The sequence below is a fragment of the Flavobacterium suzhouense genome (assembly GCF_042684765.1).
Classification (GTDB): Bacteria; Bacteroidota; Bacteroidia; order Flavobacteriales; family Flavobacteriaceae; genus Flavobacterium; species Flavobacterium suzhouense.
Map to the genome: position 1 here is coordinate 172373 of NZ_JBHUMD010000024.1, position 50916 is coordinate 223288.

52 protein-coding genes and 1 tRNA gene (1 of these 53 running past the window's edge) are annotated in these 50916 nt (G+C 39.7%); 19 read left to right on the top strand and 34 right to left on the bottom strand.

Features of this window, described 5'->3' with window-relative positions:
* Positions 1-1023: the 3' portion of a hypothetical protein gene (locus ACFSR3_RS10275; protein WP_379820885.1), read on the top strand. Its footprint begins 498 nt before the window's first position; the window shows 1023 of its 1521 coding nt (coding positions 499-1521); its start codon lies off the left edge, out of view; the stop codon is at positions 1021-1023.
* On the opposite strand, the gene ACFSR3_RS10280 is transcribed toward ACFSR3_RS10275, so the two are convergent.
* From ACFSR3_RS10280 to ACFSR3_RS10295, 4 genes are all read right to left on the bottom strand, one after another.
* A complete protein-coding gene (locus ACFSR3_RS10280) occupies positions 996-1643 on the bottom strand; it encodes an HD domain-containing protein (protein ID WP_379820886.1) in 648 nt (215 codons plus the stop codon). The genes ACFSR3_RS10275 and ACFSR3_RS10280 overlap by 28 nt on opposite strands.
* Before the next feature lie 160 nt (positions 1644-1803).
* Entirely contained in the window at positions 1804-2799 is a 996-nt protein-coding gene (locus tag ACFSR3_RS10285) for an acyl-ACP desaturase (protein WP_379820887.1), read from the bottom strand.
* 6 nt (positions 2800-2805) lie between these two features.
* Positions 2806-3540, bottom strand: coding sequence for a lysophospholipid acyltransferase family protein (locus ACFSR3_RS10290; RefSeq protein ID WP_379820888.1), 735 nt, complete (start codon positions 3538-3540; stop codon positions 2806-2808).
* A 133-nt stretch (positions 3541-3673) separates the two neighbouring features.
* The gene (locus ACFSR3_RS10295; protein ID WP_114758425.1) at positions 3674-4084 is read right to left on the bottom strand and encodes a BrxA/BrxB family bacilliredoxin; all 411 of its coding nucleotides are present in this window, start codon (positions 4082-4084) and stop codon (positions 3674-3676) included.
* Between the two features lie 192 nt (positions 4085-4276).
* Here ACFSR3_RS10295 and ACFSR3_RS10300 point away from each other — a divergent pair, with 192 nt between their 5' ends.
* Together ACFSR3_RS10300 and ACFSR3_RS10305 are read left to right on the top strand one after the other, a co-directional pair.
* Positions 4277-4930, top strand: a complete 654-nt coding sequence (locus ACFSR3_RS10300) for a metal-dependent transcriptional regulator (protein ID WP_114758426.1) — start codon at positions 4277-4279, stop codon at positions 4928-4930.
* Position 4931: 1 nt separating this feature from the next.
* The gene (locus ACFSR3_RS10305) at positions 4932-6818 is read left to right on the top strand and encodes an Nramp family divalent metal transporter (RefSeq protein ID WP_379820889.1); all 1887 of its coding nucleotides are present in this window, start codon (positions 4932-4934) and stop codon (positions 6816-6818) included.
* Positions 6819-6826: 8 nt separating this feature from the next.
* Here the strand turns inward: ACFSR3_RS10305 and ACFSR3_RS10310 are convergent, their stop codons facing one another.
* Genes ACFSR3_RS10310 through ACFSR3_RS10330 form a run of 5 tightly spaced genes read right to left on the bottom strand, consistent with a single transcriptional unit; the run spans position 6827 to position 10937 of the window.
* Positions 6827-7663, bottom strand: a complete 837-nt coding sequence (locus ACFSR3_RS10310) for a hypothetical protein (RefSeq protein ID WP_379820890.1) — start codon at positions 7661-7663, stop codon at positions 6827-6829.
* A 43-nt stretch (positions 7664-7706) separates the two neighbouring features.
* Positions 7707-7829 (bottom strand): FeoB-associated Cys-rich membrane protein, encoded by a 123-nt coding sequence (locus tag ACFSR3_RS10315; RefSeq protein ID WP_379820891.1) that lies wholly within the window; start codon positions 7827-7829, stop codon positions 7707-7709.
* Between the two features lie 4 nt (positions 7830-7833).
* Positions 7834-9951: a ferrous iron transport protein B gene (feoB, locus tag ACFSR3_RS10320; protein ID WP_379820892.1), complete on the bottom strand. Its 2118-nt coding sequence runs from the start codon at positions 9949-9951 to the stop codon at positions 7834-7836.
* On the bottom strand, positions 9951-10190 hold the full coding sequence (locus ACFSR3_RS10325; RefSeq protein WP_379820893.1) for a FeoA family protein: 240 nt from the start codon (positions 10188-10190) through the stop codon (positions 9951-9953). The genes feoB and ACFSR3_RS10325 overlap by 1 nt, the downstream gene beginning before the upstream one ends.
* Before the next feature lie 54 nt (positions 10191-10244).
* Positions 10245-10937 (bottom strand): SCO family protein, encoded by a 693-nt coding sequence (locus ACFSR3_RS10330; protein WP_379820894.1) that lies wholly within the window; start codon positions 10935-10937, stop codon positions 10245-10247.
* Between the two features lie 166 nt (positions 10938-11103).
* Between ACFSR3_RS10330 and ACFSR3_RS10335 the strand changes: the two genes are divergently transcribed.
* Entirely contained in the window at positions 11104-13170 is a 2067-nt protein-coding gene (locus ACFSR3_RS10335) for a M13 family metallopeptidase (protein WP_379820895.1), read from the top strand.
* A 147-nt stretch (positions 13171-13317) separates the two neighbouring features.
* Entirely contained in the window at positions 13318-13983 is a 666-nt protein-coding gene (locus ACFSR3_RS10340; protein WP_379820896.1) for a response regulator, read from the top strand.
* 376 nt (positions 13984-14359) lie between these two features.
* Here the strand turns inward: ACFSR3_RS10340 and ACFSR3_RS10345 are convergent, their stop codons facing one another.
* Genes ACFSR3_RS10345 through ACFSR3_RS10355 form a run of 3 tightly spaced genes read right to left on the bottom strand, consistent with a single transcriptional unit; the run spans position 14360 to position 17181 of the window.
* Positions 14360-15154: an SDR family oxidoreductase gene (locus ACFSR3_RS10345; RefSeq protein WP_379820897.1), complete on the bottom strand. Its 795-nt coding sequence runs from the start codon at positions 15152-15154 to the stop codon at positions 14360-14362.
* Positions 15154-15507, bottom strand: a complete 354-nt coding sequence (locus tag ACFSR3_RS10350) for a hypothetical protein (protein WP_379820898.1) — start codon at positions 15505-15507, stop codon at positions 15154-15156. The genes ACFSR3_RS10345 and ACFSR3_RS10350 overlap by 1 nt, the downstream gene beginning before the upstream one ends.
* A 6-nt stretch (positions 15508-15513) precedes the next feature.
* Entirely contained in the window at positions 15514-17181 is a 1668-nt protein-coding gene (locus ACFSR3_RS10355) for a bifunctional GNAT family N-acetyltransferase/carbon-nitrogen hydrolase family protein (RefSeq protein WP_379820899.1), read from the bottom strand.
* A gap of 194 nt (positions 17182-17375) precedes the next feature.
* Between ACFSR3_RS10355 and ACFSR3_RS10360 the strand changes: the two genes are divergently transcribed.
* Positions 17376-17708 carry a single-stranded DNA-binding protein gene (locus ACFSR3_RS10360; protein ID WP_114758438.1) on the top strand — a complete coding sequence of 111 codons (333 nt, stop codon included), beginning with the start codon at positions 17376-17378 and terminating at the stop codon, positions 17706-17708.
* A gap of 765 nt (positions 17709-18473) precedes the next feature.
* Here ACFSR3_RS10360 and ACFSR3_RS10365 read toward each other — a convergent pair.
* The 5 genes from ACFSR3_RS10365 to metG all read right to left on the bottom strand — a co-directional run bounded on the left by ACFSR3_RS10365 (position 18474) and on the right by metG (position 23774).
* Entirely contained in the window at positions 18474-19373 is a 900-nt protein-coding gene (locus ACFSR3_RS10365; protein ID WP_379820900.1) for a histone deacetylase family protein, read from the bottom strand.
* A complete protein-coding gene (locus ACFSR3_RS10370) occupies positions 19373-19690 on the bottom strand; it encodes a hypothetical protein (RefSeq protein WP_379820901.1) in 318 nt (105 codons plus the stop codon). Before ACFSR3_RS10370 ends, ACFSR3_RS10365 begins: the two co-directional genes overlap by 1 nt.
* 22 nt (positions 19691-19712) lie before the next feature.
* The gene (locus ACFSR3_RS10375; protein ID WP_379820902.1) at positions 19713-20027 is read right to left on the bottom strand and encodes a hypothetical protein; all 315 of its coding nucleotides are present in this window, start codon (positions 20025-20027) and stop codon (positions 19713-19715) included.
* Between the two features lie 128 nt (positions 20028-20155).
* The gene (locus ACFSR3_RS10380) at positions 20156-21547 is read right to left on the bottom strand and encodes a serine hydrolase (protein WP_379820903.1); all 1392 of its coding nucleotides are present in this window, start codon (positions 21545-21547) and stop codon (positions 20156-20158) included.
* Between the two features lie 163 nt (positions 21548-21710).
* Entirely contained in the window at positions 21711-23774 is a 2064-nt protein-coding gene (gene metG, locus ACFSR3_RS10385) for a methionine--tRNA ligase (protein WP_379820904.1), read from the bottom strand.
* Between the two features lie 198 nt (positions 23775-23972).
* Here metG and ACFSR3_RS10390 point away from each other — a divergent pair, with 198 nt between their 5' ends.
* The 5 genes from ACFSR3_RS10390 to ACFSR3_RS10410 all read left to right on the top strand — a co-directional run bounded on the left by ACFSR3_RS10390 (position 23973) and on the right by ACFSR3_RS10410 (position 27971).
* Positions 23973-24875 (top strand): S66 peptidase family protein, encoded by a 903-nt coding sequence (locus tag ACFSR3_RS10390; protein WP_379820905.1) that lies wholly within the window; start codon positions 23973-23975, stop codon positions 24873-24875.
* Positions 24875-25234, top strand: a complete 360-nt coding sequence (locus ACFSR3_RS10395) for a YraN family protein (protein WP_379820906.1) — start codon at positions 24875-24877, stop codon at positions 25232-25234. The genes ACFSR3_RS10390 and ACFSR3_RS10395 overlap by 1 nt, the downstream gene beginning before the upstream one ends.
* 236 nt (positions 25235-25470) lie before the next feature.
* The gene (locus ACFSR3_RS10400; RefSeq protein WP_114758446.1) at positions 25471-26130 is read left to right on the top strand and encodes an aspartate kinase; all 660 of its coding nucleotides are present in this window, start codon (positions 25471-25473) and stop codon (positions 26128-26130) included.
* A gap of 100 nt (positions 26131-26230) precedes the next feature.
* A complete protein-coding gene (locus tag ACFSR3_RS10405; RefSeq protein WP_379820907.1) occupies positions 26231-26809 on the top strand; it encodes a TetR/AcrR family transcriptional regulator in 579 nt (192 codons plus the stop codon).
* A 70-nt stretch (positions 26810-26879) separates the two neighbouring features.
* Entirely contained in the window at positions 26880-27971 is a 1092-nt protein-coding gene (locus tag ACFSR3_RS10410) for an MBL fold metallo-hydrolase (protein WP_379820908.1), read from the top strand.
* 54 nt (positions 27972-28025) lie between these two features.
* Here the strand turns inward: ACFSR3_RS10410 and ACFSR3_RS10415 are convergent, their stop codons facing one another.
* The 3 genes from ACFSR3_RS10415 to ACFSR3_RS10425 all read right to left on the bottom strand — a co-directional run bounded on the left by ACFSR3_RS10415 (position 28026) and on the right by ACFSR3_RS10425 (position 32646).
* Positions 28026-28418 (bottom strand): hypothetical protein, encoded by a 393-nt coding sequence (locus ACFSR3_RS10415; RefSeq protein WP_379820909.1) that lies wholly within the window; start codon positions 28416-28418, stop codon positions 28026-28028.
* Positions 28419-28611: 193 nt separating this feature from the next.
* Positions 28612-31929, bottom strand: a complete 3318-nt coding sequence (mfd, locus tag ACFSR3_RS10420; RefSeq protein ID WP_379820931.1) for a transcription-repair coupling factor — start codon at positions 31927-31929, stop codon at positions 28612-28614.
* A 57-nt stretch (positions 31930-31986) separates the two neighbouring features.
* Positions 31987-32646 (bottom strand): hypothetical protein, encoded by a 660-nt coding sequence (locus tag ACFSR3_RS10425; protein WP_379820910.1) that lies wholly within the window; start codon positions 32644-32646, stop codon positions 31987-31989.
* Between the two features lie 239 nt (positions 32647-32885).
* Here ACFSR3_RS10425 and ACFSR3_RS10430 point away from each other — a divergent pair, with 239 nt between their 5' ends.
* A complete protein-coding gene (locus tag ACFSR3_RS10430) occupies positions 32886-33827 on the top strand; it encodes an L-threonine 3-dehydrogenase (protein ID WP_379820911.1) in 942 nt (313 codons plus the stop codon).
* 144 nt (positions 33828-33971) lie between these two features.
* Here the strand turns inward: ACFSR3_RS10430 and ACFSR3_RS10435 are convergent, their stop codons facing one another.
* Both ACFSR3_RS10435 and ACFSR3_RS10440 read right to left on the bottom strand, forming a co-directional pair.
* The gene (locus ACFSR3_RS10435; RefSeq protein WP_379820912.1) at positions 33972-34496 is read right to left on the bottom strand and encodes a nuclear transport factor 2 family protein; all 525 of its coding nucleotides are present in this window, start codon (positions 34494-34496) and stop codon (positions 33972-33974) included.
* An 87-nt stretch (positions 34497-34583) separates the two neighbouring features.
* The gene (locus ACFSR3_RS10440) at positions 34584-35933 is read right to left on the bottom strand and encodes an ammonium transporter (protein WP_379820913.1); all 1350 of its coding nucleotides are present in this window, start codon (positions 35931-35933) and stop codon (positions 34584-34586) included.
* 391 nt (positions 35934-36324) lie between these two features.
* Between ACFSR3_RS10440 and ACFSR3_RS10445 the strand changes: the two genes are divergently transcribed.
* The gene (locus ACFSR3_RS10445; protein ID WP_114758453.1) at positions 36325-36564 is read left to right on the top strand and encodes a hypothetical protein; all 240 of its coding nucleotides are present in this window, start codon (positions 36325-36327) and stop codon (positions 36562-36564) included.
* A gap of 13 nt (positions 36565-36577) precedes the next feature.
* Here the strand turns inward: ACFSR3_RS10445 and ACFSR3_RS10450 are convergent, their stop codons facing one another.
* The 6 genes from ACFSR3_RS10450 to ACFSR3_RS10475 form a co-directional block, all read right to left on the bottom strand.
* Positions 36578-37000 carry a very short patch repair endonuclease gene (locus ACFSR3_RS10450; RefSeq protein WP_379820914.1) on the bottom strand — a complete coding sequence of 141 codons (423 nt, stop codon included), beginning with the start codon at positions 36998-37000 and terminating at the stop codon, positions 36578-36580.
* Positions 37001-38176: a type II restriction endonuclease gene (locus ACFSR3_RS10455; protein WP_379820915.1), complete on the bottom strand. Its 1176-nt coding sequence runs from the start codon at positions 38174-38176 to the stop codon at positions 37001-37003.
* Entirely contained in the window at positions 38130-39371 is a 1242-nt protein-coding gene (gene dcm, locus ACFSR3_RS10460; RefSeq protein WP_379820916.1) for a DNA (cytosine-5-)-methyltransferase, read from the bottom strand. The genes ACFSR3_RS10455 and dcm overlap by 47 nt, the downstream gene beginning before the upstream one ends.
* Complete coding sequence (locus ACFSR3_RS10465) at positions 39372-39593, bottom strand: helix-turn-helix domain-containing protein (RefSeq protein ID WP_379820917.1); 222 nt, start codon at positions 39591-39593, stop codon at positions 39372-39374.
* 156 nt (positions 39594-39749) lie between these two features.
* Positions 39750-40199, bottom strand: coding sequence for a hypothetical protein (locus ACFSR3_RS10470; protein ID WP_379820918.1), 450 nt, complete (start codon positions 40197-40199; stop codon positions 39750-39752).
* 188 nt (positions 40200-40387) lie between these two features.
* Positions 40388-40858 carry a hypothetical protein gene (locus tag ACFSR3_RS10475; protein WP_379820919.1) on the bottom strand — a complete coding sequence of 157 codons (471 nt, stop codon included), beginning with the start codon at positions 40856-40858 and terminating at the stop codon, positions 40388-40390.
* Between the two features lie 148 nt (positions 40859-41006).
* Here ACFSR3_RS10475 and ACFSR3_RS10480 point away from each other — a divergent pair, with 148 nt between their 5' ends.
* Positions 41007-41219 carry a hypothetical protein gene (locus tag ACFSR3_RS10480; protein ID WP_114758460.1) on the top strand — a complete coding sequence of 71 codons (213 nt, stop codon included), beginning with the start codon at positions 41007-41009 and terminating at the stop codon, positions 41217-41219.
* Positions 41220-41297: 78 nt separating this feature from the next.
* Here the strand turns inward: ACFSR3_RS10480 and ACFSR3_RS10485 are convergent, their stop codons facing one another.
* Positions 41298-42932, bottom strand: coding sequence for an aldehyde dehydrogenase family protein (locus ACFSR3_RS10485; protein WP_379820920.1), 1635 nt, complete (start codon positions 42930-42932; stop codon positions 41298-41300).
* Between the two features lie 205 nt (positions 42933-43137).
* Between ACFSR3_RS10485 and ACFSR3_RS10490 the strand changes: the two genes are divergently transcribed.
* A complete protein-coding gene (locus ACFSR3_RS10490) occupies positions 43138-43641 on the top strand; it encodes a DinB family protein (protein WP_169520849.1) in 504 nt (167 codons plus the stop codon).
* Positions 43642-43708: 67 nt separating this feature from the next.
* Here the strand turns inward: ACFSR3_RS10490 and ACFSR3_RS10495 are convergent, their stop codons facing one another.
* Entirely contained in the window at positions 43709-44221 is a 513-nt protein-coding gene (locus ACFSR3_RS10495; RefSeq protein WP_379820921.1) for an ankyrin repeat domain-containing protein, read from the bottom strand.
* 2 nt (positions 44222-44223) lie between these two features.
* Positions 44224-45744 (bottom strand): catalase, encoded by a 1521-nt coding sequence (locus ACFSR3_RS10500; protein ID WP_379820922.1) that lies wholly within the window; start codon positions 45742-45744, stop codon positions 44224-44226.
* A 274-nt stretch (positions 45745-46018) separates the two neighbouring features.
* Here ACFSR3_RS10500 and ACFSR3_RS10505 point away from each other — a divergent pair, with 274 nt between their 5' ends.
* Entirely contained in the window at positions 46019-46309 is a 291-nt protein-coding gene (locus tag ACFSR3_RS10505; protein ID WP_379820923.1) for a hypothetical protein, read from the top strand.
* A gap of 56 nt (positions 46310-46365) precedes the next feature.
* Here the strand turns inward: ACFSR3_RS10505 and ACFSR3_RS10510 are convergent, their stop codons facing one another.
* A complete protein-coding gene (locus ACFSR3_RS10510; RefSeq protein WP_379820924.1) occupies positions 46366-46836 on the bottom strand; it encodes an OsmC family protein in 471 nt (156 codons plus the stop codon).
* Between the two features lie 187 nt (positions 46837-47023).
* Here ACFSR3_RS10510 and ACFSR3_RS10515 point away from each other — a divergent pair, with 187 nt between their 5' ends.
* The 3 genes from ACFSR3_RS10515 to ACFSR3_RS10525 all read left to right on the top strand — a co-directional run bounded on the left by ACFSR3_RS10515 (position 47024) and on the right by ACFSR3_RS10525 (position 50193).
* Positions 47024-47362 carry a hypothetical protein gene (locus tag ACFSR3_RS10515; protein ID WP_379820925.1) on the top strand — a complete coding sequence of 113 codons (339 nt, stop codon included), beginning with the start codon at positions 47024-47026 and terminating at the stop codon, positions 47360-47362.
* A gap of 300 nt (positions 47363-47662) precedes the next feature.
* On the top strand, positions 47663-48472 hold the full coding sequence (locus tag ACFSR3_RS10520) for a helix-turn-helix transcriptional regulator (protein ID WP_379820926.1): 810 nt from the start codon (positions 47663-47665) through the stop codon (positions 48470-48472).
* A 65-nt stretch (positions 48473-48537) separates the two neighbouring features.
* On the top strand, positions 48538-50193 hold the full coding sequence (locus tag ACFSR3_RS10525) for a serine hydrolase domain-containing protein (protein ID WP_379820927.1): 1656 nt from the start codon (positions 48538-48540) through the stop codon (positions 50191-50193).
* 123 nt (positions 50194-50316) lie between these two features.
* On the opposite strand, the gene ACFSR3_RS10530 is transcribed toward ACFSR3_RS10525, so the two are convergent.
* Both ACFSR3_RS10530 and ACFSR3_RS10535 read right to left on the bottom strand, forming a co-directional pair.
* Positions 50317-50388 (bottom strand) — tRNA-Arg (locus ACFSR3_RS10530).
* A 129-nt stretch (positions 50389-50517) separates the two neighbouring features.
* Positions 50518-50916: GIY-YIG nuclease family protein (locus tag ACFSR3_RS10535; protein WP_379820928.1), on the bottom strand; the 399-nt coding region annotated here is incomplete at its 5' end.

A 50916-nucleotide genomic window follows, 5' to 3' on the forward strand; every position in this document is an offset into this window, starting at 1 on the left:
GAGGAACAACTCAACCTGGGATATGCCTTACTGCGAAGGGAACTTGCACAGATGTATCACCAAGGCAAGATCGTCGATTTTCAGGAACTTATAAAGAACACTATTACCACGCATGGCATTTCGCTAAGGCAGGTGCTTACCTTTAAATCGCTTTACCAGATATTGTTCATTGCTAATGAATATGCCTCGCTTAACAGCGATTATGGGAGGATAGCGCCTTTTATTGCCAAAAGTTATGCGTTCATCAATAGCAATGTGACATTGGCGGATCGACATTTGTATTACCATATCTACATATTGTATTTTATGGCCAACTTCCATTTCAGGAACGGGCGTTTTGCCGATTCGCAGGAGTATCTCGAAAAGATGCGGGAGCAACTGCAAAAGCAGGGTGGTAAGTATTATAACCGTTTTTGCCTGCGCTACTTTTTACTGAAGGCACTCAACGAGAACTATTCAGGTAATCCAGGCAGGGCGACAGACACTGCCGAAAAGGTTCTGACACAGCATAAAAAAGCCGATGTGAATGACATAAATGACTTAAGGTTGTTGCTTATTGTGCTTTACCTGCAGCAGGACGCCGGTCGTGATGCATCCAAAGAAATGGTGAAACTAAACCATTCCGATAACTGGTATGAAAAGAAAATGGGAATGGAATGGGCTATAAAAAAATGCCTTGTAGAAATCTTGTTACACGTACAGCAGGAATATACCGAACTGGCACTTTCACGAATAAAAAGCTTTAAACGCCGATACAAAAAATACCTGACTTCGGTTAATGAAGACAGAGTGTTGCAGTACCTTGCCCTGATAGAGCGTTATGTGCTTAAACCTGAAATATTGACAACGCCTAAATTTAAAAATACAGTCGAGGAGTTTATCGAACAGGCACGATCAGGACCGCAGGATATTTTTGTAATGAGTTTTGTTGCCTGGCTGCTCGCGAGGGTAAATAAGAAACCGGTGTATGATACTACAATGGTATTGTTGAAAAATTATTTCTCCCCTTCCCACTCAGCATAAAACTGCTCAAGGAAATCGACCATGTATTGGTGGCGGCCTTCGGCAATGGTTTTGCCGGTTGGCGTATTCATACGGTCTTTAAGCAATAGCAGTTTTTCGTAAAAGTGATTAAGGGTTGGGGCAGTAGTAGCCTTGTATTCCTCTTTGGTCATATTAAGATTTGGCGGAATAGAGGGGTCATATAATGCCCTGTTCTTAAAGCCGCCATAGTTGAAGGTACGTGCAATTCCTATCGCGCCAAGGGCATCGAGCCTGTCGGCATCCTGAACGATATCCAGCTCAATGGAGTGGAATTTCATTTCGTGATTACCGCCTTTAAACGAAATGTTCTCAATGATATTCACTACATGGATAATGGTTTCTTCGGGTACGTTTTGCGCTGCCAGAAACTGCCATGCCATTGACGGACCTACCGTTTCATCCCCATCGTGAAATTTGCTGTCAGCAATATCGTGCAGTAATGCTCCCAACTGAACGACCTCAAGATTACACGCTTCACCTTTAGCAATTAGCATAGCGTTATTGTACACGCGCTCAATATGAAACCAGTCGTGGCCGCCTTCGGCCTGTGCGAGCTGCGCTTTTACAAAAGTTTTAGTGATGTCGATGAGGTTATTCATAAGATAAAGTTAGGAGGAATAAGCGAATTGTGCTAATTAAATTTTAGAGTTTCATATGCAGTGATTGCTGGCATAATATTTTTCCTCACCCCGGCTCTCTCCAAAGGAGAGGGACTGGGGGTGAGGCCAAAAAAAGCCACTCTTTCGAGCGGCTTTAGTATTATTTTATAAGAGCTGGTGTAACCCATTTGAATATGTGTGATTCTTCAGGAATAACAAGCCTTTCAGAGATTCTTGTCATTCTGTCCGGAAGCCTCATAAGGAAGTCACGTGCTTTTTCAGCTTCTGAAGTAAGGCCATCTATCTTGTCAATTTGCCATTTTTCAATTAGCTTCTTAAGGATATCTACATAATCAGTAGCGGTATAAACACCTATACGCTGTGCAGAGTCAGAGAAACGCTCAAATGCATTGCCTAAAGCATCACCTGATTGTCTCAGGAAGTGTGCCGGCATAACAATCTTAAGCTTCATCATGTGCTGGAATGCCAGCATCATTTCGCTAGGGTCTACTTTAAATATTCTGTCTACAAACTCACTGTAAGCCATGTGGTGACGCATCTCGTCGCCCGCAATCAGCTTACACATTTTAGACAGTTTGTTATCTCCGAATTTCTTAGCGATTTGCGAAACACGGTTGTGCGATATATAAGTGGCAAGCTCCTGGAAGCTGGTATATACAAAGTTTTTGTACGGATCACGGTCAGTACCAATGTCAAATCCGTCATTGATAAGGTGATGTGTAGTAATCTCTACTTCGCGCATGTTTACACGTCCGCTCAAATAAAGGTATTTGTTAAGCAGGTCACCATGACGGTTTTCTTCGCCTGTCCAGTGGCGCACCCATTTAGACCATCCGTTACCGCCTTCTGTTACCTGATCAACACCTTCTACATCCATAAGCCATGACTCATAGGTAGGAAGCGCCTCTTCGGTAATAGTGTCGCCTACAAGCACTACCCAAAAATCATAAGGCAGGTCTTTGGCAATTTCGCGCAGTTCTTTAAGATCTTCAAAAAAAGTTTCTTTCTTTGAGTCGGGCAGCATGTCGCTTGGCTGCCAAATGGTTTCGACTGGGATAAGATAATTTTCCACGAAAGTGTCAATATCCTTTTCAAGGAATTTCATTACTTCCAGGCGAACGTTTTTAGTAGACATAGTTTCTTAATTTTTTATTCCTTGTATAACTGCATTCTCTGTTCTCTCCATCACTTCCTCAAAAGGAATATCTTTGATAGCAAAAGGCTCCTGTACGGTAAAGGTGAGTTTATTACCCAGGCCCATCGGGAATTTGCCAAAACGGTCAAGTTTCCACGAGTTATTTATACTTATTGGTACAATGTACGCAGAAGGGGCGGCTTTGCAAAGCACTTTAAGTCCGGTTTCGCTAAATTTCTTTGGCTCTCCGGTCTTGCTCCTTGTTCCTTCAGGAAAAATTACTGCTGAGCGATTGTGCTTTTGTATATATTCTCCCAGTCCTTTAATTACGGGCAGTGACTGTCTTGCATCTTTCCTGTCTATAAGAACGGAACCGCCATGCCTTAAATTGTATGAAACGCTCGGTATTCCTTTTCCTAATTCTTTCTTACTGATAAATTTAGGGTGAAACTTACGCATAAACCAAATAATTGGCGGTATGTCGTTCATGCTTTGGTGGTTTGCCACAATAATCAGTGGAACACCTGCCGGTACCTTTTCCCTGCCTTCAAATTTGTAGGTAGTGCCCAGTATAAGGGTAGTCCTCACAAGGCATCCATTAAGTATATCAACGCTTTTTTTGTGGGCCTGGTAGCCAAACACATTAAAGCAGATCCATTGTATAGGGTGAAATATCACCAGGAACAAAAGAAATACTACTAAATAAATTATGGTTATGGGATAAGATAAAAGCTTTTCCATGAACGTTGCTAAAAATTCGCGTAAAAGTAGCACCTTTTTTGTTAATACTAAAAAGATTTAGTATGCCTGCATAGCACTTAAAACAACAAAGCCACGCTTTGGGCGTGGCTTTGAGATATTTTAGAGTTTTGTTTTAGCAGAACTCGTTGTAAGCATCTTTAAGGTTCTCTGCAATCATATCTGCAGGACGGCCTTCAATGTGGTGACGCTCAAGCATGTGCACAAGCTCACCGTTTTTGAATAATGCCATACTTGGTGACGACGGAGGGAAAGGGAACATGTTTGCTCTTGCCTCGTCTACTGCTTCTTTGTCTACACCGGCAAATACCGTGATAAGATTATCCGGTTTTTTGCCGTTGTCAAGGCTCATTTTAGCACCCGGTCTTGCGTTACGTGCTGCACATCCGCATACAGAGTTTACTACAACAAGTGTAGTTCCTTCTTTAGATAATGCTTCTTTTACCGAGTCGGCTGTATATAGTTCCTGAAAACCAGCGTCAGATAGTTCAGCGCGCATTGGTTTTACTAATTCTTCTGGATACATAATATAGTATTCTTTAATAAGTTAATTAACTACTGCAAAGATATGCATTTTTTGTGCCAAACCCATAACAGCAAACTTTTTTGTTACAGATAGGTTAAAAACTGACAGAACGTCAAATTATTTAGTCTTGCCTAAAAAAGTTTTTAAACCAACCAAATTATAGTATATTTGTTGGTATAATGCACAGTGAGAATGACCTACTCTGAAGAAAACTACCTAAAAATAATATACCATTTGTCGCTTAACCAGGCAAAGGGTATAACTACTAATGCCATTGCAAGCCAAATGGAGAGCAAGCCGTCATCGGTTACCGATATGGTGCAAAAGCTGGCTGATAAAGGTTTGGTGGTTTATAAAAAATATCAGGGTGTTTCACTTACCGATGAGGGCCGTTTTACAGCACTAATGATTGTGCGCAAGCACCGCCTTTGGGAGGTTTTTCTTCTGGAAAAACTCGATTTTTCATGGGATGAAGTGCACGATGTTGCCGAACAACTGGAGCACATTAAGAGCGATAAACTTATTAATAAGCTCGAAGAGTTTCTTGATTTCCCTACCGAAGATCCGCACGGCGACCCAATCCCTGACCGGAACGGAAAAATTGCAAAAGTTGACAAAAAACTGCTTAGCGAAATTGCTGCGGGTAAAAAAGTGATATGCGTAGGTGTAAAAGACAGCTCGTCGGCATTTTTGCAATATCTTGACAAACAGCAAATAGCTTTAGGGTCGACCATAGAAGTTATGAGCAAAGAAGATTTTGATATGTCGTTAACGCTTAAGTTGGGTGACAAACAGGTAACAGTGTCCAATAAAATAGCAGCTAATCTTTTTGTAAAAACTATTTAGTATGGAGCACCGCAACAGTCATTCGCTTGAAGAGGTACACGAGTCGGTTGCTGTAGGGCAGCATACCTCGGTATGGAAAAAGGTTCTGGCCTTTTTTGGCCCTGCTTATATGATCAGCGTTGGCTATATGGATCCGGGTAACTGGGCTACCGATATTGCCGGAGGTAGCCAGTTTGGCTATTCGCTGCTTTGGGTGTTGCTAATGAGTAATATTATGGCCTTGCTGCTGCAAAGTCTTAGTGCCCGTTTGGGTATAGTGAGCCGCAGGGATTTGGCACAGGCTTCGCGTGAAACCTATTCTAAGGGGATTAATTACTTTTTATATGTCCTTGCTGAAATTGCCATTGCTGCGTGCGACCTTGCTGAGGTGCTGGGTATGGCCATCGGGCTTAAATTGTTGTTCGATCTTCCATTATTGTGGGGGGTAGGTATTACCATGCTGGATACTTTCCTCCTGCTTTTCCTTATGAATAAGGGCATCAAGAAAATGGAAGCTTTCATCATTGGGCTTATAGCTATTATTGGCCTTTCTTTCCTTGCCGAAATGTTCTTCGCTAAGCCCGATATGGCCGAGGTCGCCAAGGGGCTGATACCATCGATACCAAGTGATGCTGCTTTGTATATTGCTATTGGTATTATTGGGGCAACGGTAATGCCACATAATCTGTATTTGCATTCGTCACTGGTTCAGACCCGGAAATTTGATCGTACTTTTAAGGGTATTAAACAAGCCATACGTTATAATCTTATCGATTCTATCATTGCACTAAATATGGCCTTTTTTGTAAATGCCGCGATATTGATATTGGCTGCTGCCACCTTTTATACTGCCGGCAGGCATGATGTAGCCGACATTCAGGATGCACACCAACTATTAGCGCCTATGCTCGGTTCGGGGTGGGCTTCAACACTTTTTGCGCTGGCGCTTATTGCTGCCGGGCAAAGTTCTACCATTACCGGAACCCTTGCCGGACAGATTGTGATGGAAGGGTATCTTAACCTGCGTATTCAGCCGTGGGTACGCCGTATCATTACACGTCTCATCGCCATAGCTCCAGCTTTTTTTACGATACTTTATTTTGGAGAAGAGTCTACCGGAAAGCTATTGGTGTTCAGTCAGGTGGTGCTGAGTTTGCAGTTAGGCTTTGCTATTATTCCGCTTATCCATTTTGTGAGTGATAAATCTAAAATGAACGAATTTGCCATTGGAAGATGGACAAAGATAGCGTCGTGGGCCATTGCACTTGTTATTGTGTCGCTTAATGCCAAATTGGTGTATGATGAAATTAAAGGCTGGATTACTGAAGCTGAGAATCCGGTTTACATCTGGGTATTTGTAGTGCCTGTAGCAGTTGCGGCAACTGTAATATTACTGTATATTATTATCAATCCGTTTGTAAGGAAGAGCAGGGCACATGTTCCGCACGTTCCGCACATCGAGGCAGTTATTGTTCAGGAACAATCGGGTACCAAGGTATATAACAATATAGCGGTTGCACTCGATTTCTCTAAAACCGATGTAAAAAGCATTGGCAGTGCCATGCAAATGGGAGGCAAGAATGCTAATTATACACTTATACATGTGGTTGAGACCGTAGGCGCTATGCTACACGGAGACCAGGCAAGCGATTTTGAAACGGCATCGGATATGAAGTATCTGGATGATTATAAAAAAGCGCTGGAAGAGAAAGGCTATAATGTTACTACACAATTAAGCTTTGGTAGTCCTAAAAAACAAATTCCGCTTATTGTAAATAACGCAGGTAATTTTGATATCCTTATATTGGGTGCTCACGGGCACAACTGGATAAAAGACCTTATACTGGGCACTACGGTTGATGCCGTTAGGCATAAAGTAACCATACCTGTACTTATCGTTAAGGATTAGTTTTAAGCTTAAAAATAAATACCGGCACCTACAGTTGCAAAGGTATACGTTGGGCTAGCTATTTTAAGGTGTTCTACACCCAGGGTAATAAACATGTTTTTACGGTGTACACTTGCTTCGGCTTCATAGGCATTTACAGGATACCCATTAATATGCGACCATTTGGCTGCCGCCGAAAAGCTGAGTGGTTTGTTCAGGAAATATTCGGCATTAAGCCCATAGGAAAAGCCACCTTTATCTACACCGCTGCCTACATAAGAAGCGCCGAGTGTCCATCCAAGGTTAAAACGCTCGAAACGGATACGATCATAGGCAAAGTTAAAGTAGAACAGCGATAGGTTGTTGGTGTCATCCTGCAAAGGCATCTCTAAAAGCTGGTAGTAATCGGCCTTTAGGTAAAAGTAGCGTGATGGTCTTATTTTGGCATCAAGGTGATTGCCAAACAGTGAACTGTTACTATAAATGAATTTGTCTTTAAGATCTATCCTGAAACCTGTGGCTGGTGTATCTATAATTTCATCATTAAAATAATTGCCATGGGCTTGAAAATAATAAGGATGCTTCGTTAACGCATTATGCAGGTGGTCTTCGTTTTCATATTGGCCGACAAGGCCTACCCAAGCCGCACCCACAGTATATTGAAACACAAACAGCGCAGCTTCTGCGAGTTCTCCAGTGTCTTCGTCACTATCGAAAGATGAAGAAGATGAAGATGAGGTTCGTGAATTATTGCTGCTTTGTTTTTTTTCGGAGAGTTCTTTCTTAGACTTGTCGAGTTTGTTTTGGGCAATTGCCGTGAATGGTAAAAAGCACAGGCAAAGACAATATATTGCAATTCGTTTCATGGAGTTGGTTAATGGTCAGTGCAATATATGCAAAAGATCAATATTAACTGCACCCACAGTCAGGACCGCAATCGCCCTTTTTTCTCTTTTTAAAAAAGTACTTTTTTATCAGGAAAGCCACAGCGCCTGCCACGATAATGTATACTATTATACTTTGTGTGTCCATACTCTTATTTTAAGAATTGGTATGCAATAAGCGATACCACATAAGCAAAACCGCTCATGCTTATAAGCTGTATCATTGGCCACTTCCAGGAGTTGGTTTCCTTTTTGGTAATAGCCAGCGTACTGATGCATTGCATTGCAAAAGCATAGAACAGCAATAATGATGCCCCGGTAGCAAAATTAAATACTTTTTGACCGGTTATAGGGTTAATCTCGGCATTCATACGTTGCTTAATGGTTACTTCCTCTTCGGCGCTGCTTCCTATGTTGTAAATAGTGGCGAGGGTTCCTACAAACACCTCACGCGCAGCGAAAGATGATACTATAGCAATGCCTATTTTCCAGTCGTAACCTAATGGGCGTATCACAGGTTCTATCGATTTTCCGATGATACCTATGTATGAGTTTTCGAGTTGGTAAGAAGCTATTTTGTCGTTAAGTTCCGCCTGTGGCAGGGTTTTGTTTTCCGGCTGGTGCGAAATGATTTCTTCAGCATTGGCAAATGCCTCACCCGGGCCATGTGACCCTAAAAACCAAATAATGATAGATAACGCTAATATTATTTTTCCAGCTCCGGCAACAAAAGCTTTGGTTTTTTCGAGTACGTTAAGCCCTACGTTCTTAAATAGCGGAAGCTTGTAGTTAGGCATTTCTGCCACAAAAAAGCTCTTGTGTTTCAGCTTTAGTATTTTGTTTAATATCCATGCCGATAGTAATGCCCCGCTAAAACCTAAAAGGTATAATAGCATAAGTGTAAGTCCCTGCAGGTTAAAGACACCCGCAACAACTCTATCAGGAATAACAAGTGATATAAGGATGGTATATACAGGAAGCCTTGCCGAACAGGTGGTAAAGGGTGTAACCAGTATGGTAATAAGCCTTTCGCGCCAGTTCTCTATATTACGTGCTGCCATAATTGCCGGAATGGCACAAGCCGTTCCCGAAATAAGCGGAACCACGCTCTTGCCACTAAGGCCGAAGGGTTTCATAACCTTGTCCATAAGGAATACTACACGGCTCATATAACCGCTTTCTTCGAGGATGGATATAAAGAGAAATAAAAAAGCGATTTGAGGAATAAATATCACCACACCACCAATGCCCGGTATGATTCCCTGAGTGATAAGATCGGTAAGTTTGCCGGGAGGCATAGTAGATTCGGTATATGATGCCAGCCATGCAAAGCCTTCATCAATAAGATCCATAGGTATGCTCGACCAGGTAAATATCGACTGGAATATGAGCATTAGTATGCCAAGGAATATCACATAGCCAAAAACCTTATGCGTAAGTACCCTGTCGAGTTTAGCGCGCAGGTCTTTCGCTTTAGAGTTGTCTATGGTCTGGCCTACTTTTAGTACATCGTTTATAAACTGGTAACGCTTAATCGTTTCCTTTTGCTGCATGCGCTTAAGCTCCGGCTTGTTTTTGGCAAAAGAGCTGTTGCTTTCAATTTCCTTACGTTCAAGCTGTCCAAAATTCACATCTTGTGTAATAACAAGCCAAAGCTTATACAACAACTGATTTGGGAAAGCATTGCGCAGGCCGTTAAAGTAGTCAGGATCTATACTCGATGCATTCAGGCAGGGTTCCGTAGGCAGACTACCATAATTAACGATAAGTTCTTTTATCTGGTCTATGCCTTTGCCTTTACGGGAGCTAACCAAAGCAATTTTGGTTTTAAGATGCTCTTCAAGATAAGGGATGTCTAGAGAAATACCTTTATGCTCCATCCTGTCGCTCATGTTGATAACAAGTATGGTAGGCAGTTCAAGGTCTTTTATCTGGGTAAAAAGAAGCAAGTTTCTTTTTAAGTTCTCTACATCGGTAACCACAACGGCTACATCGGGATAATCTTTATCGTTTTTATTAAGAAGGAGTTCGATAACCACATTCTCATCCATAGAACTGGCATTAAGGCTGTAGGTGCCCGGCAAATCCATAATGGTTCCTTTAGTGCCGTTTGGCAGCTTGCACGAACCTGTTTTGCGCTCCACTGTTATACCCGGATAGTTGCCTACCTGTTGGTTAAGACCTGTCAGCTGATTAAAAACAGAGGTCTTACCGGTATTTGGGTTACCAATTAATGCAATTTTTATGTTCAGTAGATTGTGGGGAGCCATTAATGAGAGTCAGTTAAAATATCAACCTCTATTTGGGCGGCAGTCTCCATCCTGATGGCGACATGGCTTTCGTTGACGTTGATATAAATTGGATCGCCCATTGGGGCAACCTGTAAAAGTTCCACAGTATTGCCGGGAAGGCATCCCATTTCAAGAAGCTTTAGTGGTACAGCATCAATATTAAGTTCAGTAATAATGGCCGTTTGTCCTTTTTTAAGTTCTGCAAGAGTGGCTTTCACTTTTATTTAGAATGAATTTAGATTGCAAAAGTAGCGATTAAAATTTAAAACGTCCTACTTTTCATTGGCTGCAAGCCATTTTATGTCCTCTAAAAGTTGTTTAACATTTTTTTCGCCTTTTACGTCTTTGTCAAGGTTAGTGCCGTTATAAAATCCGCGTATGCGGCCTTCTTTATCAACCAGTATAAAATTCTCGGTATGAACCATATCATACAGTTCGCTCGAGTCAGTCGTTTTAACGGCAAGGTATGATTTGCGGGCTATATAATAAATGTCTTGTTTTTTTCCTGTAACCAGGTTCCATTTGCTGTCTATAACACCTTTTTTATGGGCATACTCTTTCAGTACTTCAGGAGTGTCAATATCGGGTGTTACCGAGTGTGAAAGCAGCATTACTTCGGGCATGTTCTTTATTTGTTCCTGCAGCCAGCTCATATTGTCAGTCATTTTCGGGCAAATGGTAGGGCAGGTGGTAAAAAAGAAATCGGCTACATATATTTTTCCTTTGTAGTCGTTTTGGGTAATGGTTTTTCCGTTTTGATTGGTAAAGGCAAAATCTGCAATTTTATGATCGCGTGCAATATACTGCACGGTGCTGTCTACAAGTTCCGGATTTACATCGGCAGGACTATATACCTTCAGATGTTTTCTTGGCGTAAGTGCACTGTTAAAAAGGAAAAGTATCACAACCGAAAGCAGGGCAAGTACTATCAGGAAGAGCCTGTATTTTTTTAAGAACTGGACCATGTAAAAATAAATTTTTGCAAAATTAAGCAACAGCGCACTATAAAACACATAATAATGCGATTTAGACGTGACTTAAAACTCATTTTCTGCATTTTTAACAGATTTACCATCAGTCATTAGGGGTAACTTTTTATTTTTGTAGGCACTTGAATCAAAAAAACAACATATGAAATTAACCTTCACTGCAAAATGTGTCATTGCCGCTATGGCCATGGGTACAGTTGGTACTGCTCAAACAGCGAGCACAGCCCAACAAAAACCGGGGATTAATCTTTCTTATATGGATAAGAAAGTAAAGCCTCAGGACGATTTCTTCAGATACGTTAACGGTACCTGGCTGGATAATACACAAATTCCTTCTGACAAGACACGTTGGGGAAGTTTTGATGAGCTTCGTGAAAACACCAACAACGATGCTCTTGCGATACTTAAGGAAGCAGCAGCTAATAAAAGCCTGAAATCATCATCAGATCAGGGTAAGGCAGCAAACCTTTACAAAACCATTATGGATACTGTTGCCCGTAACAAGGCAGGGGTAGCTCCTTTAAAGCCATATCTGGCAAAAATAAATGCGGTTAAAAACGTAAAAGATCTTGAAAAGCTTCTGATAGAAATGGAGCCGGTAGGAGGTCTTGGATTCTTTGGTATGGGCGTGGGCTCAGACGCTAAAGACAGTAACAGGAATATTGTTTATTTAGGCCCGGGAAGCCTTGGTTTACCGGACAGGGACTATTATGTTTCAGACGATGCGGACTCGAAAGAGAAACGCGAAAAATATGTTGCTCACGTAGCAAGGATGCTACAGTACCTTGGCGTTAAAAATGCCGATGCTCAGGCTCAGGCTAAAACGGTACTTGCTCTTGAAACAGCTATGGCAACGCCAAGGCTGGACAGGGTAGAACGTCGCGATAGCAGAAAGACCTACAACCCTATGACGGTTGCCGAACTGCAAAAACTTACTCCTGCCATAAACTGGAATGCTTATTTTACAAGCCTTGGACTTTCGTTAAAGTCAGATGAGGTTATAAATGTATCACAGCCTAAATATATGTCTGCGCTTCAGGAGATACTTCAGGCAGGCAAAGTAGAAGACTGGAAAGCATACATGAGATGGACGCTTATTAATCATTCATCAAATGAGCTTTCTACGCAAATTGAAACGGCTAACTGGGAGTTTTACAGTAAAACACTTAGAGGTGCCATTAAAGAGGAAACCCGCGATAAAAATGCGCTTCAAACAGTAAACGGTACTGTGGGCGAGGCATTAGGTAAGCTTTATGTAGAGAAGAAATTCCCACCTGAGGCTAAAGCTAAAGCCGAAGCGATGATTAAAAACGTAATGCTGGCTTTTGAAAACCGCATTAACCGCCTGCCATGGATGGCAAAATCAACCAGAGAGAATGCCATTAATAAACTGCGTAAGCTTAATGTAAAAATTGGTTATCCTGACAAGTGGAAAGATTATTCGGCATTAACAATTAAGGGTCCTGCTGAAGGCGGAAGCTTTTTTGAAAACATGCTAAATGCTTCACGCTGGAGTTTTAAGGAAGATATAGAAAAGCTTCACAAACCTGTTGACAAAACAGAGTGGCATATGTCTCCGCAAACAGTAAACGCTTATTTTAACCCGTCATACAACGAAATTGTATTCCCTGCTGCTATTCTTCAGCCGCCATTCTATGATTATAAAGCTGATGAGGCTGTAAACTATGGTGGTATAGGTGCAGTTATCGGTCACGAAATATCGCACGGATTTGACGATTCAGGCTCACGTTACAATGCCGACGGTAACCTTGTAAACTGGTGGAGCGATGAGGATCTTGATAAATTTACAGGTCTTGGCGGAAGCCTTGCTGACCAGTATAGTGGCCTTCAGCCATTACCGGGCATTTATGTAGACGGTAAGTTTACACTTGGTGAAAACATTGGTGACCTTGGTGGTGTAAATGCTGCTTACGACGGTCTTCAGTTATACCTTAAACAAAATGGTAACCCTGGCCTTATAGATGGTTATACGCCAGAACAGCGTTTCTTTATTTCGTGGGCAACCATTTGGAGAACTAAAGCAAGAGATGAAGCGATTAAAAATCAGGTGAAAACTGATCCGCATTCACCGGGAATGTACCGCGCTTATGTTCCGCTACAAAACGTAGATGCTTTTTATGACACTTTCAGCATAAAACCGGGCGACGGAATGTACATTGCTCCGGACAAACGAGTGAAGATTTGGTAACATTTCTTATACACAGATAATTATAATTCAAAAACCCGTAACAATCGTTGCGGGTTTTTTATTTTTAAATTAAATTGCTGTAAATGAGGTTTTCCGTAATGAAATTTCAAAATTTCGGTATACTTTTATACCAAAATTTGGAGACGTTTGAAAACGAGTTTGAGTGTCCTGGCAATAGATGACCACATGGTGGTGCTGGAGGGTTACCGTTCTATCTTCAACATGCTTGAAGGTAATAAATTTGAGAGCCTTACTTTTACAAAAGCACGTGACTGTAAATCGGGTTACGACGTTTTGGAAAAGTATAAGGACATCCCTTTTGATATAGCCGTTATAGATTATAGCATACCCGAATATCCTGAAATGAAATTGTTTTCAGGACACGATATGGCCGTGGAGGTAAGAAGGCTAATGCCGGACTGTAAAATTGTAATGATGACCATGCACAAAGAAGTGGAGATCATGAGCAATATACTTACCAATGTAAATCCTGAAGGTTTTATCAATAAAAGCGATTGCAATACCGAAGAGATAGCCGAATGCTTTGAAGCTGTGCTTAATGACGAGAAATATTATTCGCCTACGATTTCGAGTTATATTAAACGTCAGCAAAAAGGTATCATGCTCGATGATATTGATACCAAAATCATAGTGTTGCTTTCTAAAGGCATACGAACCAAGAACCTGAGTAAATACATTCCGCTTTCTGATAGTGCTATCGAAAAGAGAAAATACAAGGTTAAGAAAATACTCGATGTAACCGGTGACGACGAAGCATTAATTGAAGAAGCCCGAAAACAAGGTTACCTATAACTTAGATATATAAATCCTGCCTTAGAGCAGGATTTTTTTATGGCCTAAACAATCCGTTAAAATTTTGTTAACTGCGGAAAATCCGCATCATCTAAAATCCCGAATTCTTTTCCTTTGTCTCAAGTTTAATAGCAAATCTTTTAAGCCCCCTAATTTACTTTAAGAGACAAAAAAAGAGATCAGCAAGCATAACCTAAACCAACTTCTGATATCAAAAAACGAGTAGCCTGCGTCGACCTTACTCAGCTAAATTTATAATTGCAGGCAGCTAAAATTGGTTATTAATGTAATAGGTCTTCACGTGTGTGGGTGGAAGGGCGCGGATTTTAATTAGAAGTCCCGCCCCAAACCTTTTTATAGAGGTTTCCAAACCCTATTAAACGTCAAAAACATATCCTAAAATTTTTTCAACTTTATCACCGCTCACCGTTTTCCCAAACGATGGTTTTTCATGACTGAATACCGGAAGAGCTAATCCTAATGCTGCGGCCTTTTTGGTATAATGTTCTTCGCGGGTAGGGTGATAAGGTGCTACGCCATTAAAGATTTCGCCCCAGCTTTCCTTTTCAATAATCTTTTGAATAATGCCAATGCAATCCTCTAGATGGATGAGGTTTACAGGCCCATCCGGATTCTCAAGGTTTTCTTTTCCGGCAAGGTATTTTACCGGCTGACGATCTTCACCCACTAAACCTCCAAAGCGCAATACCGTGGTTTTGAATCGGGCATTTGCTAAAAGTGTTTCGGCCTCTAAGAGCTGTCTGCCACTTTCGGTCTCAGGATTTGGAGTAGTATCCTCGGTCACTGTAGAATGAGAAATGTCGTCGGCATACACGGCGGTAGAACTCACAAACATCACTTTTTGAATTTCTGCGGCTTCGATATACGGGATGAGGTTCTTTATTTTATCTGTAAAGCTTTCGCTGTTTTCGCCTCTTAATTTGGGTGGAATATCAATGATAAGGATCTCGCTTTCGCGAAGAAAAGAATCCATATCACCATCGATACCATTTGCCGAAAGGCTGATGAGAAATGGATGAATTCCCGTTGCTTTTAAAACCTCTGTTTTTTCTGTTGAGGTCGTTGACCCATTAACCAAAAAACCTTTGTTGATTAGCGATTGTGCTAATGGCAAACCGAGCCATCCGCACCCTAAAATGGAGATTTGCATTATGAAATATCTTTACGAACTAAAATGTAATAATCGTTTTCCAATGGCATGTAGCCCTGCTCATACACAAAAAAATAGGTGTTACCGGTTTTGGTATACAGTTGGTTGGTAAAATATTCAAAGTCAAAGCCTTTGCTCATTAGCTTTGATTTAGTGGTTTTGGTTTTGCCTTCTACATTCAGTTCGCTAAGTATACGGTTGTTCTTGCGCAAACGGTTATTAATGTTGCGCATAAAGTTGTTGCTGTCCTTGTTTATTTTGTTGTTCCAGGCATTGCGACAGGCGTCGCTGCAAAATTTCTTGTCTTCGCGGCCAACGATTTTCTCGCCGCATTCAGGACAATTACGTGTCATAAACTATCAGTTCTTTTTAGGTGTTCTTGTTCGTGGTGCTCCGGAATTTGCTTTCATGGTTGAGCTTCCGTTTCGTGCCGCCGAAGCAGTTGTAACTTTTGGCGCTTTAGGTTCGGCAGGGGTTTCGGACTTGGCAATGGGAGACTTTTTAAGCTTGTACAAGTCCTGGCGACGGTCTTTAAGTATTCGCACACTACCAAACTCATGCAGTTCTTTCAGCAGGTCGAGGTCAACGTCTACGATGATTGTCATCTCGGTATTAGGTGTAGCCTCAGCCTTAATTCCGTTAGAAGGAAAAGAGAAGTCCGACGGTGTAAATACAGCCGTTTGCGCATACTGAATATCCATGTTATTAACTCCGGGAAGGTTACCCACACATCCGGCAATGGCTACATAACATTCATTTTCTATAGCACGGGCTTGGGCACAATGTCTCACACGGGTATAGCCGTTTTGGGTATCGGTAAGGAAAGGTACAAACAGTATCTCCATACCCTCATCGGCCATTAGGCGCGATAGCTCAGGGAACTCGACATCATAACATATCATGATGCCTATTTTTCCGCAATCGGTATCAAAGGTTTTTATTTCGTTACCGCCTACCATACCCCAATAGTTTACCTCGTTAGGGGTAATGTGTATTTTGGTATACATCTCAGAAGTACCATCACGTTTGCAAAGGAAACCTACATTATACAGGTTACCATCTTCGAGCATGGGCATACTTCCGGTAATGATGTTTATGTTATAAGATATCGCCATTTCCTGAAAACGCTTACGGATGGGCTCGCTAAAACGTGCAATTTCCCTAATGGCATCGGCTTCGCTCAGGTGGTTAAAGTCGGCCATAAGCGGAGCGATAAACAGTTCCGGGAATAGCGCAAAGTCACTTCCGTAACCCGATACGGCATCGATAAAAAATTCGGCCTGCTCAAACAGTGCCTCAACATTAGCTAACGGACGCATCTGCCATTGTACAAGTCCAAGACGAATAATACTCTTACGGGTGTTGATAAGTACAGGGCTTTTATCGTAGTAAATGTTGTTCCATTCCATAAGCACAGCATAATCCTGAGAGTTCTTGTCGCCCTCAAGGTAGTTGCGCATAACTTTTATAACGTGGAAATCATTACTCAGCTGAAATGCCAGTACGGGGTCGTGTATCTCTTTAAGACGTACTTTTTCTATATATTCCTTAGGAGTAAGCTCATCGGCATGCTCTTCATAACCGGGCATCCTTCCGGCGAAGATGATTGAGCGCAGGTTAAGCTGTTCGCAAAGTTCCTTACGGGCTTCGTAAAGTCGACGGCCCAGGCGCAGGCCACGGTATTCAGGATCTATAAAAACGTCGATACCATATAATACCTCACCATCATAGTCGTGCGTGTCAAAACTATAATTGCCTGTAATTTTCTCATAGGTATGGTTCATAGTAGCCTTTTTATGATCTACTATAAGCGATAGGGCAGAGCCTACTACTTTATCATCCACCAACACCACAAGCTGTCCTTCGGGAAATATCTTAAGCAGTCGCTTGATATCTTTTTCAGCCCAATACGGCTCGTCCATATCTAAATCGACATCTTTATAGGCGTGCTGCATCGAGAGGCGCAGCTCTTTATAATCTTCTATCCTTAAATTTCGTAATTCTACCTTGTTTATCTCTGCCTGCATAATCTCGTGATATAGTGTAAATATACAATAAAATTTTCCGTTTACAAACGTTTACAAATAACTACAACCGACCTTAAGCGGTTACTAACCGAATAAGTTTTGGCGGCTGCCGCAACTTTGCAATGTTGAAACTACGAAATAATCTCGTACAGCAGGAAATGATTTAACATTAACAATTTAATTTTCTACACGCCATGAACGCATTAAAAAACAAAGTACAGCTGATAGGTAACGCAGGAGCCGACCCTGAGATCAAGATTTTTGAAGCCGGAAAAAAACTGGCACGTTTGGTACTCGCAACAAATGAGAGCTATACCAACGACAAAGGCGAACGCATAACTGATACCCAGTGGCACACCGTGACCGCATGGGGAAAGACCGCCGAGATTATTGAGAAGTATGTCACTAAAGGCAAAGAGCTGGCCATAGAGGGCAAGCTGACGCATCGCAGCTACGATGACAAAAATGGCGAAAAACGCTACATTACAGAGGTTGTTGTTAGTGACGTGCTGCTTTTAGGTAAATAAAACCGGTTTTTTTTAAAAGGAGGTTTTAGCCCTTTTCGCCTGCCCCCGGCGAAAGGGCTTTTTTAATTTTATTTGTTGAAGTGAATTCAAATTGTATATTTTACCACAAAGAGCACAATGAATTACACTATGCTCATTAAGTTTTACGCTTATTATGAACCTTGAGTTGGGTTACAATATTTATAATAGTAACGAGTTTTTATTCAAAAGCAACAACGATGACTTTTAAACGCATTTTTAAAATACTGGAATTAACCTTTATAATTTCTATATTCCTGATAGTAAGTATAGTGACATTTTATATAGTCAGGAGTAATAATTATGATGAAAACTATAAAAATTTAAAGTTGGGAATACATCTTGAAACTGTAAAAGAAGAATGGGGAAAACCAAGTAATAGGTTCATTTGTCAGGACACTCTTATCGCATTAACATACAATGACGGGCTTATGACAGACTACGTTTTTAAGTTTGATAGACAGAGCAAAAAACTAGTAGAAAAATGGGCTGGTGATTGATAACACACCCCTAACCCCTCTCAAGAGGGGAACACTCTTGCTCGCCATGATTGCTGAAGTATGAGTGAAGCTAAGGCATCAGCTGTTTAGCGTTAAGCAAATCATGAGAAGAGGCGTTAAGAAAGATTTTCTGTTTGAGCGAAGCGAGTTCAAATCTTTTAGCCGAAGCGAATGATTTGTAGCGTAAACAGGTGCAAGCCTTGAATTTTTGTTTCTTTTGTTTCAAGACAAAAGAAAAGAAACAGAATTAATACAATCCCCTCGCAACTCTATACGTATTAGTATGCGCCTCGATAATAACCTTAATATCCGGGCTATAACCGCCACCCATACTGCACTGTACCGGTATACCTAGTTTATGGCAAAGCGAAAGCACAAATTCATCACGCTCTTTGCAGCCATTTATGGAACAACCTAATTTGCCAAGTTTGTCGGAAGTGAGTATATCTACACCGCTGAGGTAAAATATAAAATCAGGCTTTTGTTCGTCAATCAGTTTGGGAAGTGTTTCCCGGAGTATAGAAAGGTATGCTTCATCATCGGTATTATCAGGTAAGGCAATATCAAGATCAGAAAGCTCTTTTTTAAACGGATAGTTGGTTTTACCATGCATCGAGAAGGTAAACACGGCATCGTTACCGGTAAAAATTTCGGCAGTACCATTACCCTGATGTACATCAAGATCAACAATCAAAACCTTTTTTGCCAGTTTGTTATTGACGAGGTATTGTGCGCCAATAGCCTGGTCGTTCAATAAACAAAAGGCCTCGCCACGGTCGCTGTAGGCATGGTGCGTGCCACCTGCAATATTAAAGGCAATGCCGTGCTGCATGGCCTGATGTACTCCCCAAATAGTTCCCTGTGCTATGCGCAATTCGCGTTCTACCAATTCAGCGGAAAGCGGGAAACCTATTTTTCGCACAGTCCTTGGATCGAGTGTAAGATTGAGGAGTTCGTCAACATAGTTCTTGTCGTGTACTGCCAGTATGTTTGCCATATCAGGCAGACCCGGTTCGTAAAAATCGGAGGGGGTTGCCGTACCCTCATGTAGCAGCTGTTGTGGCAGCAGTTCGTATTTTATCATCGGGAAACGATGGCCTTCCGGTAGCGGATGTTTGTAAATAGGATGGTAGGCGATAGGGAGCATTAACGTCTTGTAATCGTATAAATTTTAAGCATTAGTAACAGGGTAGATAATAGTCCAAGTATCAATCCTGTTTTTTTGTTTTCGTTCTTTTTTGAAGTATTCAGGAAGATATAACCTGAAAAAGTAAGCATAAGTATTGATGCCACAGTTAATACTCTTCCGTTTTGAAGAAATTCAGGATAATAGGATAAATAGGTTTCACGGGCGGTTTCGGTGTCCACTATTTTTGAGCTTATGGCAAACCACAGGAACAAATCGGCTAATATAAAACCTACGAAAAATATAGCAATCCAGAATACAACGGGAGATTTCTTCATTTCGCTAAGATAAGCGATTCACTTAAAGCAACGTAAACATTTTCCAGATAATGATTAAAGCTAATGCTGTAGCAATAGTAGCCGTGGTTATCTTGATAAAATTAGTTTTGGCAGAGCGGATAAAGATAAAAGAAGCGAATACCAGCAGGAGTATAGGCAGTATACTTAATCCTTTAAGATTTCTAACCTGTTCCGGATACTGATTAAGGTAGGCACTTTGATACTGTGATGGATTGTAGCCATTGGTAATGTTTACCCACAAAAAAACGTCACCAAGTATAAATAACAATGAAAGTACAGCGATAAAGATGAGGAAGTTTTTGGTGCTGTTGTTCATAATGTGGTGTTTAGTGTTGTATTACATAAAGTTAGGGATTTCTTTTTGTGTTCTAAAATAAAAAAGTCATCCTGAAAAGGATGACTTACATGTGTTTATCAGGCTGTTAACAGACAACGATAGTATAACTACTTTACTTTTTTAGCAGCCATTTCATTGCCATTTTGCTTTAGGATGGCTGTAGTAACACTACCTTTGTCGTCTTTTTCAAATACCAGTTGGGCTTTTACCACTTTCAGGAAAAAAGTATTCTCACTTTCAGGAAAAATTGGGAATTTTTGCTGGCCGGGTAATTGGGTGTAAAGTTGTCCATTATCAAATGTAATAGCCATGTTAAAACCCGGTTGAAGTTCGTATTCGCCTACAAAAGACTTAAGTTGGCCTTCTGTCAGGGTAATTTCTGTATGGGTGTCTTTAACAATTACCGGTGGTTTACCGTATAATAGGCGACGCAGATTATTCGTAAAAGATAATCCCGTGTCGTTGTTTTGTAATACTATTATAGTCTTGTCATTATCCATCTCCCTTTCAATAAAGGTAACATAGCCCGGCCACCCTCCGCTGTGATTTGCGATCTTGCCATAATCATCAGACTTGTTTACCATCCAGCCAAATCCGTAATTTGTCTTCTCGTTGTCAGGCAATACAGGTGGTGTAAATACAAGTTCAAGTGATTTTTTAGAAACAAGCTTATCGGTATATAGTGCCCTGTCCCATTTCAGCAGGTCAGTTGTAGTTGAATTTACAGTACCGTCTCCTACTATTCCGTCAAGGCATATCACATAGTTATTATTGGGGTCGTTGTCAGGTAATATTTTTTTATGGTTGGCATCAAATACGTAGCCATATGCATAATTGTCAATTTTTTTAGGTGCAAGCCTACGGGTGTATACAAAAGTATTATTCATTTTTAGTGGCTTAAAAATATTGTCGGCCAAAAAATCAGCATACGTTGTTCCTGATGCTTTTTCTATTATTGAGGCTAACAATGCATAACCGGTATTACTATAGTCAAACTTACTGCCCGGTGTAAAATCTGCTGCGGGTTTTTCCTTCGCAAACAGCGCAATGATGTCTTTGTTGGTGTTTATCTTAGTGGTATCTCCTTTTGTACCTATCAGCTGCATATAGTCAGGTAAGCCACCGGTATGGTTTAGCAACTGCCTTATGGTAACGCCATTGTAAAAATCTAATTCAGGGATAAATTTTGCAATCGGGTCATCATATTTTAGTTTGCCTTTTTGTTCTAAAAGCACTATACCCATCGCTGTAAACTGTTTTGATACTGATGCAAGTTCAAAAATCGAATTATCATCAAGCGGCAGTTTTTTGGCTTCGTCGCGTAATCCAAAGCTTTTTTTGTAAACTACAGCTCCTTTTTCGGCGATAAGTACATTACCATTGAATTCCTGTTTAGCTGAAAGTGATGTAAAAAGGCTGTCAATTTTTTGTATGCGACTATCCTGGGCATTGGCTACGCCCATATAAGAGAATAATGTAAGCAGTAAAATTTTTTTCATGTTGGTTAAGGTTTAATAATAAGACGATTATTTTAGGATGATGTTACAGTTGTGTAGTAAAAGTTTTATGTAAATGAATTCCATCGTCACGCCTTTTTTAAACAATTAAAAAGGGCTGTATCATTTTTGATACAGCCCACGTATGTTTTACAAAAAAGTATAATTAACTAATCACTTCACCATTCCCAACACCATCAGTATCAGGGTTAACGAATACAAGTTTACCTTCGGCGTTTTGTGTCATAAGTATCATACCCTGGCTTTCCACACCGCGAAGGGCACGTGGCGCAAGGTTTACCAATACAGTAACACGTTTTCCTACCACTTCTTCCGGTGTAAAGCTCTCGGCAATACCCGAAACAATAGTGCGCACATCAATACCAGTATCTACTTTTAAAACCAGAAGTTTGTTGGCTTTTGGCATTTTCTCTGCTTCTAAAATGGTTCCGGTACGGATATCCATTTTTGCAAAATCGTCATACTGGATAAGGTCTTTTTGCGGCTCAGCTTTTTTATTCTCAGCTTTGTTGGCTGTTTTGGTAGCCTCAAGGCGGTCTATTTGTTTTTGTATCGTTTCGTCTTCTATTTTAGCGAATAGCAACTCGGCCTGGCCTATTGTATTACCTGCAACAAGAAGGTCTGATTTTACAGAAATATCGTTCCAGTTCAATGACCCTTCGCTTATAGCCAGCATATTTTTAAGCTTGGCAGCCGTAAACGGAAGGAATGGCTCAGACAGTACCGATAATGCAGCAGCTATTTGCAGAGCCACATACATTTGCGTTTGTACACGTGTCGGATCTTCTTTAATTACTTTCCAAGGCTCTTCATCTGCCAGGTATTTGTTACCAAGGCGGGCAAGGTTCATAAGTTCGGTAAGCGCTTCTCTAAAGCGGTAACGCTCTATAGACGATGCAATAACGGCAGGGTAGGCGCGCATTTCGGTTAGTGTAGCCTCATCCACATCGCTGTAAGCGTTAGGTGCAGGCACTACACCTTCGTAATATTTATTGGTAAGTACTACGACACGGTTAATGAAGTTACCGAAGATAGCTACCAGCTCATTATTGTTTCTTGCCTGAAAATCTTTCCAGGTAAAATCGTTGTCTTTAGTCTCAGGTGCAGTTGCCGTAAGCGAATAACGCAATACATCCTGTTGGCCCGGGAAATCCTGTAGGTATTCGTGGAGCCATACCGCCCAGTTTTTGGAAGTAGACAGTTTGTTGCCCTCAAGGTTCAGGAACTCATTGGCAGGAACGTTGTCCGGCATGATATAAGATCCCTCAGCTTTAAGCATCGCAGGGAATATTACGCAATGGAAAACAATATTGTCTTTCCCGATAAAGTGCACCAGTTTAGTATCAGCACTTTTCCAATAAGGTTCCCAGTCTTTGCCTTCACGCGCTGCCCACTCTTTAGTCGACGAGATATAACCGATAGGCGCATCAAACCATACATAAAGTACTTTGCCCTCGGCACCTTCTACAGGTACAGGAATACCCCAGTCAAGATCGCGGGTTACCGCACGTGGCTTAAGCCCGTCTTCTAACCATGATTTTACCTGACCGTATACATTTGGCTTCCAGTCGTTTTTATGGCCTTCAAGAATCCATTCGCGAAGGAATGTGTCATATTGATCCAATGGAAGGAACCAGTGTTTTGTAGATTTTAGCACAGGTGTTGTTCCTGTTATGGTCGACTTAGGATTGATAAGATCCGTAGCATTAAGCGAGGTACCACAGTTTTCGCACTGGTCGCCATAAGCATCCGGGTGACTGCATTTAGGGCAGGTACCGGTTACAAAACGATCAGCAAGGAACTGGTCCGCTTTTTCGTCATACAACTGCTCGGTAACTTCTTCTATGAATTTACCCTCGTTGTAAAGTTTCTTAAAAAACTCCGATGCTGTTTCGTGATGAATCTTTGCAGAAGTACGCGAATAGTTGTCGAACGAGATTCCAAAATCCTCAAAAGACTGCTTGATGATAGCGTGGTATTTGTCAATCACCTCCTGTGGCGTAATGCCTTCTTTTTTGGCCTTCATAGATATTGCAACGCCGTGCTCATCACTTCCGCAGATAAACGCCACATCTTTACCCTGAAGCCTCAGGAAACGTGAGTAAATATCTCCGGGAACATAAACACCTGCAAGGTGGCCTATATGTATGGGACCGTTAGTATAAGGCAAAGCGGCAGTAACAGTATATCTTTTTGGATCTTGTAACATCTGGTTCATTTTATTAGAAATGCAAAAGTACGAAATAATGGCTTAAAAATTTCGCCACGAATTGCACCAGTACCATGAATTATTTTATGAGTAAATCCATTCGGAAACCTTTGTGTATATTTGTGGTATAGCCAAAAAGCAATGCAAAGAATCTTTTTATCATTACTCTTACTTTTATCGATAACATTACAAGCCCAAATGTCTGTAAAAATTCCGCCTTACCTTAAAAAAGGCGATACGGTTGGTATTTTGGCTACAGCCCGAAAAGTAGATATGGCTCCATTAGAACCGGCTATACAACTTTTAAAAAGCTGGGGTCTTAATGTAGTGATAGGTAAAACGGTTGGGCTTGATAATAACCAGCTTGCCGGGCAGGACTGGCAACGTGCCCAGGATTTTCAGAATATGCTTGATAATCCTAACATAAAAGCAATCTGGACAGCCAAAGGCGGTTACGGCACCGTGCGTATGGTTGACAGGCTCGATTTTACCAAATTTAAACAGCATCCCAAGTGGCTGGTAGGTTTTAGTGATTTTACCGTGATGCATAGCCATGTGAACAATTTTGATATTGCAACCCTGCATTCTATTGCCTGTATTAGCGTGAAAGGAGCTACACCTGAAGCCATAGAAGGGCTGCGCAAAGGGCTTATGGGGGGCAAGATTGAATACAGTATTGAGCCACATGTTTTTAATAAGCCAGGTAAGGCACATGGTGAATTGATAGGTGGGAACCTTTCGGTGCTTTATAGTATAATGGGATCGGTATCAGAGGCAGATTATAAAGGGAAGATCATTTTTATTGAAGACCTTGATGAGTATCTGTATCATATAGACCGTATGATGATGAACCTGAAGCGTAACGGCTATTTTAAGGAGGTAAAAGGTATAATAATTGGCGGCATGACCAAGATGAGGGATAACGACATTCCCTGGGGGCACGACGCATTAGAAATCGTTCAGGATATTACTAAGGAATATAACATTCCTATTTGTTTTAATTTTCCCGCAGGACATATTAAGGATAATAGGGCGCTTGTTTTTGGAAAACAAATTACACTCGATGTTTCAGCTTCAGGAACTAAAATAACCTTTGACTAATGGCAGAGCATAACGACCTCGGAAAGACAGGTGAAGAGAAGGCTGTCGAATTTCTTCAGAAGAATGGTTATAGTATTTTACAGCGTAATTATGTTTTCCAGAAAGCAGAGATCGATATCATAGCCCAAAAGGGAAATGTTCTTGCTGTTGTTGAGGTAAAAACACGTTCTTCTTTAGAGTTTGGACTGCCTCAGGATTTTGTTAAGCCTAAAAAAATCCAGCTTTTGGTTAAAGCGGTAAATGAATATGTAATTGAAAACGATTTGGATACTGATGTACGTTTTGATATTATTTCGGTTTACAAAAACGGGAATGTATATGAGATCGAGCATCTGGAAGATGCCTTTTTTCATTTTTAAGAAAACAGGATTGTTATTTTTTCTCGCGGTATTAAAAAAAACAATCAAAATGTTAACTTTATCTAAAAAAATGTTATTTTCGCAATACCCTGAATCTGCTTAATTCATTGCGTTTTCGTAAAAAAAAGTATTTGAATTATAAAAAAATGTTCTTTTTTGAGTTGTTATATTTGTAACAAAATGTTTTATTTTTATATTTGCCAACCAAAGTTGCAACATAATCAATTAATTAGGCTATGAAGACGATCTCATCCGTAGTAGAACACTACATTAAAACAAAACCATTTTTGCTGAGCGCATTGTCGCAGGGTATTATCAACCTTACGTCATTGGCGCGAAACATGATGCCGGAGCTGGAGCAGGAACTTGGTAAAGATGTTAAACAGGGTGCTGTAGTAATGTCGTTAAAAAGATTGTCCGAAGATCTTGACTTTAGGGTAAATCATAAAATCATAAAAGTATTAAGAGCTATAGGCGAAATAACAGTTCGTTCATCGCTTACTGATTATACTTTTGCCGTGTCTGATACTATTCTTGCCAAACAGGCCGAACTTATTGCTAACATAAATGCTAATCCTGAAGTTTTTTATACTTCGTCAAGAGGTGTAAACGAAACGAATATTGTGGTAAGTTCATCAATGAATGCTGTCGTAGACAGGCTTTTTGCTGATGAGAAACAAATTGAGCGTACAGAAGATCTTGCTTCTATAACTGTCAAACTGCCAAAAGAGAATATTTCTACCCCGGGTGTTTATTACTACATTTTTCAACGTTTGGCGTGGGAAGGGATCATCATTTCTGAGGTAATTTCGACATCTTACGAATTTACTATTTTGGTAAGCGAGCAGGAGGTAGACCTTGCCTTTAAGGTAATCAAAGATCTCAAGAATCTTTAAAACAAGATAGTAACAATATTTGAAGCCCTCTTTTAAGAGGGCTTCATCTTTTTTACACATTTAATGTATTACATATTGGTTTTTAATATATCTTTGTAGAGTGATTAGTCAATCTGTAAATGATAAGCGTAAAGATTTACTCTCGGCAGCCTTGAGGCTGTTTGCCGAGAATGGCTTTCATGGCACCCCTACAAGTAAGATTGCTAAAGAGGCCGGCGTTGCAAACGGAACGCTCTTTCATTATTATAAAACAAAAGAAGACCTTATAGTATCCCTTTATATTGATATAAAAATCAGGATGTCCGAATATGTTGAAGTCCATTCTGAGAAAGAGAAAAGTGTCAAAAAGAATTTCAGGAACCAATATTTACAGGTTATGCTATGGTCGTTGAAGCATCGCGATGAATTCCTTTTTATTCAGCAATTCCATAGCTCTCCTTTTGCTTCACTTGTACCGGCAGAAGAAATTGAAAGGCTTAGCGGAAAAACATGTGAGCAGATTGAAAAGGCAATTAAGGATAAGGCTATTAAAAAAAGAGACGTAAATTATATTATGACTCTTTTTACCAGCCACACTTTTGGGCTTAACCAATATCTAAGCAAAGCGCAACTTAACGAAAAAGAACAAAAAGAGGTAATTAAAGACTCCTTTGATATGCTTTGGAAAATGCTGTCTTAATTTTTAATCTATATAGAGTGATTAGTCAGTCTATTATTGAATGATGAAAAAAAGAATAAAAAAAATATTTATGACACTATTAATAATACTGGCCTTACTGGTTGCCGGAGTTATACTTTTTATGCAAACGCCCCAATTTGGGCGTAAACCAACTGGAGAGCGATTAAAGAAAATAGAGCTTTCTCCAAACTATAAAGACGGACAATTTCAGAATCTGAGCCATACTCCCGATTTGGCCGAAGGAGTAAGTATGAGTAATGTACTGTGGAAGTTCTTTTTTGGAAAAAGCAAAAGAAGTAAACCAAAGGCGGCACTGCCTTCACAGAAAACGGATTTACTTCATCTCGATCCTAAAGAGAATATAATTGTTTGGTTTGGTCACTCATCATACTTTATTCAGGTTGATGGAAAAACCATACTGGTAGATCCTGTATTTAGCGGTTCGGCTTCTCCTATAAGTTTTACTACAAAGGCTTTTGCCGGAGCCGATGTGTATTCTGCGGATGATTTTCCTAAAATTGATTTTCTATTTATTTCCCATGACCACTGGGATCATCTGGATTATGAAACGGTAATGAAGCTTAAAGCAAAAGTAAGTAAAATTATTACCGGGCTTGGCACGGGAGAACATTTTGAGCGTTGGGGCTTTGATATGAACTCAGTAATTGAACGCGACTGGTATGAAACGGTAGAACTGGGTGAGGGCTTTACCGTGCATGTAACACCGGGTCGTCATTTTGCAGGGCGTACCTTTAAACGCAATACAGCTATATGGGCATCTTTTGTACTAAAGACGCCTACCCAAAATTTATTCCTTGGTGGAGACTCGGGATATGATTCACATTTTAAGGCTACAGGTGATAAGTATGGCCCTTTTGATGTGGCAATACTGGAATGTGGTCAATATAATGAGTACTGGAAATACATACACATGATGCCGGAGGAAACCGTAAAAGCAGCGCAGGAACTAAAGGCGAAAAAATTAATGCCGGTGCACTGGGCTAAGTTCTCGCTGGCATTGCACGATTGGGATGAGCCGATTTTAAGGGTAACAGCTGAAGCTAAAAAGCAAAATATGCCCCTGATTACACCGATGATTGGACAAAAGGTAAACTTTGATAAAGAGGAGACTTTTGCCGAATGGTGGAAAGGATTAGAATAAAAAAAACGCGTTTAAGATATCTTAAACGCGTTTTTTTCTATATATAGCTTTCTTCTAATTAAATGTTGCCGAAACCGTAGCAACTATAATACCGTCTGAGTCTGCAGTAGCATCTATAGATTTTAGTTTTGTTTCACCCTGATAAACGTTAAGGGTTACTTTATCTCCGGGTTGTGCATCTATTGCCGAAAAGTTAAAGCCACCTGCATAAGTGTCGGTGTCTGCAGTATAAGTATATGTCCATGGCAGAGAAGTAATATCTACAGATGTACCTCCACCATTAGCGGTATAGGTTGCGCTCATGTCTGTAGCAGTTGTCGAACCTGTTACTTCATACTTAATTTCTCTTGAAGATGATACCGGTTTTTTGTCATCATCATCTGAACATGAGGTTAGCGATACTGCCGACATAATTACCGCAAACACATAAATCAATGGATTTTTCATAAAATATTTTTTAATTGTTTATTGGTCGCAAATATATATTTCCGGATTTTTAAACACTCTTAAAATGTAGGATTTAACTTAAGTTTAACCCATTTTAAGGAGAACTTAAGAAGATTTTAAGAAGTACAGTTTCACGAATAAAAAAAGGAAGAGCCAAAAGCTCTTCCTCTGTCATTGCTGATATGCGGGCTATTTACTCAAATACCAGTTCAAGCATTTCGAGTGCTTTTTTGAGCGATTTTACATTCTCAAAAGTAAGCAGCAGCCTTAGTCCGTTTTTGGTTTGTTTTTCTTTCATCCTTGCAACTCCCTGATGTCTTTGTACAAATTGCAGTACTTTATGGAAAGCCCCCGACTGGTAATAGTCGGATTGTTGATCGCCTACAAAATAACCTACCATTTTACCCTGTTTCAGTACCAGTTTTTCAATACCCATTTTAGTAGCGAGCCATTTAATGCGCATACTTATCATAAGCGCCTGAGCTTGTTTAGGCAATGGCCCGAAACGGTCTGTCAGTTTAGCTTCAAAAGCAATGAGCTCTTCTTCGTTCTTAACGGCAGCAAGGTCGTTGTACAGGTTAAGACGCTCGGTAATATTGTTTACATATTCGTCAGGGAAAAGTAATTCAAAATCGGTATCAATCTGAATTTCTTTTACATATTCTTTTTCAGTTTGCTCTTCTCCGTCGTCATAAAGGTCTTTAAACTCATTTTCTTTAAGTTCATCGATAGCCTCGTTCATGATCTTTTGGTAAGTATCAAAACCAATCTCATTAATGAATCCGCTTTGCTCACCGCCTAGCAAGTCTCCCGCACCACGAATTTCAAGGTCTTTCATGGCGATATTAAAACCACTGCCCAAATCGCTGAACTGCTCTAAGGCCTGTATACGCTTGCGGGCATCTTCGGTCATTGCGGAATAAGGAGGCGTGATGAAGTAACAAAAAGCTTTTTTATTGCTTCGGCCTACACGTCCTCGCATCTGGTGCAGATCAGACAGTCCGAAGTTATTGGCATTGTTAATGAAGATAGTATTGGCGTTTGGTACGTCAAGACCACTTTCAATAATAGTGGTTGCAACAAGTACGTCAAACTGGCCATCCATAAAATCAAGCAACAGTTCTTCGAGTTTTTTACCATCCATCTGGCCGTGGCCAATGCCTACCTTTGCTCCCGGAACAAGACGCTGTATCATTCCGCCTACTTCCTTAATGTTCTCTATACGGTTGTTAATAAAGTATACCTGTCCGCCACGTTGTATCTCATACGAAATGGCATCACGAATAATTTCTTCGTTAAATCCTACCACCTGCGTTTCTATAGGGTAACGGTTAGGCGGAGGTGTTGTAATGACAGACAAGTCCCTTGCAGCCATAAGCGAGAACTGAAGTGTTCTTGGAATAGGTGTTGCGGTAAGGGTAAGGGTGTCTACATTTTGAGCTATCGTCTTAAGCTTATCTTTTACATTTACACCAAACTTTTGTTCCTCATCGATAATCAAAAGCCCCAGATTTTTGAACTGTACATTTTTATTTACCAGTTGGTGTGTGCCAATAAGGATATCGAGTTTTCCGTCCGCAAGATCTCTCAGGGTTTCCGATTTTTGTTTTGCTGTACGGAAACGGTTAAGATATCCTATGGTAACCGGCATATCTTTAAGCCTTTCACTAAAGGTTTTAAAATGCTGAAATGCCAGTATAGTTGTAGGTACTAATATGGCAACCTGTTTGCCATTATCGGCAGCTTTAAATGCGGCACGAATGGCTACCTCTGTTTTCCCGAAACCTACGTCGCCACATACAAGCCTGTCCATAGGGCGTTCGCTTTCCATATCGGCTTTTACATCGCGGGTAGCCGTAATCTGATCAGGTGTGTCTTCATAAATAAAAGACGATTCTAACTCGGCCTGCAAATAACTGTCCGGCGCATACTGAAAACCTTTTTCCAGCCTGCGTTTGGCATATAGCTGAATAAGGTTAAAGGCAATGTGCTTAACTCGTGCTTTTGTTTTTTGCTTAAGCACTTTCCAGGCATTGCTGCCCAGTTTATATATTTTAGGAGGCGCACCATCTTTACCGTTGTATTTTGATATTTTATGCAACGAGTGGATGCTTACATACACAATATCATTATCGGCATATACCAGCTTAATGGCTTCCTGTGTCTTTCCTTCTACCTGTATTTTTTGCAGTCCGCCAAATTTTCCGATACCGTGGTCGATATGGGTTACGTAGTCACCTACTGATAGTGAATTTAATTCTTTTAGCGTAATGGCTCCTTTTTTAGAATAGCCATTTTTGATGCTGAATTTATGGTAGCGTTCAAATATCTGGTGATCGGTGTAACAGGCAATCTGGTATTCTTCGTCTATAAAACCTTCATAGATAGGGAATACTATCGTTTTATATTGCTTGCGAAGGTCTTCATGTCCGGCTTCGTCCAGGCTTTCAAAAATGTCGTGAAAGCGTTTGGCCTGAGCTTCGTTAGAACAGAAGATATAATTCTTGAAGCCATTGTTGTGATTGTCGCTCAGGTTATTCAGTAAAAGGTCAAACTGTTTGTTGAACGACGGTTGAGGCTGAATATGGAATTCAAAAGTTTTTTGTGTTCTGAATATAGGTTTGGTGCCAAACTCGATAATGGTAAAATCGAGCGCCTTTTTTATAAAAGCCTCCTGATTAAGAAAAAGCTCTGATGGTGCTGCGTGTTTAATGTCTTTCGAAAGCTTTTCGAAAGCTTCGTTAGCCTTGTTGAATAAAACATCGAGTTTAGAAAAAAGGGCATCGGTATCTCGGATAAGGATAACCGTTTTTTCGTTTATGTATTCCAGAAAGCTTTCACGGTTTTCCTGCAGTTGCTTATTTTCAACATTAGGCATTACCGTAATTTTTTTCTTTTTTTCAAGGGATAACTGTGAAGCAACATCAAACGTACGAATGCTGTCTACCTCATTGCCAAAGAATTCTATACGGTAAGGATTGTCGTTTGAGAATGAGAATACATCGACAATACCACCACGAACAGAGAACTCTCCCGGTTCGGTTACAAAATCAACACGTCGGAACTCATATTCAAACAATACCTCATTAATGAAATCTATAGAAACCTGATCGCTTACGGCAACTTTCAGCGTATTTTTTTCGAGTTCTTTTCGGGTAACTACCTTTTCAAAAAGGGCTTCGGCATAAGAAACAATGATAGCAGGTTTTTTACGGGAATTGATACGGTTAAGCACTTCCGATCGCAATAGTATGTTAGCGTTATCGGTTTCTTCAATCTGGTAAGGGCGCCTGAATGAGCCCGGATAAAACAACACATCCTGATCGCCAATGAGCTGCTCAAGGTCGTTAAGGTAATAAGCGGCCTCTTCTTTGTCTTTAAGGATAAGAAGGAACGGCAGTTCGCTTTGGCGGAAAAGCGGATCGGTAACAAAAGACAATGCCGAACCTAAAAGCCCTTTTACATGTATTTTGTTTTCGCGTTGCTGTAAGGCACTAACGATTTGTTTTATTTTAACCGACTGGCCGTATTTATCTAAAATTTCAGGTTTCAATGTGGTTCTTTATAATCAGTTATTTTGTGCAGGTCCCGGTCTTGGTGTAAATGTTCGCATTTGCTGATTAGGCGCAGGCGAAGACTGCGGTTGTGGCTGCATCCCGGGATTAGCCATACGGGTAGTATCAAGTGCCCTTAGCATTTCTTCTTCCCCTATCTCTTTCGGAATTTCGCTTAAAATTACCATTTCACTCATTTGGTTTTGCAGCGAGGTTGTTTCGTGAGTAATCTCTTTTATAAGCGACACTACTTTTTTATCAGGTATAACCGCAATGTTTATATAAGTGTACAGCGATTTAATTTTGGTATTAAGCCCGTTTAGACGGCTGCGTATCTGTGGCTTGTTGAAAAATCCGGGAATGTTTGTATTAAGCTGCTCTCCTTTTGCAACAAGGGTCTTAGCCTTTTGTCTGTATGCACTTAAGGAACCGGTAGGCTTTTGCATCAGTTCGTTATGAAATTGCTGCCACTCGTTCCAACCCGAAATTTGGGCTGCAACCTTATCATTTACAGGAGGAACATTAAACCTCCAGTTCTCGCTTATTACTTTTAAAATGGAGTCGTTTTGTTTTTCAGTTCGGATTGTTTCGGCGCGTCGTTGAGCGTCGTCGTCCTTACAGGAAAAAAGTACTGCCGAAAAACAGCAAACCACAATGAGTTTCAGGTATTTCATGTTTGATTGTTGAAGTAGCAAATTTACGAATGTTTACTAATATGTTCCTGCCTGAGATTAATTCTTTAGAAACATTTTTAATTTACTTTTTACGGAAAAGGCGAGCGGTTTTTTCAGGATAATGCATCAGGACAGCTTTACAAATCACAATCTTTTAAAAAAATGTTACAATAGGGGTTTAAGAGAGTGAAATTCATAATGGTAAAGCAGTATATTTGTGGTCTGTAAATACAACTAACATGGCAAAAATTTTAATCATAGGCGCTTGTGGCCAAATTGGTACTGAGCTGACAAAAAAACTTAGGGAAGTATATGGTACTGATGCTGTTATTGCTTCAGATATACGCAAAGGAGATCCTGAATTTGTGGCTTCGGGGCCATTTGAGGTAGTAAATGCCCTTGATTTTAACCAGATAGAAACTGTAATTGAGCAAAATAACGTAGAAGAAGTATATCTTATGGCGGCACTTCTTTCGGCTACTGCCGAAAAGAATCCTGCTTTTGCATGGGATCTTAACATGAACTCACTTTTCCACGTGCTTAACCTTGCTAAAGCAGGGAAGATCAAAAAGATTTTCTGGCCTTCGAGTATTGCTGTTTTCGGCCCAACAACCCCTAAACAAAATACACCACAGTATACGGTTATGGAACCGTCTACCGTATATGGTATTTCTAAGCAATCGGGCGAAAGATGGGCAGAATACTACCATAACATTTATGGGGTAGATATCCGAAGCATCCGTTACCCTGGTCTTATCAGCTGGTCTACACCTCCGGGTGGTGGTACTACTGATTATGCTGTTGATATTTACCACAAAGCACTTGCTGACGGAAAATACACTTGTTTCCTTAGTGAAGAGACAAGGCTTCCAATGATGTATATGGATGATGCTATCCGTGCTACAGTAGAAATCATGCAGGCACCTGCAGAGAACATTAAAATACGTTCGTCATATAACCTTTCAGCAATGGATTTCACACCAAAAGAAATTGCTGAGGCTATTAAAAAAGAAATCCCGGATTTCACTATTGACTATGCACCGGACTTCCGACAAAAAATTGCAGACAGCTGGCCTCAAAGCATTGATGACAGCAGCGCAAGACAAGATTGGGGTTGGAAACATGATTTTGACCTGAATTCTATGACGGTTGATATGCTGGAACACCTTAGTGTTAAATAGTAATTGGTTTTAGGGTTTTAAGTTACCTGACAACATAAAAAAACGCAGATAGAGATTAATCTTTATCTGCGTTTTGTTTTATAGGTTTGAGTGAAGCTAACTGTAAACTGCGACCTGCCTACCGGCAGGCAGGCTGTAAATTGCCTACTTTTTTGCTTTTAGTTTTTCAATCAGAGCATCTTCATACTGTGCTTTTAAAGGAAGTACTTTTTCGATATTGTCATTAGGAAAAGTCATGGACAGGACATATTGTTTTATCTTCCATTCTTTTCCGGTTTTTTCGAGCACACCCGACCCCTGGCATGCTTTCATGTGTGTGTCCAATAATTCATTGAACCAGGCCGTTTTACCATCTTTGCTAAAAAAGATATTGCGTTGCAGCGCTTTGAAATCCCATGTTCTGCCCTTATCAAAATAAGGTTTTGAGAAGGCCTCAAATTCTTTTTTTGTCCAGTTTTCGGTTGCATCGGTGCCAATGTAAATACCATCTTCGGCAATCTTACCAAAGTAACCATTGTAGTCTGCTTTTGCTGCTGCTGCGTGCCAGTTGTCAAGCAGGGTATTGATAGCTTTGGTTTCGTCAGCAGTGTTTACTTCAGCAGGTTTTGTAAACAGATAAGTACTAATGGCTAGTGATAGTACCGAGCATATAAGTGCAATTTTTTTCATTTTGTTGATAATTGAATATACTGCTAAAATAAAAAAAGAACCTTAATATAGCTATTAAGGTTCTTTATAGAGGTTCTTTTCTTTTATTTATCCCAACATCTCATTGTGCTGCGAAAGGTCGAGTCCAAGCTCTTCTGCTTCTTCTGATACACGCAATGGGATAAAGAAGTTTGTAACTTTATACAACAACATTGCCCCGAAGAAAGAGAAAGTGGCAACCAGTATCATTGCAATCATGTGGTGGCCAAAAATATGCCATCCGCCATGTAGCAGGCTTGCGTCTTCACCTTCGGCAAAAATTGCAGTCAGTATCATTCCCATGATACCGCCTACACCGTGGCAGGCAAATACATCAAGGGTGTCGTCAATACGTTTAAGAGGTTTCCAGTTTACCATAGTGTTTGATACTATAGCTGCTGCAAAACCAAAGAAGATACTTTTTGGAACCGATACAAATCCGGCGGCAGGGGTAATGGCTACAAGGCCTACAACAGCACCAATACAGGCACCCAGAGCCGATACTTTTCTTCCGTTCAGCCTGTCGAAGAACGACCACGTCAGCATTGCCGAAGCCGAAGCGATAGTTGTAGTGGCAAAAGCCATTGCAGCGGTATGATTGGCCGCCAGTGCTGATCCCGCATTAAAGCCAAACCAACCAAACCAAAGCATCCCTGTGCCTAATAATACAAACGGAATATTAGTAGGGATGTATTCAAGGTTTTTACGTTTCCCAAGGCACAGCACACCTGCTATAGCTGCAAATCCGGCACTCATGTGCACTACGGTTCCGCCCGCGAAATCTTTCACGTTAAAATAACTGCCCAGCAGTCCGTTAGGATGCCATACCATGTGGCACAAAGGCGCGTATATTAATAAGGAGAACAGACATATAAACAGCAGGAACGAAATGAATCGGATACGTTCAGCCAAGGCGCCGGTAATAATAGCCGGAGTGATGATGGCAAACTTCATCTGGAAAAGTGCGAATAATATAAAAGGTATAGTAGTTGCCATTTTAGCATGCGGATGCTCATCTACATAATCAAAGAAAGCAAAATCGGTAGGGTTACCTATAAGGCCGTAATGCGTTCCGCTAATTTCAATGCCCAGCGGACTACCGAAGGAAAGACTGAAGCCAATCACTACCCATAAAAGGCTGATTACGCCTAAACATATAAAGCTCTTTAACATGGTAGAGATTACATTTTTTTTGCCTACCATACCTCCATAGAAAAAAGCGAGCCCGGGAGTCATTAATAATACAAGACAGGAAGCTGTAAGCAGCCAGGCAACATCTGCCGGGACGATAGCATCAGTGCCGTTAAACTGCGACGATTTTTCGGTTACTGTGGCGTGATCCCAAAAAAGGCCGGCGATGGCAACAGCAGTTGTGATGATAAAAGCAAAAATCCATCGTTTTTCTAATTTCTTCTCCATTATACCCTATAATTTATGGGGGTAAAATTATAAAATATACTTCTTAAAAATGGTTAACGTGTAATTTTTAGGGGATTTGTAATTTGTTTAACGTCTTTACTTCTTTTTTTTTCATATTGGCAAGGAAAATATAAACCTGGTAGTTAGATTTCAACAAAAATTGATTTCTGCACGGTCACAACTCGGTGACTTGTTTGTACGAAAAAAGCGTAATTATGCCAATTGTTAAAATTTGGCAAAATAATTGTAGGTCTAAACTATTGATAATTAAGGCTAAAAAAGAAATTGACAGAAATGTTAATGTTAATAACTTGTTAAAGAACAAGGCATATTATGTTCGGTAATTCTTTAAAATTGTATATCGATAAACCAATCAATCGCATCCATTACTATGAACACATTGCAACACACTGTCGAAGACTTTAAACTCTTCGAAGCCATTGCCGACATCGCATTCATTGCAGGGCAAAGGGGTTTCTTCTCAGGTGACTCCAGATTAGACATTGCCGAATTTATCCATTGGGCAAAAGAATTCGAAGACATGCACGAAGAAACCAACTGGGACGAGGTAGACTATCAGGAATCCATTGAAGCTTTTACCGGCAACAAACTCAGGATAGATCTTCATTAAAACCAAGGTGGCTTTAACCCTCAGCGGCTGCACTGCTAATTGTCTCTTTGATAATGGCAATGCAGCCGTTTAAGTTTTTCTTTACTTCATTACTCCAAAAGCGGAGTACGGTCCAGCCGTGAGAGGTTAGGTATTCGTTGACTTCTTTATCACGTTCTATATTGCGTGAGATTTTCTTTTCCCAAAACTCTGCATTTGTAGCAGGTTTCTTTTTAGTTTCGAAATCCTTGCCATGAAAAAACTCGCTATCTACAAAAACAGCGAGCTTATATTTTTTAAAAGTAAAATCAGGTTTTCCAAAAACGGTTTTATTGTTTTTGCGATATCTCAACCCTTCATGCCACAATGCTTTTCCCAGAGCTACTTCTGCTTTCGTGGCTGTACTATTAATAGCAGCCATGTTTTTGGAGCGTTGTTCAGGGTTGTGGACATCCATTTATTGTGATTGGGTATATCTGACAAAATTGATAAAATTATCAAGAGTTAGGATTCTTTCTCTAAATGGCTTAGGAAAGCTGTCCAAATACGGTTTGGGAACAACTAAGCAAACATTATGTTGATACATTTCTTTCAATTGATTGCTTGATATACCTTGTTGTAAAGTAAAAAGATGTTTAGTTTTTATTCTATCTGCTTCATTAAGAATTTGCCTCCATCGATCTTTACATGTAGTTTTTGATGCAAGCATTATAAGCTTTTTTTCATCAAATTTTGGATTGTGATAAGACTCTCCTGTCGGAAACAGAAAGTCAGGCTTTTTATTTCCTTCGGTAATTTGCTGAGATGTATATGCTAAATTAAATGTGTTAAATATTTCTGATAAATGATGTTCTAAAGATTTACCCGCGCGACTTTTTCTTCTATTAAGTATTGTGTTTGCGGTGATCACTAGTTCTTCAACTGTTTTAAAATGTGATTGTATTCGACTAGTATATCTATCATTTTCAATAACTTTAAAAAGTTGAAATTCGGAATCAATCCATTTGAGTAGTTCAACATCAGGTCTTGCCTGAATTATTTTACTTGTAATCCCATATGAATTATTATAGCAATTTCTAGCATTATTTGCCAACTCAATGGTAGTTGGAAAATCAAGTTTTAGAGATTTTAAAAAAGCTGTAAAACAGTCTATAAGTTTATCTTCAGCGGTTTGCTGAAATTGTTTTGGAATAATACCATTTATATTTGTTGATGATATATTTAAAGCAGCTAAAAATTCTTCAATATCATCGTCACAATTTAAAACAAAAGCCTGATAATTATCTGATGTGATTTTACAAATGACTAATAAGTCACCAATATTTTCATCTCGTAAAAAAGGAAAAGCTTTCCCATATCTTGTTAAGCGGTATTCATCACGTGTTCCGACTCCGTAGTATATAAAACGACTCTCGGTTTCAAAACTATCCTGCCATCTAATAGTAATAAATCTGTCTTTATTAGTTCCCTTTATTCCAGGTTGATCAAAGAATAATTTCCAAGATTTTTTGTGAATATGGTATCCAGCCTGATGTCCGCCAGTAGCGCCAGTATCATTTGCAGTTATATATTTACAAAATGCAATTTCAGATTGCTGAACTGATTGAATTGCTTTGTTGAGAATATCGTTCATTGGCTTTTTCTAGTTCTAAAAATATTTTTTCACCCACAGCTTGCATTAATGGAGAAACTACAGAATTCCCGAATTGTTTATAAGCCTGATTGTCTGAAACAGGAATTACAAATTTATCCGGGAAACCTTGTAATCTTGCACATTCCCTTGGAGTTAATCTTCGAGGGTTTTTTCCGTTCTGAGGGATGAGAATTTCCGCCCCGTCTTTATAGTATCTTGCACTCATGGTTCTGGAAATACCATCTAGGTTTGTTAGGCCAAATCCAAATCCATTTCCTTTGGCTTTATGTTTCTCTGCATATCCCTGTAGATAATTCCAAAGTTTATCAGATAATGTATATTTTTCTTCAACATTCGAAAGTAAAATTTCTTTTATTGCATATTTAGCATCTCCCATTTCAGGGAATTTAAACTCTTCCTGATGATTAAAATAATCATTATCAAATCCAACAATGATAATCCTTTCTCGATGTTGCGGGACAAAATATTTTCCGTCAAGGACTTTAAAATAAATCGTATAATTTAATTCTCGGAGTGTGCTTTGTATTACTTTAAATGTATTTCCTTTGTCATGTGAAACTAAATTCTTTACATTTTCCAACATAAAAGTTTTGGGTCTTTTATGTTTAAGAATGCGCGCTATATCAAAGAACAATGTGCCTTGGGTTTCATCTAAAAAACCATGTTTTCTACCTAAGGCATTCTTTTTGGAAACACCTGCAATTGAAAAGGGTTGGCAGGGAAAGCCACCTAAAAGAATATCATGGTCTGGGATGTCTTTTTCGTCTATTTGAGTTATATCTCCAAAAGGGACTTCTCCGAAGTTGGCTTCGTAAGTTTTTTTGGAAAAAGAATCCCATTCGCTGGTAAATACACATTTCCCACCTATGTTTTGATAGGCTAATCTGATACCTCCAATACCTGCGAAAAGATCTATGAATTTGAATTTAGGCTTTTCGGGTGGAGGAAAAGGGATATCCCATTTTATAGGAAGATAATATTGAAAGTCTGGTTCCTGAACAATATTTAATTTTTCATGTAACTCATTTAGATATTCAGTAGCTTTAGGTTTAAAATATTCAGAAACACCATTTGTGTGATTTTGAAAATAATGTGTAAGATTAGCAAGGCCACTATCGGTAGCTTTGTTTACATCAATTTGTAGTTTTTGTTTGATTTTCGAATACTTTATCATTTACCTCTTAAAGCTTTTATCATTAAAAAAAGTTGCGAAATCAACATCAAGAGCATGGATTATTTTTTCAATAATCTCAATCGAGACATTGCGTTGACCTTTCTCTATATCTGAAATGTAGTTGCGGTCAACGTTCGAGATATTAGCTAGTTGCTCGATAGAAAAATTTTTCTCTATCCTCAAAGCCTTTACCTTTAATCCAAATTTTTCTTTGATATTCATAATCTTTAAAAGTATCGCTGTGCGGTCAATTGACCCGCCTACAATTGACCGCATAAAATTTTTATTATCAACATTTTTATAACCAAAAAAGCTTTTCCGAACTTTGGAAAAGCTTATCTATAACCCATAAAAAAACCGGCCTAAGCCGGTTTCTTATTAATGTCTTCCATGTCCTCGACCTCTGCCGTGGTCGTCGTGATGACGGTGGTCGTCATGGTGGTCATGGTGTTTATAATGTTTATACTTTACAGGTTTTGCATAAGCAACCCTTGCAGGGCGGTAGTGGGTATATGGTGTTGGGCCATAATAGTTATTTACTACCACTTTCGGACCGCGGTACAGGTCATATCCCCTGTAGGCTACCGGAAGGTAAGCACGACGTGCCCAGCGTCCGTTGTCCATGTATATATAATGTCTTGTGCTGCAGTCGTAGTACGTTTGTATTTCGGGTAGGTAATAATAACGTACCTCTGTGTGTACCGGTGGTGGCGGTGCCCATGCCGGTGGAGTACCTATGTTTACACTAAGACCAACCGATACCTGTGCCTGCGTGCTGCCAAAAACCATAACTGTTATAGCTATCAGCAATGTTCTTATTGTTTTCATGTTCCTTCGATTTAGATAATTAGTTGCTAAGCTAAATCCAACATCTGTGCCAATCCACAGGTGTTAAGAAAATTTTAGGAAAACGTTTTCGGAGTTTCGCAGATAAATTCTTGTATTTCAGAACTTTTATTGGATGATTTTTTTTTTCGGGCTTTGCATAAAAAAAACCGGCTGTTCGCCGGTTCATATTAGTGTTTTCCTTTTCCGTTTCCATGCCCGTTACCCTTGCTCTTGCCACTTGCATTTGGACTTCCGGTCATTTTTTTAGCCTGTCCCGGAGGTACGCCGATGGTTTTCTGGGCTTTCCCTTTATAGCCTTTAGGGTATTTTACTTTATAGGTAGTATAGGTAGTATAAGGCGTATTTCCACGATAGTCTGTCATTACTACCTTATAACCATTATAAAAATTATAGCTCCTGTAGGGTGCAGGAACAGATACGGTTCTTACCCATCGTCCATTGGTCAGGTAAATATATTCGCTGGTTCTTACATCATAATAGGTTTCAATATCGGGTAGATAATAATAATTTACGTCTGCATATCCCGCCGGACCCCATGCCGGAGGCGTACCTATGTTTACATTTACCGATACCTGTGCGTGCATACTGCCCAGAACAAAAAATGCTGCTGCCAGTATCAATTTTTGAATCGTTTTCATAGTTTTAGGATTTGTTGTTACTAAACAAAGTTAGCATCATCTTTTGGGTAAATAATTTCTGTTAAGAAATTTTTAGCTTTCTCGTTTATATTCTTATGTAAGAGGAAATTATTGCTAAATTTACGGTAACTACTTAAAGCTATTGTTTATGGAGACTAAAAAAGAGCTTACTGAGAAAATATTAAAGATCACCGTACTTATCCAGGAACGCTATCCTCAGCTTTCTAAATATTTAAGCGAAGTACAGGAAACGCTTCCGGCTTTTGAGCATCCCGAAGTAGATGCCGAAGCGCTTGCTAAATATTACCAGACACTCGAGGAAATGCTTAAAGATTATCTGGAGCAGCATCCTGAGCTTTAATTAGGATTCTTGTATATAAAAATAATAAAAGCTGTTTCCAATCACTATGGAACAGCTTTTAATTGTTTATTATAGAGGTTAAAAAATAACTTTGTTGTTTAGCCTCTTAGAACTTTCCGATACCAGTATTTCATGTAGTAAAGCTTCATTTGAGGGTGTTTGCTTAGTAACGATTACCGAATCTACAGAGAAAGCACTAAGCGCTTCTGATACTGATAGCGTATTTTCAGCAGAGTCTTTACGTCCGTTGAAAGGGAAAGTATCCGGACCGCGCTGGCTTTGCGCATTGATGTTAATACGTCCCAGTTGACCAATCATCTGGTCAATATAAAACGAGATCTTTTGAGGGTCTTCGCTAAAGATACTTGCCTGCATACCAAATCTGGATTCGGTAATATAGTCTACCGGTGCCATAGGATCGTCAAATGCCACTACCGGAATAACAGGGCCAAATTGTTCTTCCCAGTATATTTTCATATCGCGGTTTACAGGATAAAGCATTGCAGGCTTCATCAGCGAGTGGCCCAGGTTACCTCCGCCGTCAGCTGCATTGATAATCTTTGCACCTTTAGCAATAGCATCATCAATACATTCCTTGAGATAGCCCGGTTTTTCAGGTTCGGCAAGTGGTGTAATGGAAACACCTTTATCCCACGGCATGCCTAAAGAAAGCTTATCAATAGCTGCTGCAAGCATGGTGTTGAATTTATCAACAATGTCAGCATGTACAAACAGTATTTTTAAAGCGGTACATCGCTGTCCGTTAAAGGATAAAGTTCCTATTATTACTTCTTTAATTGTAGCTTCTAAATCGGCATCAGGCAGTACAACAGCTGCATTTTTGGCATCAAGCCCTAATACAGCATGAAGGCGGTTAGATTTTGGGTGCATTTTCTTCAGGCTGTCGGCAACGCGGCTCGAACCTATAAGTGCCAGTACATCTACCTGACCTGACTGAAGCAGGTAGGGAACGATGTCTCTTCCACGCCCGTAAACGGTATTTACAACACCTTTTGGAAAATGTTCTTTAAAAAGATCCAGTAAAGGATTGAACAGGAGTGTACCATATTTAGGCGGTTTGAATAATACTGAGTTTCCGTTTATCAGTGCCGGAATAAGCATGGTAAAGGTTTCGTTCAACGGATAGTTAAAAGGGCCCATGCATAATACCACACCATAAGGCAGTTTTTTCATCTGGCCTATAAAACCGTTGGTAACCTTAAACATGGATGATTCGTTATGAATCTGTTTTACTGTTTTTATGGTTTCTTCTATATATTCTATGGTACGGTCAAATTCCTTTTCGGCATCGGCTACGCTTTTGGCAATTTCCCAAACAATGAGTTTTACAATTTCCTCACGGTGTTCTTTAAGCCCTTTGGTAAAACCTTGCATGGCTTTTATGCGGCCTTCAGCACCCATAGATGGCCATTCGCCACGCCCGTAGTCGTGTGACTGAAGAGCCGCTTTAAGCGCCATTTCGGCTTCTTTTTCGGTAGCCAGAGGATAGCTGCCTATTTCAAGAGGAGCGGCTTCCTGCCCGTCTTTTTTTACAAATATCTGCGAATAAACGGTGTGTACCGGGCCGGTCCAGTTTATGAATTCACCATTGATAAGGATTCTTTTCTGGTGTAGTGGCTCGCTGAGTTTTATGCTTTCCGGTATGTCTTTTTCATACGGAAACGCATTTTGAAGATCTGTGGTTGTTTGCATAATAGAGAATTTTAGAGTAACAAATTTCAGCAAAAACATTCTTATAACCTTGTTAACAATCAAACAATTAGTTGTAAAAATGAAAGAACTGTTTAAAAATTTTAAAATAAATCATTATTCATAAAAACCTGTTGACATAGGGCTGTCACTTAGGGCTCATAATTTTGCTTCATAATCATCATCAAATCATTTAAAACTTAAAATTATGGAAACTAAAACAGCCACCGTATCAGTACTTTCATCAGAACAATTATTAAAACACTGGCAAGGTCACAGAAACCTTACGCGTAGAACTATTGAGGCATTTCCTGAAAAGGAACTGTTTACATTCTCGGTAGGGGGAATGAGAACCTTTGCTCAACTGGCTATGGAGATTATCGATCTGTCTAATCCGGGTATCCTGGGCCTTGTTACTAATGTATGGAAAGATATGGCCGACCTGCCACACCACAGCGGAGTGGGGATGCCAACGACTAAAGAGGAGTTGCTTGCTCTTTGGGACGAAACTACAAAAGTGATTGATACGCTTTGGATCCAGATGACACCGGAGCGTTTTCAGGAAAGCACCATTGCTTTTGGGCAATATCCGGGGCCTGTATATGGTACATTACTGTATTTTATAGATAATGAGATCCATCACCGTGGTCAGGGGTATGTATACCTTCGTGCTTTAGGTATCGAGCCTCCATTTTTTTGGGAAAGACCATAATCCTGAGTTCATCATCAATCAATCAATAAAAAATGGCTGTCTTAACAAGACAGCCATTTTTTTGGTTCTATGATTTTAATAACAATACTATATTTTCATTTCCCTGCATTTCGGCATGATTGGCAGCGGTTTTTCCAAACCTGTCAGCTATAGCAACATCCGCTTTGTACTTAATGAAAAGTTTTACCATTTCGGCATGACCAAAGGTAGCGGCAAAAACTAACGCGGTGGCATTATTTGCATTTACCTGATTGATATTTGCACCACTTTTCAGTAAGATTTCGGCAATGTCGGTATAACCTTTAAATGCAGCTCCCATAAGAGCAGTATTGCCACTGTTGTCATGGCTGTTGAGGTCTACTTTTTCATTTAGTAAAAATTCAACAGCTTCTTTACTGTTATTGTATGTTGCCAGTGTTAGGGGGGTAAATCCTCTGTCATCCGGTACATTAAAATCTGTTCCTTTTTCTTTAAGGATTTCTAACAGGGCAACATCGTTGTTTCTTGCAGCAGTATAAGCGTCATTTTGGGCATATACATTGGCAAACAGCAGCAGAAAAAGAATTGTTACAGGTTTCATTATTAATGTGAGATAAGGTTTTCAAGTTCTTCTCTGGTCATTTTTAGTTCTTTAGCCAGTCTTATGCCATACTCTCTGTCGGCCTGGTAAAAATGGCCTATCATTTTAGCCACTACAACTTTGTTCTTTACCTGCTTTAAGGCTCCCGAAAGATTATAGATAAGAGCATCTTTATCTTTTTTAGAGAACGAACGGTAAAGCTCACCTGCCTGAGCATAATCGTTAGGTTTTGATATCTTGGCCTGAGTAGTTTCTACATTGCTTAGTGGCGAATGTGAATATTTAAACTTAGCATCATCCTTAACGCTCGGTTTGCTTTCTGATGGCTGATAGTTTACATCTCCTGTTTGTTTTCTTAGCGACATATAGCCGTTTTGGTTATAGGTTGTTACAGGAGTTTTTGGAGCATTTACAGGCAATTGCTGGAAGTTTCCTCCAAGGCGGTGACGCTGGGTGTCAAAATAAGAGAACAAACGCCCCTGTAGTAATTTGTCTTCAGAAGGTTCAATTCCAGGAACAAGTGTGCCCGGAGAAAAAGCAGACTGCTCAACTTCCTGAAAGAAGTTTTCCGGATTGCCATTTAGTGTCATTGTGCCTACAAAAACAGGTTTGGCAACTGCTTCCGGCCAAATTTTGGTCACATCTACCGGGTTGAAGTCCAGTTTTTCAAAATCTTCTTTTTTCAGCATTTGAACGTATAAATCCCATTTAGGGAAATTACCCGCATCAATAGCATTGCGTAAATCAAGTGTTGCGTGTTCGGTTTGCGTCGACTGGATTTTGTCTGCTTCAGCCTGAGACAGGTTTCTTTCACCCTGTTTAGACCTCCATGTATATTTAACATAAGTTACTTCACCTTTATCGTTAACCCATTTAAAAGCATGTACACCCGATCCGTTCATTTCCCTATAGTTGGCAGGAATTCCATAGTCAGAGAAAAGCCATGTCAGCATATGGGTAGCTTCGGGCACATTAGCAAAAAAATCAAATACCCTGTTAGGATCTGAAGCGCCATTGGTAACCGGAGAAGGTTTAAAGGCATGTACCATATCAGGAAATTTAATGGCATCACGAATAAAGAATACCGGAAGGTTATTGCCTACAAGGTCATAATTTCCCTGTTCTGTATAAAATTTAACGGCAAACCCTCTTGGGTCGCGGTAGCTTTCCGGAGAACCATTTTGATGCACCACGGTAGAGAACCTCACAAATACCGGTGTTGTTTTTCCGGCTTTACTTAGAAAATCCGCTTTTGTTACATCAGAAAAGTCAGATGCAGCAACAAACTCTCCATAAGCACCGGCACCACGGGCATGAACAACCCTTTCAGGTATTCGTTCCCTGTCAAAAGCGGCAAGCTTTTCGATCAGATGGATATCTTCCAATAAAACGGGACCGTTGTTACCGGCTGTTTTAGAGTTTTGATTGTCTCCTACAGGCGTACCTGTGTTAGTGGTTAGTGTTTGCCCCTGAGATACTGCCGAAGACAATAATAGAGCTAATAGTGTAAACTGTTTAAGCATGTTGATATGTATTTCGTTCAGGCCAAAAGTAGTTTCATCCTATTTTTTTACAAGGGAGATCTGATAGATATAATTTATGCGAGAATAGTAAGAAAAAATCTAAAAGTGATGATGGTTTGATAAAATTGAAGGATAATAAAGATAAAAGTGTATAAATATGATTTTTGCCAGACAAAGTATACAGTTAACAAAAATAACAGAACATGATATTTGTCATAATCCTATGGAAACCAACGCTGTAAATTTGTCTATATAAATTAATACACTTTTAGTCATGAGCACATATCAAAAATATTTAGACACGTATACAAGAGGTTTTATGGGATTTAATACACTTGCTGTATTACTTCAGAGCGGATTGGGTGGTTTTGCAGCAATGCTGATATTGCAACATGGAAATTCAGTTGCGCAAATGGTACAGTTATTCTTTGTGGTGATTACCTGTAGTGTTTTTAACGGTACCGTTTTAGCGCAGATGAAACCTCAGGTTGTATTTAATACTTTGCTGCTAAGTATTGCTGTGAGCATTACCGCTATTGTTACAAATATCTTTTTTATCGGTTAATATCCTCAACTTCGGTTAAGATAGTAAGGGCTGTCCTGGGTGAAGGGCAGTCCTTTTTATATGTCTTTTTTGCACAAGGGTTTGTGGTATACCGGGAAATTGCATGAATTGGCGATAAAACACATTTTGTTGGCTTTATGGTGCAATTCATTCGCTTTTTCAATCATCGGTGTTTCTTTTACAGTGACTACAGGATTTAGGGTAACACTTGTAAAATGTCCGCTACCATCCGGTGTTTCAGTCATGGTGCCTTGCGCATTGTCAGTATATGCAGTAACGATAATGCCTGCTTCTGCGCAAAGATGCAGGTACCATAACATATGGCAGGAAGATAATGAAGCAAGTAAGAGTTCTTCCGGATTATAACGCGTAGCATCTCCAAGGAAGGCGGGATCAGAGGAACCTTCAATAGTTGGTTTTCCCTTAACTTCAATAGTGTGGTCTCTGGTATAGGCTTTATAAGTTTCTGTGCCCTTTCCTTTATTACCCGTCCAGTTTATGATTGTGTTATAATAATGTGCTTTCATATGCCTAAAGGTATTTAAAATGTAGTTATTTAGAGATGAATTCCACACTTTTTGTGGAATTCCACAGAAAAGCCACACCAACTTAATATGTATAAGTTGTTGTTTTGTAGGTAATTATATGTTTAAGGAGGTGAATGGTATGGTTCTTTCATAGTGTTATATGTAAATATTTGAAAAAGAACACATTATGAAGAATTTATTTTTATCAGCTGCTTTAGTTCTTGGACTTGCAGCCAGCGCACAAACAGCAACTACGACACAAACTACAACTACAACACCGGCTCCGGCATCAGTACAGGTAGCTCCTGTTTCTAATCAGGACAAAGAGTATGCTAAGGTAACACAATCGGAGATTGCTCCTGAAGTACTGAAACAAGCTGTTGCAAAATATAAAGGCTATCAGTTGGTAGAAGCGCTAAAAGCCGAGGATGGCAGCGACTACAAACTGGTACTTACCAAAGACGGTAAAGACATCGCAGCTTTTTATAAAGCTAATGGTGAATTTATAAAAGAAGTGGCGGCTTAACAAACCCACATACATCTGAAGACGAAAAGAGGCCTGAAAAGGTCTCTTTTTTTATGTTGATGGTTCACGATTGCCTTCGTTCAATGAAGAGCTATGCGCTATATTTAAAATGTCTGTGTACTTATTGAGGTTTTTGTACTATCCTTTCTGTGCAGCAGTAAAGCCAAACCTATTGTAAAGAGCAGACAGTTTACAACCATTAAGGGATATACAGTTGAAGGAGTATTGTTTATGAGTTAGCTAATATTGCTCACAAATCTGGAAGTTTGTATATTTCAGCATATTTACAATCTGATACTTATGCAATATCTTAAATCCGGAGAGTTTTTTGGTGTAATTAACGAAACTACCAGGATGCAGGGTATTATACTGACTGATACTGAATATACCCATGAAAGAGTAGACTGGCATTATCACGAAAATCCTTATTTTACCTTTATACTGCAAGGAAATGTAATTGAGGGTAATAAAAAAGAAATTTATAATTGTAGTGCAGGGACACTACTTTTTCATAATTGGGATGATGCACATTATAATAACAAACCTCCCGGATTTACTCGTGGATTTCATATTGAGCTGGATAAAGACTGGTTTATGCCTTTTGGAATTGATATTGATAATTTACAGGGAAACATAAATATATCAGATCCAGCTGTAAAGCTTCTAATGTATGCCGTTTTTAAGGAAAATAAGCTAAACGGAAATGATTGCTCATTAGCTATTGAAGCATTATTAGTTGAAATGTTTACCAAAATTCAAGGTAATGCTAAACTCTTAAAAAGAGATAAGCCGCTTTGGGTTGAACGTATAAAAGAGATGCTTCATGAAATACCCGAAAATTTGAGGTTGACAGATATTGCAAACGATTTAAATCTTCATCCTGTTCATCTTTCAAGAGATTTTAGTAAGCACTTCAATTGTACCCTTGGGGACTATAAACGTAAAATACGATTAGAGAAAGCTCTCGTTTTACTTTCAAGACTTGATTATTCATTAACTGATATTGCTATGGAATGTCATTTTGCCGATCAAAGCCATTTCATCCGTTCTTTTAGATCGCAATACCGTATTACCCCTCTGCAATACCGTAAACTACTCCTTAATAAATGATGATGTTAATATTGTTCTATTTTGCAGTATCCTTTATGTTCTACTTTTGACAAAAAACATCATTTATGCGTAGTTTTCTATTGGTTATAATTTGCCTGATATTATCCTTTAATCTTTTTGCACAAAGCGAAGACATTGTTAAATCGAAAGGCATTAAATCGAAATTACATGAAGCAAATGTTGGAAGAATTATCTTTACTCCGGGTGCTGTTGATGCAGACAATCTTTCAACTTCAGACTTTTTAACCGAATACCGGTTAACAAACAAGAGTGATTTATTTTTTACAGCTTTCATGGCTAATTCACTTACCAATTATATGCATCGGCTTTCTCCCGAAATCAGTGCTGACAGTCTGGCCAGAACAGGTAATTTTCAATTTAGCTTATTAGTGGATGGAAAGCTGATTTATAAAAGCAATCTTCTTCCAGGAGCGCCTTCCCGTGAAATCAGAGATACTGAAACAATACTGTCTAAACCTCTAATCAACAATTTAAATGGGGAAGGTTTGTGGTCGGAGTCATTTTGGGGAAGATTCATGCGTTCTGGTGGTGCTGATGCACTTACGGATGGCAGGCATCTGCTTAGGATGGAAATACGGCCTTATATTCATTTGGGTCAAACTGACAAAACAGGAGATCTTATGGCAGCAGGGGACCTTTGTCTAGAGGTATACCTTAAGCCAAAATTTGACCTGTCTGTTATTGATCTTTCAAAAATAGAACCGTATGAAGGACTGGAGGTATCAAGAGAAAAGTTTGACCGCAACAACATAAAAGAACTAAAGGGCAATATTGAAGCGGGAGTTTTTAAGAAAATTAACGGGATAATAGTTATTAAAAATAACAAGCTATTGATTGAAGAATATTTTAATGGTGAAACCCGTGATTCCCTTCATGACCCGCGTTCGGTAGGTAAATCATTTGCATCTTCTTTAATTGGTATTGCTATAGATGCAGGGTATATTGAAAATGAATATAAACAATTAAAGGATTTTTATGATTTAAGCAAAAATGCAAATAACTCAGCTTTAAAAGAAAACACATCCATATATCAGTTGATAACTATGAGCTCTTCTTTTGATGGGAATGACGAGGATGGTTCATCTCCGGGTAATGAAGAGAATATGTATGAAACGGCCGACTGGGTAAAATTTGCACTTGATTTGCCGATGAACTCAAAACAACCTAAAGGGCACTGGCACTACTTTACCGCCGGTGTAGTGCTATTAGGGGATGTTTTAAATAAATCAGTGCCGGGAGGGCTCGAAAAATATGCTGATGAGATGTTATTTAAACCTTTGGGTATTACCAATTACAAATGGCAGTATACGCCACAAGGTGTTCCCAATACTGCCGGAGGAATTCGCTTAAAGGCCATAGACTTTGCTAAATATGGTCAGTTATATAAAAATGGAGGCGTATGGAATGGTAAACAGATTATTTCAAAAAAATGGATTGACAAGACCTTTATGAAACAAAAGTTTTTACCCGGGCGTGACAATGAGTTTTATGGATATCTGTTTTGGAACAAAACCTATAGCATAAATCAAAAAAAATGTGAAGCATGGTATTGCGCAGGTAATGGAGGTAACTACATTTTTGTTTTTAAGGATCAGCCTTTAGTAATTGTCATTACTGCCAGTGCCTATGGCCAGGTTTATGGTCATACACAAGTGCATAAGATGATGGAGCAATACATTTTGCCGGCTGTAATTGATTAGTGTAGTGCTCTTGCTGTAGTTTCACCAACCCCGATAGCTATCAGGGAAACCTGGATAAAAAGTTTAGGAAACTTTAATGATAAGAAATAAAAAACCCGATTCATTTTCATGAACCGGGTCTTGTAGCCTCGCCAAGAATCGAACTTGGATCAAAAGTTTAGGAAACTCCCATTCTATCCGTTGAACTACGAGGCCGTAATTTTAGAGGTGCAAAGATATATAAATTAAAGCTATTATAAAAAATATATAGTTTTTTGAAAGCTCCCCCTCTTGGGCTCGAACCAACCCCGATAGCTATCGGGGCTCTGATACCAGTCAGATGCTCTAACCAGGGTATTGTATTTTGAGTTTTGCGGCCATTTCAGGGTATTTGATAAGGTTTTGTATATAAACCTTACTCTTCATGCTTTTAATGTGCTTTTCGATTGACAGCATCTGTGATTTGTTTTCGCATTCAAGAGTAAATACTGTTTGCCAGTCGTCAGCTTTATGAGTGTACTTATGGTTTTCTGCATTTTCATGAAAATCCATGCGAACATCTATGTTAGATGTCGCGCCGGTATAATATCGGTTTAGCTTTTCGGAAAGGAGTATGTATACAATAAAATTCATAAAGTATATAAATGAAAAAAGCCACGCAATGCGTGGCTTTTGAAAGCTCCCCCTCTTGGGCTCGAACCAACCCCGATAGCTATCGGGGCTCTGATACCAGTCAGATGCTCT

Coding starts and splice junctions, on each gene's coding strand:
- ACFSR3_RS10290 (WP_379820888.1), bottom strand. CDS start 3,540: ATGGAAAAGCTTTTATCTTATCCCATAACCATAATTTATTTAGTAGTA.
- ACFSR3_RS10315 (WP_379820891.1), bottom strand. CDS start 7,829: ATGGACACACAAAGTATAATAGTATACATTATCGTGGCAGGCGCTGTG.
- dcm (WP_379820916.1), bottom strand. CDS start 39,371: ATGATAAAGTATTCGAAAATCAAACAAAAACTACAAATTGATGTAAAC.
- ACFSR3_RS10500 (WP_379820922.1), bottom strand. CDS start 45,744: ATGCTTAAACAGTTTACACTATTAGCTCTATTATTGTCTTCGGCAGTA.
- ACFSR3_RS10285 (WP_379820887.1), bottom strand. CDS start 2,799: ATGTCTACTAAAAACGTTCGCCTGGAAGTAATGAAATTCCTTGAAAAG.
- ACFSR3_RS10480 (WP_114758460.1), top strand. CDS start 41,007: ATGGAGACTAAAAAAGAGCTTACTGAGAAAATATTAAAGATCACCGTA.
- ACFSR3_RS10345 (WP_379820897.1), bottom strand. CDS start 15,154: ATGCAAATCTCCATTTTAGGGTGCGGATGGCTCGGTTTGCCATTAGCA.
- ACFSR3_RS10365 (WP_379820900.1), bottom strand. CDS start 19,373: ATGCTCCCTATCGCCTACCATCCTATTTACAAACATCCGCTACCGGAA.
- ACFSR3_RS10490 (WP_169520849.1), top strand. CDS start 43,138: ATGGAAACTAAAACAGCCACCGTATCAGTACTTTCATCAGAACAATTA.
- ACFSR3_RS10380 (WP_379820903.1), bottom strand. CDS start 21,547: ATGAAAAAAATTTTACTGCTTACATTATTCTCTTATATGGGCGTAGCC.
- ACFSR3_RS10410 (WP_379820908.1), top strand. CDS start 26,880: ATGACACTATTAATAATACTGGCCTTACTGGTTGCCGGAGTTATACTT.
- ACFSR3_RS10455 (WP_379820915.1), bottom strand. CDS start 38,176: ATGAACGATATTCTCAACAAAGCAATTCAATCAGTTCAGCAATCTGAA.
- ACFSR3_RS10415 (WP_379820909.1), bottom strand. CDS start 28,418: ATGAAAAATCCATTGATTTATGTGTTTGCGGTAATTATGTCGGCAGTA.
- ACFSR3_RS10450 (WP_379820914.1), bottom strand. CDS start 37,000: ATGGATGTCCACAACCCTGAACAACGCTCCAAAAACATGGCTGCTATT.
- ACFSR3_RS10305 (WP_379820889.1), top strand. CDS start 4,932: ATGGAGCACCGCAACAGTCATTCGCTTGAAGAGGTACACGAGTCGGTT.
- ACFSR3_RS10440 (WP_379820913.1), bottom strand. CDS start 35,933: ATGGAGAAGAAATTAGAAAAACGATGGATTTTTGCTTTTATCATCACA.
- metG (WP_379820904.1), bottom strand. CDS start 23,774: ATGTTACAAGATCCAAAAAGATATACTGTTACTGCCGCTTTGCCTTAT.
- ACFSR3_RS10435 (WP_379820912.1), bottom strand. CDS start 34,496: ATGAAAAAAATTGCACTTATATGCTCGGTACTATCACTAGCCATTAGT.
- ACFSR3_RS10465 (WP_379820917.1), bottom strand. CDS start 39,593: ATGAATATCAAAGAAAAATTTGGATTAAAGGTAAAGGCTTTGAGGATA.
- ACFSR3_RS10390 (WP_379820905.1), top strand. CDS start 23,973: ATGTCTGTAAAAATTCCGCCTTACCTTAAAAAAGGCGATACGGTTGGT.
- ACFSR3_RS10280 (WP_379820886.1), bottom strand. CDS start 1,643: ATGAATAACCTCATCGACATCACTAAAACTTTTGTAAAAGCGCAGCTC.
- ACFSR3_RS10330 (WP_379820894.1), bottom strand. CDS start 10,937: ATGGTCCAGTTCTTAAAAAAATACAGGCTCTTCCTGATAGTACTTGCC.
- ACFSR3_RS10520 (WP_379820926.1), top strand. CDS start 47,663: ATGCAATATCTTAAATCCGGAGAGTTTTTTGGTGTAATTAACGAAACT.
- ACFSR3_RS10445 (WP_114758453.1), top strand. CDS start 36,325: ATGAACACATTGCAACACACTGTCGAAGACTTTAAACTCTTCGAAGCC.
- ACFSR3_RS10310 (WP_379820890.1), bottom strand. CDS start 7,663: ATGAAACGAATTGCAATATATTGTCTTTGCCTGTGCTTTTTACCATTC.
- ACFSR3_RS10485 (WP_379820920.1), bottom strand. CDS start 42,932: ATGCAAACAACCACAGATCTTCAAAATGCGTTTCCGTATGAAAAAGAC.
- feoB (WP_379820892.1), bottom strand. CDS start 9,951: ATGGCTCCCCACAATCTACTGAACATAAAAATTGCATTAATTGGTAAC.
- ACFSR3_RS10335 (WP_379820895.1), top strand. CDS start 11,104: ATGAAATTAACCTTCACTGCAAAATGTGTCATTGCCGCTATGGCCATG.
- ACFSR3_RS10525 (WP_379820927.1), top strand. CDS start 48,538: ATGCGTAGTTTTCTATTGGTTATAATTTGCCTGATATTATCCTTTAAT.
- ACFSR3_RS10515 (WP_379820925.1), top strand. CDS start 47,024: ATGAAGAATTTATTTTTATCAGCTGCTTTAGTTCTTGGACTTGCAGCC.
- ACFSR3_RS10495 (WP_379820921.1), bottom strand. CDS start 44,221: ATGAAACCTGTAACAATTCTTTTTCTGCTGCTGTTTGCCAATGTATAT.
- ACFSR3_RS10355 (WP_379820899.1), bottom strand. CDS start 17,181: ATGCAGGCAGAGATAAACAAGGTAGAATTACGAAATTTAAGGATAGAA.
- ACFSR3_RS10470 (WP_379820918.1), bottom strand. CDS start 40,199: ATGAAAACAATAAGAACATTGCTGATAGCTATAACAGTTATGGTTTTT.
- ACFSR3_RS10360 (WP_114758438.1), top strand. CDS start 17,376: ATGAACGCATTAAAAAACAAAGTACAGCTGATAGGTAACGCAGGAGCC.
- ACFSR3_RS10505 (WP_379820923.1), top strand. CDS start 46,019: ATGAGCACATATCAAAAATATTTAGACACGTATACAAGAGGTTTTATG.
- ACFSR3_RS10395 (WP_379820906.1), top strand. CDS start 24,875: ATGGCAGAGCATAACGACCTCGGAAAGACAGGTGAAGAGAAGGCTGTC.
- ACFSR3_RS10295 (WP_114758425.1), bottom strand. CDS start 4,084: ATGTATCCAGAAGAATTAGTAAAACCAATGCGCGCTGAACTATCTGAC.
- ACFSR3_RS10475 (WP_379820919.1), bottom strand. CDS start 40,858: ATGAAAACGATTCAAAAATTGATACTGGCAGCAGCATTTTTTGTTCTG.
- ACFSR3_RS10370 (WP_379820901.1), bottom strand. CDS start 19,690: ATGAAGAAATCTCCCGTTGTATTCTGGATTGCTATATTTTTCGTAGGT.
- ACFSR3_RS10510 (WP_379820924.1), bottom strand. CDS start 46,836: ATGAAAGCACATTATTATAACACAATCATAAACTGGACGGGTAATAAA.
- ACFSR3_RS10425 (WP_379820910.1), bottom strand. CDS start 32,646: ATGAAATACCTGAAACTCATTGTGGTTTGCTGTTTTTCGGCAGTACTT.
- ACFSR3_RS10350 (WP_379820898.1), bottom strand. CDS start 15,507: ATGACACGTAATTGTCCTGAATGCGGCGAGAAAATCGTTGGCCGCGAA.
- ACFSR3_RS10300 (WP_114758426.1), top strand. CDS start 4,277: ATGACCTACTCTGAAGAAAACTACCTAAAAATAATATACCATTTGTCG.
- ACFSR3_RS10430 (WP_379820911.1), top strand. CDS start 32,886: ATGGCAAAAATTTTAATCATAGGCGCTTGTGGCCAAATTGGTACTGAG.
- ACFSR3_RS10375 (WP_379820902.1), bottom strand. CDS start 20,027: ATGAACAACAGCACCAAAAACTTCCTCATCTTTATCGCTGTACTTTCA.
- ACFSR3_RS10400 (WP_114758446.1), top strand. CDS start 25,471: ATGAAGACGATCTCATCCGTAGTAGAACACTACATTAAAACAAAACCA.